We start from the raw sequence: 57,671 nt of genomic DNA, 5'->3' as shown, positions 1-57,671 counted from the left end.
GTCTAACATCTGGAAGGGTAGGTTCTTCGTAATGAAATTCTTCTGTATTGATTGCAAAAAGGCTGTCGGCATGAGATTCTTTTGCTGCTTTAATTTTACTTCCAAATTCAAGAGCTTCTTCAATAGCAGCATAATTTTGAGCTCTTGTTCCTCCGCATGAGTCAAGTGCACCTGCAAGCACAAGTCCTTCAAGTGCACGTTTGTTCACAATTCTTGTGTCAACATTCGCACAGAAATCATAGATACTTTTAAAATCTCTTCCTAATTCATCATGAGCTCTTTGAATTTCTTCGACTGCTTGAATGCCTACATTTTTAATTGCTGCCATTCCAAAAATTATTTTATTATCCTTAACCTGAAATTTTACAGTTGGATGATTAATATCAGGCGGTTGAACTTTAACACCAAGTTTTCTGCATTCTTCGAGTAGAATTGTAACTTTGTCTGTGTTATCAAATTTATTCGAAAGATTTGCTGCTAAAAATTCTTCAAGATAATGAGCTTTGAGATAAGCAGTTTGATATGCAAGAATACTGTATGCAACCGCATGACTTTTATTAAAACCATAGTTAGCAAATTTGTCGATTGCATCAAAAATTTCTCCTGCAATTTTAGCATCAATATTATTTTGTTCTGCTCCTTTTATAAATTTTTCTCGTTGTTCCTGCATTGCTTTCAAATCTTTTTTTCCCATTGCTCTTCTGAGCAAATCAGCTTCGGCAAGAGACATTCCTGCAACTTTATTTGCAATCTGAATTACTTGTTCCTGATAAACAATAATTCCATAAGTTTCTTTTAAGATTGGTTCAAGAACTGGATGCAAGTAAGTAATTTCTTTTCTACCATGCTTGCGAGCAATAAAATCATCAATAAAATCCATAGGACCTGGACGATAAAGAGCATTCATTGCAGCAAGATCTTTAATGCTCGTAGGCTTAAGTTTCTTCAGGTATTCACGCATTGGAGCGGATTCAAACTGGAATACTGCTGTTGTCTGACCTTTTGCAAAAAGTTCATAAGTTTTTGGGTCATCAACAGGAATATTTTCGATATCAATTGTTTCTCCTCGAGTTTCTTTAACAAGTTCAATTGTATCTCGAATAATTGAAAGAGTATCAAGACCAAGAAAGTCCATCTTCAAAATACCAGATTCTTCGAGGTCTTTCATATTGAATTGAGTTACAGTAGCAGTTTCTCCTTGTTCACCATAAATTGCAAGAGGAACAAAATCGCTAACATCACCTGGAGTAATTACAACTCCCGCAGCATGTTTTGATGCATTTCGATTCATTCCTTCAAGTATTCTTGCATACTTGATAAGTTCTTTAATTACCGGGTCATCAGATTTTTTAATCCACTGAAGTTCAGGAACTTCTTCTAATGCCTGATCAATTGTATAGACTCTTCCAAATTTTGAAGGAATCCATTTTGTAATGTTATCAACTTGAGGAATTGGTATTTTGAGAACTCTTGCAACATCTCGAATGACCTGACGGGATGATAATCTGTTAAATGTAATAATTTGTGCAACTGAATTTTCGCCATATTTTTCTTTAACATAATTTATTACTTCTTCTCTTTTATCATCTGCAAAATCAACATCAATATCTGGCATCGATTTTCTTGCTGGATTCAAAAATCTTTCGAAGAGTAAATTGTATTCAAGTGGATTTACATTTGTAATTCCAAGAACATAAGCAACAAGACTTCCAGCAGCACTGCCTCGACCTGGACCAACTGGAATTCCTTTTTTCTTTGAAGCATTTATAAAATCCTGAACAATCAGAAAATATCCAGCATAACCCATTTGATTGATAACATCAAGTTCATACTTAAGTCGTTCTTCAATTTCCGGAGTAACTTTCTTAAATCTTTTTTCTAATCTTTCATAAGCTAATTGAACAAGATACTCTTCAAGTGTTTTTGTTTTATCCGGCAATGGAAAAATTGGGAAATGATGACCTTTGAAATCGAGTGTTAAATTTATTTTCTCTTCTATCTCAAGTGTATTTTCAATTGCACCTTTATAATTCTTGAAAAGTTTTTTCATCTCTTCAGCACTTTTAAAATAAATCTGGTCTGTTCCATATCTTAAATCATGGTAGTCTGCATTTCCAGATTTATCTCCAAGTAGAAGTAAAATGTTATGAGCAATTGAATGGTCTTTTTCAATGTAATGAATGTCATTAGTTGCAACAAGTTTAATGTTCAATTCTTTTGCAAGTTTTGGCATTCCAGCAAGAATTGGTTTCTCAACTTCCATTCCATGGTCTTGAATTTCAAGATAGAAATCATCACCAAACAATTCTTTCAGCTTGATTGCAATTTCTTTTGCTTTGTCCCATTTGTCATTAATTAATTGTGTGGAAATTGGTCCTGCAGGACAAGCAGATGTGCAAATCAATCCTTCTTTATATTTAGTAAGAATTTCAAGGTCAATTCGTGGTTTGTAATAAAATCCTTCTGTATGGCCAATTGTAGAAATTTTCATTAAGTTTTTGTAACCAATTTCATTTTTAGCAAGAAGGACAAGATGGCTGTAGTGTTTTGATTTTCTTTTACCATTTTCAGAATCAGTTACTTTTTCAAATCTGCTTTTTTCAAAATCAACATAAGCCTCCATTCCAATAATTGGTTTAATTCCTTCTGCTTTTGCTTTTTTATAAAATTGAAGAACACCAAACATTACTCCGTGATCAGTTAGTGCAACTGCGTGCATATCATTTTTCTTAGCAGCTAAAACTAAATCTTCAACTGTGCACGCAGCATCCTGCAAACTATAATGTGAATGATTATGTAGATGTATAAAATCTGACATTTCAATTTACCTTTAATTGAATATTGATTGAGAAGCTTTTTATTAAATAATAACTGAATTTTTCAAACAATAAAGAATATCAATTATAAAATAGAGATTCTTCTTCTCCTCATGCAAACAGAAAGACAATTTTTATTTTTGAAATAACTTACTATAGCATCTAAGTTCCTTTAATAATATCATTCTTCCATTTTCACTACTTTAATTTTGGTTTGTGTAAAAAGTAATTTTATCAATCTTGAAGTGTGCTAAAATAATTTTTAATATGTGTTCTATCTTGTATCTTGCATCTTCCTTTTCAGATATCTTACACAATTAATCTTACAATCTTGTAAACTTTCAGTACTGCAATTTTGTAATTTAATTCATCTGCAATCCTCAATTCTATCATTTCAAGCTTGCTAAATTTTTTCTCAACTTTTATCCTTTTTCCTTTAACCTGAAATTTTAACCTGCAACCTTAATTCTTCCCAGTGTGTCCAAAACCACCTTCTCCTCGTTGGCTTTCGTTAAGGTCTTCGACTTCAATGAATTCTGCTTTATAAACTTTTGAAAGAACAATTTGAGCTATTCTATCGCCCCGTTTAACCACATAATCTTCATTACTAAAATTAAACAAAATCACTTTTATTTCTCCTCGATAATCTGAATCAATAGTTCCTGGAGAATTCAACAACCCGATTCCATGCTTTGCTGCAAGACCACTTCTTGGTCTAACTTGAATTTCATATCCATATGGAATTTCCACTTTTAAATTTGTTGGAATTACTGCATAACTTCTTGCTGGTATTATGATATCACCATCAACAGCTGCTCGCAAATCTAACCCGCTGCTTCCTTCAGTTGCATATTCCGGCAATGATATATCAAAATACTTTTCTGATATTCTTTTTACTTTCACTTTTTCAGTAGCTATAAATTCTAAATCTGATTTATCATTTTCGTTTTTGTTAAGGAGTGCGGATAAAATCACAAATAATTTTCTATCAAAATAATTTTTCGACAACAAATAAATTTCCCACACAAGAATCATCAGCAACAAAGGAAGTAATATTTTGCCAAGATTTCCTAATCGAGAAATTTCTAACATTACAAATGAAATTAATATAACAATTGACAACACAGCTATTGCAATGCTAATTTGCAACCATTTATCTTTTACTATTCGATTTACTCTCTCGTATTCTCTTAGAAGAGCTATAAAATTTTTGGGCTTTATATCAATCATTTCTTCTCAATATTTTGAAATTCATTAACAAATTTTTACTGATGATTTTCATTATGAAAAGCAGCATCAGATATGAAATCATTAAAATTAATTTTACAGGGATATTTAATAAGTTATTGTAATAAAGGAAATAATACCCAATGCAAGTTACAAAAATGAGTAATAATATTTTTGAGATTTTTTGAAACTCATAATTTATTTTATAAACTTTTTGTGAAAACATAAATAAAGTTGATGCCATAACTATGTAACTTGCCAAAGTTGCTATTGCAGCTCCCATAATTCCCAGAATTGGAATCAATAAAACATTCACAATAACATTTACTAATGCACCTAAACCTGTAACAATTGGAAAGTATTTTGTTTTTTCTTCGATATATAAACCTGCCTGAAAATTAACATACATTCCATTAAACAAATAAGCCAGCAAGATGATTGGAACTATAGATAATCCTCCCCAAAATTTATAACCAATCAAACTTACATTTCCATAGAATTTTATTTTTGCAACATCTTCTATAAATAAAGATAGAATTAACCATACAATCGAAGAAGCAATCAAAAAGAGCGTAAGCACTTTTGAAAAAATATCTTTTGCATTTTTTTCTTTTGCTGTAGTAAGTAGAAATGGCTGCCATGCAAATTGAAACATTTGAACAATCAACATCATAAATATTCCAAGCTTATAATTTGCTTGATAAATTCCGAGCGTCTCTTCATTTGTAAGAGCAAGAACTATTGGTCTATCAATTACCTGAACAATTGTTGCTGCGATGCTTGCAGGCAAATATGGAATTGCAAATTTAAGCATGGGTTTTAAAAATTCTTTTTCAATTTTTAGAACAAGATTTTTTATAATATCCTTTGAAAGCAAAATTAAAGAAAACAGAGAAGCTGAAAGATTAGCAATTAATATTGCTTCAATTCCCATTTTAAATTTCAGAACAAGAAGAAGATTAAGAAAAATGTTCAATAAAATATTGCCGAGACGAATCAGTGTAAATCTGATTGATTTTCTTTGTAATCTTAAATTTGCATATGGAACAATAGCTAATGTATCGGCAAAAATTATCAGTATTAAGTAATAATATAGATAAAAATAATTTTGAGGGATTTCAATTAATCTAACAAGAGGATATCTGAATAAAAACAAAATCAAGGAAAAAAATAAAGAGGAAATTGTTACACATAAAAATGCAGTAGAATATACTTCTTTCTTTTTATTATCTGTTGCAGTGGAGCTGTATTTCATGAATGCAGCATCCATTCCATAAATAAAAATAATATTAAGAAAAGCTATGTAAGCATAAATGTTTGAATAGATACCAACTTCGGCAGGAGAAAATACATTTGTATAAAAAGGCACAAGAAGGAAATTCAGAAATCTTCCTATAATTGTACTGATTCCGTAAATGACTGTGTCTTTTGTAAGTTCTTTTATTTTATCAAACATTCTGCAAACTTGGATGAAATAACAAAAACAAATTACGAAAAATCATAGAAACAAAATGTTAAGAAATTAGAAGTACGGAGAAAGAAGCAAGAAGAAGAATTTTGATAAAGTTATTTATTTCAAAAATATTTCTTTAATGCATCAACATAAATTTTGGGTGGACGAACTGCTTTTTTTGTATCGGATTTAATAAAGATATGAGTTGTAAATCCCTCTGCAACAATTTCTTTTGTTTCCTTTCTTCTTATCACATATTCAATATGAACTTTAGGTGAATGTAATTCTTTGACCATTGCTTCAATTTCAAGTATATCATCATAATAAGCCGGATTTTTATATTTTACATTTGCCTCGATTAGAGGAAGCTGATAACCATTTTTTTCCAGTTCTGCATAAGATAAACCTGTAGACCTTAAAAGCTCAGTTCTGCCAACTTCAAAATATTCGAGATATTTGCCATTATAAACAAATTGCATTTGGTCTGTATCAGCATATCTAACGCGAATTTCAGTAATATAACTCAGCATGTTAACTGTATAAAGAAAAATTTATAATGATTTAATTCTTTCTCCTTGCTTGTTCCTTCTTACTTCTTGTTACTCAATATAAACCCCCATCTTTCCAAATTTTTCAAGTCGATTTTGAACAAGTTTTTCTGGTTTAATTTTTATCAATGCAGCAAGTTCTTCTTTCAGAATTGCTTTCAAAGTATTAGCCATTCCCTGATGGTCTTTGTGTGCACCGCCTAAAGGTTCAGGTACAATTCTATCAATAATTCCTTGTTGAAGTAAGTCATCAGCAGTAAGTTTAAGAGCTTCTGCAGCTTGTTCTTTATAGTCCCAGCTTCGCCATAAAATACTTGAGCAAGATTCAGGACTAATAACCGAATACCATGTATTTTGAAGCATTAAAATTCTATCGCCAACGCCTATACCAAGTGCACCACCACTTGCCCCTTCACCAATAATTACAACAATAATAGGAACTTTAAGTCGACTCATTTCAAGAAGATTTCTTGCAATAGCTTCTGCCTGACCTCTTTGTTCTGCTTCAAGTCCAGGATATGCACCAGGTGTATCGAGCATTGTTATTACTGGTTTATTAAACTTTTCAGCGAGTTTCATCAATCGAAGTGCTTTACGGTAACCTTCGGGATTTGGCATTCCAAAATTTCTATAGAGATTTGATTTTGTATCTCTCCCTTTTTGATGACCAATAATCATAACTTTGTATTCATCAAGTTTTGCAAATCCACCAACAATTGCATGGTCATCTTTGAACAAACGGTCACCATGCAGTTCTACAAAGTCTTCGGTCATCATGTAAATGTAATCGAGTGTATAAGGTCTTTCGGGATGGCGAGCCAGCTGGACTCTCTGCCAGCGTGTTAAATTCTCATAAATATTTTTTTTGAGTTGAATTACTTTCTCCTCGAGTGTTTTAATTTCATTTGTTATATCGAGATGCCCTTCATATTTGCGCATCTCTTCGATTTTGTTTTCAAGTTCTATTATTGGCTTTTCAAAATCAAGTGTGTTTTTTGCCATTTGTTACTCCGTCCTTAGAATCATTTTTGTTATTGTTCTTCCAAGTATTTCTAAATCGAGCCAGATATTTTGATTCCTTGCATAAAAAATATCAAGACTTTTTATTTCTTCTTCATCATCTGGAGAAATATTTTCAACATACCACAAGCCTGTAATTCCAATTTTACCCACATACAATTCTCCATAATAAGAATTGCTGCGTGGTCCCACAAAACTTTTCTTCCCTTTCAATACATCAGGTATCTGTAATAAAAAATTTAATAAGTCGTTCTTTTTCGATGTGAATTTCTTGAGTAAAAATATGAAAGGATAAACCAAAAGTAAAATTAAACTCAAAGTGAAATCAAAAATTAATTTTGTAATTCTGTGTCCAAATGATGAAATATTATACTGAATCTTCAGCAGTGGTATATCATCAAGCATTGTTACAGAAGATTTTCCAACAAGATAATCAAGTTCTTTTCCTGCAACCATAAATTCAACATTTAAACCCTGACATTCAGATACTACAGAAAAAATTTGTTCAAAAGAAATTTCATCTGAAGAGAAAATTACTCTTTCAATTTTTTCATCTATGATTAATTTTTTTATGTTATCAAGAGAACCTAAAACTTTGTAATTGCCAATTTTTTCACCGATGTATTTGCGAGTCGTTCCAATAAAACCAACAATTTGATAAAGTGAAGTAATGCTTGATTTCAGTTTTAATGCAAGCTCATTTGACTTTATTTGATTTCCAACAATTAATGTACGTGCTTTTTTGGATTCACTTATTAATCCAAGTTTGAATACAACTTTTACTATTATTCTCCATGAAGAAAAAACAAAGAATGCTAAAATGTAAGTAATTAAAACAACTGCTCGACTGAATGCAAATTGTTTCAAGAAATAGGTAAGAGCTGAAAGAACAATAAAGCCATAAAAAAGCGAGATTAAACATTTAAGCACAGAAATAGAATTTTTACGATAAACTCCAGCAATTGATGAAATAAAAATTTGAAGAAGTGCGGGCATAAAATAAACCCAAGGAACAACATAATATGGAAATCCTCTCCAGTGTTCGTTAGCATAAATTTTTTCTGCAAAGAAAACAGATGCACTGAAGAAAATGAAATCAAGAAAAATGCTAATGATTGGAAGTTTATAAACATAAGCAAATGCAATTAACTTTCTGAATAGAATTGCAATCTGCAAAATTGTTTCTACAATAAAAGAAGAAGAGAAGTGTTTTCTTACAAAAAGATGCATTGCATCATAAAATAATTTGGTTTCATCTATTTTGCTTCTTTTTGTGCTTTCTCCTTTATAGTGAATTATTTCGGTAGAATGAACATAATAGACTTTGTAATTTGCTTTTTGAGCACGGTAACACAAATCTAAATCTTCTCCATACATAAAAAATTGAGGATCAAAGCCGCCAATTTTTTCGTAGACTTCTTTACGCATCATCATAAATGCACCGCTTACAGCATCAACTTCATAAGTTTGATTTTCATCAAGATATGTCAAATTATATCTTGCAAACAAACGACTTTTTGGAAATAACTTACTTAAACCCATAACTTTTGTAAAAGAAGTCCATGGACCTGGAAAACCTCTTCTGCAAGCAAGTTGAAGTGTGCCATCTGGATTAAGAACTTTACAGCCAGCAATTCCACATTCAGGATGTTCTTCAAAAAAATTAATCATTGTTTCTAATGTATCTTCACGAACAATAGTATCAGGATTGATTAGCAAAAAATATTTTCCTTTTGCTTCTTTAAGAGCAAGATTATTTGCTGCACCAAATCCAATATTTTCAGAATTTTCAATTAGTTTTACTTCAGGAAATTTTTCTTTGATTGCTTCGATGCTTCCATCATCTGATGCATTATCAACAACAATAATCTCAACAGAAATTTTTGATGCAGCTTTTCTTATTGAATCAAGCAGATTCAATAAAAATTCTTTAACATTGTAATTTACTATGATAATTGATAAATCAATCATAGTCTCACTTATAAAATCCTAATAATCCTCTTAAGCGTAATTTCCAGACCATAAAAACTGCTTCATAAACAATTTTCTTCGACATCTTTGAAGTTCCTTGAGTTCGTTCAACAAATACAATTGGTATTTCAGTAATTTTAAATTTTTTCTTCCATGTAATGAAATTCATTTCTATTTGAAATGAATAACCATTGGAACGAATTTTATCGAGGTCAATTGCTTCAAGAACTTTTCTTCTAAAACATTTAAAGCCGCCTGTTGCATCTTTAATTGGCATGCCTGTGATTATTCTTGTGTAAAGATTTGCAAAGTAACTAAGCAGTAATCTTTTGATTGGCCAGTTAATTACTCGAACGCCATTTGTGTATCGGCTACCAATAACTAAATCGTAATCTTTAATTTTCTTCAAAAAATTTTTTATTTCTTTAGGGTCGTGAGAAAAATCAGCATCCATTTGAATTGCTACATCGTAACCATTATTAAGCATATACTTAAATCCTTCGACATATGCTGTGCCTAATCCCATTTTGCCTTGTCGTTTAATCAATTTTACTCGAGATTCATTTCTGCCCAATTCTTCAACATAATTTGCTGTTCCATCTGGAGAATTGTCATCTACAATTAAGATGTCTATTTCAGGATACTTTTCGAGTAAATATGGAATTAATTTTTGAATATTATCCAATTCATTATAAGTTGGAATGATAACGAGTGTTCTGAATGAATTAGTCATAATGTCCTTTCCCAAAAAGAACTACAAAAATTGTTCTTAAGATAATTTTAAAATCAAGTCTTAAACTCATGTTCTCGATATAAAATAAATCGTAACGCAATTTAATTTTTACATCATCAATTGTTTCATCATATTTATGTTTAACTTGAGCCCACCCTGTAAGACCAGGACGAACTTTTAATCTTCTTTTATAGAGTGGAATTTCTTTTGAGAGTTTTTCTACAAAATAAGGTCTTTCCGGACGAGGTCCAACAAAACTCATATCTCCTTTCAAAATATTTATTGCCTGAGGAATTTCATCAAGTCGAATTTTTCGTAAAATTTTTCCAACTTTTGTTATGCGCGGGTCATCTTTTTTCGACCAAACAGGACCAGTATGTTTTTCTGCATCTTTAATCATTGTTCTGAATTTAATAATCTTAAAAATTTTTCCATTCATTCCCATTCTTTCTTGCTTATAAAAAACTGGTCCTTCGCTTTCAAGTTTAATTGCAATTGCAGCAAGAATTGTTACAGGTGATGTAACAATCAGCATAATTAAAGAAAGAACAATGTCCATCAGTCTTTTTAATTTCTTTTCCCATTCAGGCATAAGTTCAGGCATTATATCGATTAAAGGTATGCCGTAAATTTGAGATGTTTTTACCTGACCACTGATGATGTCATACAAATCAGGAACAATTTTTATTTCAACATTCTTTCCATCACATTTTGATATTAATTCAAGAATTAAATCTTCGTGATGTCGTTCTACCGATATGATAACATTTTTCACATTATAATTATCAATAACCTTTTCAAGGTTCTCGGCTGTATCAAGAACTTTTCTGCCTTTGTAATCTTTATCAACATTTTGATTCATCACAGAGACAAACCCAACCACATCCAATCCCAATCCTCTATGATTTTCTATCATATCAAAAATTTCTTGAGCCTTCGAATTATATCCAATAATTACTGCATTTCTTCTGCCAAAACCTTTTATAAGCAGACTGCGCTGAATACTTCTTATTAAAATTCTTCCTGAACCTACAATTACAAAAAATATTAACCAGTAAAGAAAAATATAGAATCGGAGAGGAGTTGCAACACCAGTTCTATAATCATCATAAAGAATTAAAAACAAGAGAATGAAAATTCCCACAAAAGATGTTTTGAATAGTGTAGATATTTCATCAAATCGAGATTGTGCAAACCAAGTTCTATACATTCCTACCAGAGTAAATATTATAAGCCAGTAAAAGTAAATTGCAAGCATCGGCAGGAAGAAATCCGGCTGAGAAATTAATTCGAACCAGCCGGTATTAACTCGCAAATAAAAAAACAAGAACCACGAAAAATTTATTGTTATAAAATCGGTTATAAGTAAAAATATTTTTTCTGATTTTTTATTCAATTTCTCCTCGACAATAATTAGAATTTTTGTAAAACTTTTTCAGCAATAAAATCACCAATTGATAAAGATGCAGTTGCAGCTGGAGATGGAGCATTGCAAACATGAACTACTCTTTTGTCTTCAACAAAATAAAAATCATCAAGCAAACCACCGTCCTTACTGCAAGCCTGTGCACGAACTCCTGCGCCACCAGCAATTAAATCTTCTTGTCGAATATCTGGCACTAACTTTTGCAATGCTTTTGTAAATGCTTTTTTGCTGAACGAACGATAATATTCATACAAGCCTGCTCTCCAGTTTTTACTTGCAATTTTATAAAAACCTTTCCATGTAAATGTATCAATTGTATCTCGAAGATTAAAACTTATTTTGGAATAACCTTCTCGTTTAAAAGTAAGAACTGCATTTGGACCAGCTTCTACTTCATCATTAATCATTCTCGTAAAATGAACTCCCAAAAATGGAAATTCTGGATCAGGCACAGGATAAATTAAAGAATTGACAAGATATTTTTTTTCATCTTTAATTTTATAATACTCACCACGAAATGGAATAATTCTTATCGGCAAATTGGGATGAGTTAACTTTGCAATCCTATCGGAATAAAGTCCTGCACAAGAAACAACAAATTTTGATTGAAAAGAATTGTTTTGAGTAATCACTTCACAGAAATCTGTTTTTATCCTGATATCTTTTACTTCATGATTAAATTTAATTTCTGAATTATAATTGAGAATCAACTCAAGATATTTTTTTGATACTTCAAAATAATCAATTCTTCCAGTTTGAGGAACAAAAACAGCTTCCAAACCTGAAGCATAAGGTTCGTATTCCTTAATTTCATTTTTATTCAACTTTTTTAATCCTTCAAGACCATTTTGAATGCCGCGATGAAAGATGTTATTCAATATTGGGATTTCATCTTCAGTAGATGCAACAATAATTTTTCCGGTAATTTTATAATTAACTTCATGCTTATTACAAAAATCGATTAACATCTTGTAACCGCGTATGCAGTTAAGAGCCTTCAGACTTCCAGGTTTATAATAAATTCCTGAATGAATAACACCGCTGTTATTTCCTGTTTGATGTTTAGAAATATTACTTTCTTTTTCGAGAATTAACAATTTGAGATTTGGATTTTTTTCAAGCAGCTTAAGAGCAGAAGCCAAACCAACAATTCCAGCACCGATGATAATTATATCGAACATAGAAAATTATACTTTACTTTTATTAACTGTTGTTTGAATAATTTCTTCAAGTTTATCAATTATATTTTCCCATCTGTAATTCATTTGAACAAATTCATATCCTTTCTGTGCTACAGAATTTCTATAGTCATCATTTTCTAACAATTTAATTATTAACTCAGAATAATCTAATGGAGTTTTTGCAACAAGTAATACATTTTCTGCACCTTCAGCAAGTCCTTTCATTGTAAGTTCAGATGTTACACATGGAATTTTCATTGCCATTGCTTGAAGTAATTTATTTTGAAGTCCTGTTCCAAGCTGCATTGGGGCAATAAATATTTTTGCTTTTTTATAATACTCGCGAATGTCATCAGTCCAGCCTTTAACAATTACATTTTTTGAAACCAAAGATAAAATTCTTTTATTTGGAGAAGCACCTGCAATCAAAATTTTTATATCAGGTTTTTTCTTTAACAACAAAGGCAAAATATTCTTCACAATAAAAATTGATGCATCAACATTAGGCGGATAATTAAGATTACCAGAAAAGAAAACGTCGAATTCTTTTTCTGATTCCATTGGATAAAAATATTCGAGGTCAATTCCGTTAGGAACAACTTTTACACTCTCTTTCTTTTCAACAGGCAAAAAGTTTCTATCTTCTTTTGAAATTATTATACAACTATCAAATTTATTAAACACTTTCTTTTCATAATTTTTAACACGGTCATATTCTATTTTTATCAAAGGCTTCATTAAAAAATTGGATTTGGAAGCTCTTCGTTCAAGACCTTTAGAGATTATATCAACATAATCAATTATTTTAGGAATATTTTTTATATCAATAACATATTCGGCTGCTCTTATTAGTTGACAAAAAATTACATCTGGTTTAAAATCATCAATTGCTTTCATAATTTCTTTTTTAATCCGAGAGTTATAATAAAAAGCTGTTTGAAAAGGGATTGAGCTGAAAATTTTTCTTAATAGATTGAAAAAGATTTTATAAGGTGGGAGTGGTAATACCTTTATATTCTTACAAAAATTTTTTATTGGATTATTATCAACAGTATACGTTAAATTCTCATCTAATGAGAATAAAAAAATCTCATGATTTTTAGACAAGTATTTAATTTGGTAATAAGCGCGTAGCTTGTCACCTTTATCAATCGGGTAAGGTAATCTTGGAGTTAAATAAAATATTTTCATGAAATTAATTTATTCAATTATGTTAGATTCACTTTTGATTTTTTTTTCTTTCAAAAAGATAATTTTCTACTCTGCCAACTACTGTATCAAGATTTAATAAAGAAGAAACATTTTTACTTGCTTCTTTCATAAAATTGGTTCGAATTGAGTTATCATTAAAAATCTCGATAATCTTATTAGCAAAATTCTCCGGTGTATCAGCTTCAAAAACATATTTTTTTACATTTTCGTCAAACCCTTTTACTGCTAAACTAGTAGCCACTGTAGGAACACCTAATACAATTGCTTCTATAATTTTATTAGCGGTTCCAGCACCAAAACGCATAGGGGCAATGTTAACCTCACTTACTAAATATTCATATTTCAAATCTTCAACAAAACCTTTAACAATAACATTTTCACTCGATAAGTCTATTATGTCCTGTGTCGGGTCTTTTCCTACAATATACAATTTAGCATCAGGAACTCTTTTTAAAACATAAGGAAGAATTTCATTCACAAAATATTTTACAGCATCACGATTTGGGAAGTAAGGTAAATTACCAGTAAAAATAATTCTGTGTTTTTCTGGAATAATTTCTTCATACTTATAAATATTCGTATCAATTCCGTTTTCAAACAACTGAATATTAGTATGTATATTTCTTTGTTCCAGAAACTCTTTATCTATTTTTGAACAAACAAATACAGTGTCAAAATATTTTGAAATTTTTTCATATTCATAAACACGCTTTTTTTCTATAGTAAAGAAAATTCTATTTAATAAGCTTTGTTCGAACTCTAAAATTCTTTTAAGATATAATGAATAAGCATCGGTAAGATCAATTACTTTTAAGGTTTGTGGATTACTTACAGCATTATGATACTGCATTGTTGTAAAAATGTGAAAATAAGCTATATCATAATTCTCATTTGAAGTAAGTTCAGAAATTCTTTGCTTCAGTTTTTTATTGTAATAAAAAATTACTTGGAGTGGAGTTTTAGTAAAGAATGCAAGTATAAGTCGTAAATAAGCTCTCAGTTTTGAAAATTTTATTACTTCAATATCAATTCCAAGCTTTTTTAATTCTGATACATAGGATAATTCATTTTTATTTTTAAGAATTGATAAAACTTTTACATCGTGCTTTTTAATAAGTGTTTTAATTACATTATAAATCCTAAGTTTATCCCCGCGATAAGGTGGATAAGGAATGACTGGAGTAATAATTAATATTTTCAATTTCCTTAACATTTTTGTAAGAAAAAATATAAAAAAATATTCTAATATTTATATTTTAGCATAACAATCAAAGAGATGACTTTGAATATCTTACATATTAACAGTTTTGATAAAAAGGGTGGTGCAGAAATTGTTTTTAATATCTGCCGGAAAAATCCTTATGTAAAAAATTTTTCAGGATATGTAAAAATTTCAGATGATGGTGAGTATCCCGATATTAAATTTTTCAATTGGGAAGACAACAATAAGTTACTTGGAACAATAAACTACATTTTTTCTATCAAAAATTATTTTTCATTAAAAAGATTTTTAGAAAATCATGAGATTGATATAATTCACCTGCATGGATTTTTTGCTTCAATATCACCTTCTATACTTTTAGCAATAAAGAAAATCAAAAGAAGAAAAAACATTAAAGTAATCCAAACCCTACATGATTTTCACTTGGTATGTCCCAATGCCAGTCTTTACAATTTCAATAAAAATAAGTTGTGTGAAAAATGCATTGGCAGTAAAGTTAAGCTGCATATTATAAAAGATAATTGTGACAGGAGAGGATGGATACATTCTCTTATAAAAGGAATTCGTAGTTTTATCTCTAATAAATTTTTAAGACACAAAGAATTAATAGACATATTTATTTGCCCAGGAGAATTTATTAAATCAAAAATTATTCAAGATGGCATTCCAGAAAACAAAATTATTGTAATTCGAAATCCTGTAAATATTGATTTCAATGAATACACAAAGAAAGAAAATATAATTTGTTATTATGGAAGATTTTCCAAAGAAAAAAATTTAGAATTTTTGATTGATGCATTTACAAAATGGAAAGAAACAAATAATAATAATTTCAAGTTACTTCTGATTGGAGATGGCGAAGAAAAACCCAAACTTATAGACAGTACAAAGAAGAGTAAATTCAACAAGGATATTATTTTTGAAAGATTTGTTCCGCAGCAAGAACTTTTCAAACTGATAAAATCAGTAAAATATTTTTCATTGGCTTCAAACTGTTATGAAGTTGCTCCAATGTCGGTGATTGAAGCAATATCACTTAATATCATTCCGATAGCACCAGATATAGGAGGTATGGAAGAAAGCATAATTAAGTTATCCAAAGTCGGATTAACATATAAATCAAACGATATTAATTCTTGGATTAAAGCAATAAATATTTTAGAAAGTACATACGAGGAAAGAATTAAAGATTTAACAAATATTAAAAATATTCTTGTGAAAGAATTTTCAATAGAAAATTATTTATTGAAAATTAATGAAGTTTATCAATCACTAATTAATACGCATTGATTTTTCAGTTACTAGGGCAGTAATAAAGTAGATAACCATGAAGTTAAATACGAAATGAAGAAATGTTAGAACTGGTACAAAGAATGAAAAAGATATTACAAACACAAATATTGAATATATGGCAATTGAATTTATGTCAGGTTTTGTTCTCATCTTATAATAAGCAAAAGAAAAAATCATCCCTATTAAAAGCGGAAAGAGGGTAATTCCTAAAATTCCATAATCCCAGTAATAAACAAAAAACATTGTATATGTATTATAATTATTTGTAATTAAATGAGGGAACTTTGGCAAAGCCAGATATTCTGCCATAACATGTTTTAATCCTGTTAATGCAAAAACAAAATCAAATGAGAATAATCCATAAGTAAATTTTTCAATCTTAGATGCTGCATGCACAAAATTTTCAATGTTCATAACAATATACATGTAAGGTTCAGTAAGATATGCATATTTAATACTAAATTTCATTTGACTCAAATAATATAGATAATTTGCAATTGTTCCTGTTAATCTGATAAAAGTCATCCCGAACATAATCGCCAGACCAACAGTAGAAATTAAAACAACATTTCTAAGTCTAAGCAGATTTGTTAAATAATAAATTGTAGCTGCAGTAGAAATAATTGCTAAAGCTATATAGTATCTCTGAAGAAGAAAAGCATAGGTTAAAAAAGTAATTATAAAAACAATTGTTAAAATAATTTTTTTGAAAGGAGCTTTTTTGGTGATTATAAAGTAAAGTACGATTAAATAAATGATTGCAGGGAACGATTGTACAAAAAGACCAAAGCCAAAAATTCCCCAGTCATTTCTTGCAACTCCCGGATATTTAGTAAACAATGGAATATATCCGATTACTATTGCGGAAACTATGTATGATACTAAATATGCAATAAACAAAAGAATTATGTAACGAAAAAGTAAATTTGTATCAAATGTGAAGTCTTTTGTAATTCGACGAATTTCATTTATAGATTTTAATGGTTTCCCAATATTAATTACATACACAATAAAAAAACCTAGAATCATTGAAAGAAGAGATATCATCAACACTATCCAATTGTAAAATGACCAAATTTTCTGATATCTGCTTAATTTTAATTCTGCTAATCCTATTGCCAAAGCCCATATCATTATGAACAATCTTGAAGGAGAAAATACATCTGTATTTTTTCTAAATAATGTTAAAAACAACAAAATAAATACAGCAAAGCAGATGTATGAAGTTAATGGCATATGTTTTTACTTTTTAAAAATTTTGTTACTAGGAGATAATAACAATTTTTTCTCTTCTTCAGTTAAATAGAAATAATAAATACCTAATAAGAAAAATAAGCTTAATACAACCATTGATAAAAAAATATTGAACTTGATGTATTGCCAGAATATAAATGCAACGAAGAATGAGATAGTTAAATAAAGTATAATTCTTTTATTGATTCTATAATCTGTAAATATTTTTATGTTATAAATAAAGTAAATTATTCCAACAAAAACATTTGTTAACAATGAAACAAGTGCAGCTCCAAGAGCGCCATAAATTGGTATTAAAAAATAATTCATTACTAAATTAATTAATGTTGCAAAAAGTACGGTGAATAATCGAATATGCTGCTTATCAGAAGTTGTTAACATTAATGCATGTGCTTCGAATGAAAATCTAATAAATAATACTAATGAAAAAATTCTTAACACATTAATTGAATCCAAATAATTTTTAGAACCATAAATTATCTCAATTATCGAATCCGCATAAATAAACATTATAATTGCAATAGGTACAACTATTCCAATTAAAAGTTTATTAATAAGCTTTCCGATTTTTATCCATTGATCTTTGTTTTCATAATTGAGTCTTGATAGTGTTGGCAAAAGTGTATTGGTAATAATATCGGGAATAACAAGAGGAAGCATGATAAGCTTAAATACTGCTTGATAGATTCCAACTTCATTATCATTTTTCCAGAGTGAAATAAGGATTGTATCTAATTGAAAAAAAAGATTATTAAAAAAAAGAAATAGTCCGAAAACCAAAACCTTATTTCTAATTTTATTAAAGCCCTCCAAAACAAATTTATAAGAAATATTTGATATAACAGATTTACTATAAAAAATTCCGAGTGCTAAGCCGGTTAATCTTGTAAAAACAAATGTTAAGGCAATTACATAAATATTAATTCTCAACAATATTAAAGGAATTGACAATAAAATTAGAAGCACATTCATCACCAATGTTACTCTGGTTTCGTATTCTAATTTTTCAAAACCTTTAAATAGAGCAGATTGAAAATTAGATAATGATGAAAAAGCCATGTAAAAGCTTAGAATAAAAATCATGCTTTTTGTTTGATAGCTAAAATCACCGAATAATCCTGTAATATTCATCAGCAATAAAGCTATAAAACAAAAAATTAATTTTAGTGAAAATAATTGTTGAAAAATTTTTAATGCATGATTTCTATTTTTTGCTACTTCAGTAGTTAAAAGAATATCAAAACCAAAATCGGCTAATATTATAAAGTTAGTGGCTAATACTTGAGCTGTGGTGAATTGACCGAAAATATCAGGTCCATAAAATCTTGCAATTATCCAGAATATAAAAACATTTGCAATTAATCTTGACGAGACAGTAAGAAAAGAATAAAAAGAATTCTTACGTATTCTCTCTGCTTCGGTCATTAAATTACCTTTTTCTAAGCCCTAACTTAATCATATCAGATTTTAATGAAGATAATATAAAGGTATGTTTTTCGGGGTCAACTGATTTTATTTTCAAAAACATTTCTCTAATGAATACTATAAATAAACCCAATAGCAAAGAACTTACAAAAGAAACAAGAGCATACAATGTTCCTTTCGGCTTTGCTTTTCTTTCGGCGGGTCCTGCTTTATCAAGCACAATTACTGATGGAGTATTTCTTGCTTCTTCTACTTTTGCTTGTTCATAAAGAGGCTGAATGAATTCAAGTATTTTATATTGAATTTCTAAGTTACGATAGATTTTTAAATATTCGTTTGCCAAATGTGGTGCTTCTTTAAATGGAATTAAAAGTTTAACATCTTTTTGTGATATATCTGTACCAGCATTTAATTGATTAATTTTCTTACGAAGTTCATCCATCTCTATTTTTGTATTGGCTACAAGCGGATGGTCTTTCCCATAAGTCTGCTGCATTACATTAAATTCAATTTCCTTTTTGTATAAATCTAAATATATGCTCGACATTGATTTAACTGTTGCTTCTATTTGTTCAGGAATTGCTATTACTCCATACTTTTCTTGAAATTGCTTCATTGCAGTTTCAAGATTATTTATATCAGCAATATTTTGTAAATATCTTTTTTCAACAAATTCTCTATTAGCTTTTGCATTTGTAACACTAAGTTTCGTATTAATTTCATTTAATCTTTCCACAAGATAGTTAGCAATATCAGCTGCTTTTTGTGGGTTTTTGTCGTAAACAGTAATTGTCAAATTTCCTTCATCTTGAATTTCTAACTCTAAATTAGACTGCCATTCTTTAACAACTTTATCATAATAATCATCTTCCATGTTATATTCTTTTCTCAAATCAAATTTTTTAATAACATCATCTGTAATAGTTGCACTTTTTAATATTGCAATGTATCGGTCTGCTTCTGTGTTTGCACCTGTTAAAGCTGCCAAACCTTTACTTGCTGAAAATCCTTTTGCTAAACTTGATAATCCAGACAAAGTAGAAAGTAAATCAGTCTTTTCAGCCGGGAAAACCGATGCAGTTGATTTATACCATTTGGGAGCAAGTAATGCGTATAAAGTTGCACCTGCAGTTATAACAAAAACAAACCAGAATAAAAACCATCGATATTTAACTACTACGGTTAAAAATTCTATGAATGTAGTACCTAAGGTTGTTTCTTTTTCTTCTGCCATAAAAGTTCTGCTTATTTTTTTGTTGCTTGTATTATTAAAAATGTTACTGAAACTACTGCTGTTAAAATTCCGGAGACCGAACCAATTTGTTGAATATAATATGACAAATCGCGGGGTAATTCTTTTGGAACATATATAAAATCTCCAGGCTCCACTTTTGTAGCATCACTGGCATTAATCCATGTTCTGCTGACTGCCTTTATAATTTGAGTTCTTTTTCCATTCTTAGCACTCTTTGTTATTCCACCTGCATCATTTATATAATCTCGCCAGGTTTTTGATGAATCATACATGTAAAAACCTGGATTTACAACTTGCCCAAATACATAAACAAGATTTTGATACTTTGGAATTATAATTACATCACCATCATTAACAATATAACTACCATCCTTTGTTGAATCTGAAAATATTTTTGTAAAATCAATTATGCTTTTACTTTCAATAAATCTAAGATAATTATCATAGGAAAAAGAGTATTCAAATTCTTCTGTAGTAAGATTTGCTGAACGAAGCATTTTTAATTCTTCTGTTTTAAGCTCATCAATTGTTTTAAGCAAAACTGGCAATGTTGTTTTAGATGTATCTCTTTCATAAGCATCTCTTATTGCTTTAATTTTCATTAACTGCGATTCATCTTCGCCTTTTAAAATTTCAGCTCTTCTTAAATCTGCATCTTTTGTAAAACCACCAGCTTTTTCTATTACTTCTTTTATTGTTGTATTATTTTTTGTGATATAGATATAACCTGGTCTATTCACTTCACCTAAAACTAAAACTTTATAAACCATTTTATTATTCTCAGTAAATAAAATTCTAATCCTATCTCCTCTTTGCAAAGGAACATCATCATTTATTTTAACACGAATTATTTCTTCAGAAGAACCATTATTTGTTATTCTTGATATCTCTGCTTCTGTTACATTATCATATGCTTTATTAATTCCTCCTGCAAATAAAATTGCATCCGATAATTTATCTCCTTCAACAAATTGAAATTGTGTTGGATTGTTCACTGCACCAGATATATCAATAATATTTTTCTTTTCATCATAGGAAGGGAAAATTATTACATCATCATTCATTAAATATGGATTGTAATTAAAATCTCCTGTCAATCTAAATTTCAGTAAATCAATTTTAAGAACTGTTCCATCTGCTCGCTTCAATGTTATATCTCTTAATGGATATTTCTGCAATTCTTTTTTTATCTGCCTTATTAATTCTGGTTTATTTACTGCACCTATTGAAGCTTCCTGAGCTTGATTAAACAAAGTAGTGATAAAATGGTCAAGTCTTTGAGTTCTAAATGCAGTAAACGAACCTGTAACTACAAAATTTCCTCCAACAGTAACTGTAATAGGCTGCATTACTGTTGTTTGAAGACTTTTTGATGTTGTTTGTTCTATTTCCTGAGCTGAAACTGACAGATAAGTAATTATCAATATCAAATAAATAAATGATTTTATTAATCTCATTTCTTTTACTATGAATGTTTTGTAAATAATTTATAAAGTTGATTCAAAAGATATAACTTTTTTCTTAGTAAATACAATAACAATTTGAATTACTAATGGAAGTCAAGAGCAAAGATTATAAATCTCCATATTGTTTCTTGTAGTAATTTAAATACTCACCCGATATTACTCTTTCCCACCAATTTTTATTTTTAATGTACCAATCAATTGTAAAATCCAGAGCTTTTTCGAATTCATATTCTGGTTTCCAGCCAAGATCATTTTGAATTTTGGACGAGTCAATTGCATAACGGCGGTCGTGACCAGGACGGTCTTTAACAAATTCTATTAAATCTTCCGGCTTATTAAGTTTATTCAGTATTAATTTCACAATATCAATGTTTTTCATTTCACGATTTGCGCCAATGTTGTAAACTTCGCCGGGTTTTCCTTTTTCAAATACAAGTTCAACAGCTTTGACATGGTCAATTACAAAAATCCAATCACGAACATTCAAACCATCACCATAAACCGGTAGCTTTTTGTTATTTAGGGCATTAATAATCATTAAAGGTATTAATTTCTCAGGGAATTGATAAGGACCATAATTGTTTGAACATCTTGTAATCAGAACAGGAAGATTATAAGTATGATAAAATGCTAATGCCATTAAATCTGCAGAAGCTTTGCTTGATGAATATGGACTATTTGGAGAAAGAGGAGTTTTTTCTGTAAACTTTCCTTCTGGTCCTAAACTTCCATAAACTTCGTCAGTGGAAATCTGGACAAATTTTTCTACTTCATATCTTCTTGCAGCTTCGAGCAAAACATTTGTTCCGATTACATTTGTTCTATAAAATATTTCTGAACCAAGTATGCTTCTATCGACATGTGATTCTGCTGCAAAATTTATTACATATTTAACAGCAAATTTTTTGAAAACATAATCGATAAGTTCTCTATTTGAAATATCCCCTCTGATGAAATGATAATTTTTATTGCCTTCAATAGATTTCAGATTTTCTAAATTACCAGCATAAGTTAATTTATCGATGTTGATAATTTTCCAGTCATCTCTTTTTGAAAGGATATAATTGATAAAATTGCTTCCAATAAATCCAGCCCCGCCAGTTACAAGTATATTTTTTGTATTCATATTAGTAAGCGAAAAATCCCAAATAAATTCCTGTTTGAATAAAGAATGAATTAGAATTTACATCAGATGGAACATTAGCAATATCTTTATCGTTATTTATCTTCCATGTTTTGCCAAAAGTCAAATTATATCCAGCTCCAATTCTAAAAGAAATAAAACGAGTAATTGGGATATCACAATTTATTGTTGGAGAAATAAGAAAATATGATTGAGTAATTCTATCACTTACATCACTTGTTATAAGAACGCCATCTTTTGCTACTTTTGCCCAAATATTTTCCCAAGTAAAGTTTGACCTTGATTGATATATTTCAATTGTTGAAGAACCATAGCCTGCAATTGCACCAACAGATAAAGCAACCTTTTGAACAAATGGAAGTGTGTATTCAATTGTTAACCCACCAAGACCAAAATCATAAATAACTTCTTTTTCTAAATTATTAATATTACCACTTGACGAAGTAGAACCGCTTAAGCCAATTGCTCCAATTCTCAAATTTTCAATCATCATTATGTATGCATATCCTCCTCCGCCCCAAGCTACAAATCCTGAATTACTTAATTCATCAATTCCCATTTTTTTCACTTGAGAATTAATTTTATCCAGATTTGGAAAAACATATGCAGGAGTAAATCCAACTGCAATTCCAAATCTTGATGTCCAACCAACTTCTTCTTCCTGAGCTTGAATGTTATTTATTGCTAAAAGAATTAACAGAATTAAAATATATTTTTTCATAAATCATCAAGTTTTGTTTTTTGTGCTACAAATTAGTAATTCCATTACTAAAACGAAAATTATTAGAGTGGAAAGCGAGAATGTAGCAGAGAAATCTACAGCGATTTTTTTGCTTCTTAATTCACAATACTTAATTCAAAATAAAAAAAGGCTGAGTTGATTTTCAAGATTAGTCACTCGTTTACCACAACAAGGGAAAATCAACATCAGCCGTAAAATTTAGTCCATAATTTTTCTTAGGAAAGAAGAGCTGTCTTCTTCGTCATCATCGTCATCTTTTTTCTTTTTATTATTTATGTCATCGTTGGAATTAGAAGAATTATCATCAGCTTTAAAACCAGTTTTTAAATCATCATCAGGGAATAAATCCGGGTCTTTTCTTCTCATTCTTAGAATTGTAGGAATATTCAAATCATCACTATTGTCTAAATCAATTTTATCTTTTGAAAAACCTCCCAGACCAGTAGAAGGTTTTCTTTGTGATGATTTATCATCTTTATCTGGTTTAAGATTATTTAAGTTACTTGCCTGACCATTGCTTCCAAATCCAGTTGCAATAACTGTGTATGAGATATAATCATTAAGTTCTTCTTTTACAACTGCACCAAAGATAACATTAGCTTCTTCGCCAGCAGCTTGGAAAATAATGTTGTTGCCGGCTTCAATTTCCTGCATTGTCATATTAGAAGAACCAGAGACATTGAGAAGAATATTTTTTGCACCTTTAATTGAAATACCTTCAAGCAAAGGAGAAGAGATTGCTTTTTGAGCAGCTTCGACTGCACGGTTTTCACCGCTTGCAATTCCGCAGCCCATTAATGCCTGACCACTGTCTTTCATAACAGTTCTAACATCAGCAAAATCTACATTAATAATTCCTGTCATTGTAATAATATCTGCAATTCCTCTTGTTGCTTCATAAAGAATTTCATTTGGTTTATCGAAAGCTGCTATTGCTGCTGTTGCGTTATCGATAATGCTTAGAATTCTGCTGTTTGGTATAACAATTAAGCTGTCAACATATTGTCTTAATTCTTTAATGCCCTCTTCTGCATTTTTCATTCTATGTTTACCTTCCCATGTAAATGGTTTAGTTACGATGCCAACAACTAAAGCACCCAAACTTTTTGCTATTGAAGCAACAATTGGAGCAGCCCCTGTTCCTGTTCCGCCTCCCATTCCGCACGTAACAAACACCATATCGCTTCCGTCGAGAATGCGGGTTAATTTATCGCGGTCTTCTTCTGCAGCTTTTTTACCAATATTTGGAATTGCGCCTGTGCCCAATCCTCTTGTTATGTTAGCCCCAATTTGAACTTTCATTGGAGCCAGACTTTTTGCAAGTGCTTGAGCATCAGTATTAATTGCAATAAATTCTACACCGCTTAAACCGCGATGAATCATGCTGTCGATGGCATTACATCCGCCACCACCAACACCAACTACTTTTAATACAGCTGAAAGTTTTTGTGTTTCTTCCCTGTCGAGAGTGACAAATCTCAGTCTTTTGTTATTGTTATTTTGATCCATGCTTCCTCCTTGTTGTGGTCTATTTATAAATTTTCAAAGAATTCTTGAATTTTTTTGAAATATTTTCCCGGCTTAAACTTTTTTTCTTTTTTTGATTTTTTAACATCAACAACAATTTCTTCCTGCTTCATTCCTGGTAATCCTTTTATCAATCCAGCTACCGTTGCAAATTCAGGACTTTCAATTTCATGCGATAAACCTCCACCCAAATCAAGTGGAACTCCAATTCTTGCTGGCAATCCAAAAACATCTTCTGCTAATTCAACACAGCCTTTCAATAAAGAACCGCCGCCTGTTAAAACTACTCCTGCTTTAATTTTATTTTTAAATCCAGAGACTCTTAGTTCATTATCAATTAAAGTGAAAAGTTCTCTCATTCTTACGCTTATAATTTGAGTTAACAATGAAATTGGAATTTTAATATTTCCTCTTGCCCCAACACCTTTGATATAAATATCTTCGTCTTTAATTATAGCAGTTTCGATTGCATATCCATATTCTTTTTTAATTTTTTCTGCATCAGCTGTAACAATTCCAAGAGTTTCACGGATATCATTTGTTACTTGATTTCCAGCTACTCCAATAACTTTTGTATGTTTAATTGCTTTACGATGAAATATTGCAAGGTCAGTTGTTCCGCCGCCAATATCAATCAGAAGAACACCAAGATCTTTTTCATTTTCTTCGAGCACAGATATTGATGATGCAATTGGTTGAAGAATATAATTCTTAACAGAATATCCGGCTCGTTCAACAGATTTTTTTATATTTTCCATTGCAGGAACAGATGCAAGAACAACATGATTAACAGCTTCCAGACGGGAGCCACACAAACCAATCGGGTCGTCGATACCACCTTGATAATCAACAAAATATTCTTCTGGAATTATATGAAGAATTTGTCTATCTGAAGGAATTCTAATTGTTTTAACATCTGATTCAAGCCGATTTAAATCTTCTTTTGTTATTTCATGGTCGGGATTATTAATTGTAACATAATTTCTATGGCGCAAACTTGTAATATGTTCGCCTGCAACACCAACATTAAGTTCTTTAACTGTCAAGCCTGCTCTGTTTGATGCAATATTCATAGCCTGAGTAATTGCTTCGGCGGTTTTTGAAATATTTGCAACCAAACCGCGGTTCAATCCTTCCGAAGGCGATACACCAAAGCCAAGTATATTGATATTGTTATCTGCCTGTTCAGCAATAACAGCACAAACTTTAGTTGTTCCTAAATCTAAACCTGCAATTACATTTTTTTTCATAATTTCTTCTCTCCTGCTTGTAAACTATCTTGAATTCCAAAGTAGATGTGTTCATTATATCTTAAATCAATATAGTTCACATAATTATTTATTTCTTTTCCTTTTAAATAATTCCAGAGGTTATTGAAGTAAACAATTTTTTTGATTTCATTTCCTCTGCCTATCAATACTGGATAATCAAAAGATGAAAAATAAAGCATAACATCCGAGCCTTTATTCATATCAATCACAGAAAGCTCATTATATAATTCCTCATTCAGGAATTTTATACCGCTCAAAATTTTTGATGCAGTCAAAACATCATCATTATTTTTTAGAGATTTAAGAATTCTTAAAGAATCTTTCTTAAAAATGTTAGATATGATTGGATAATTAATATTTTTTGTTTCTGGAAGAAATGGGAGTAATTCCAAGTTATCTGTCAATATGAATTGATTTTGATTATCCATCAATATGGAACTAAAATTCTTTTCATAAATTTTGATTGTAACTTTTCCGCTTCCTTCATATTTCACATCAGCATAATCAACATAAGGATGCTTTTCAATTCTATCTTTAATTATTCTAAGTGATAAATTTCTGTAACTGTTTTTATCAATCAAGTTTGTAAACTTCATATAATTTTCTTTTGACAGATGATAATCTCCATGAATTGTTATTGAATCAATGAATATTTTATTTTCATTATGCATTAATCCGATGTAAAAAATTATTCCTATTAACAACACAAATAGAATTATGCCTGGTAATTTTTTCATAGCTTATTATTTATTTCTTGATTTAAGATATTCAACGAACTTTTCTCCATATTTCCAGATATCTCCAGCACCCATTGTTATGATGATATCATCCTTTTTATAAATACTTTTCAGCAGTTCTGGAATTTTTGTTTTATCAGGTTCATAGTAAACATTTTTATGTCCATAATTTTTTGCTGCATTAGCAATCAATTCGCCTGTAACTCCTTCAATTGGTTTTTCTCGTGCTGGATAAACATCTGTGCAAATAAAAACATCCGAATTCAAGAAAGACCTTCCAAATTCTGCATAGAAATCTCTTGTCCTCGAATATAAATGAGGTTGAAATACAGCAACTAATCTTCTATTCCATCCTCTTCTTATGGCATCAAGTGTTACATCAATTTCAGTTGGATGATGACCATAATCATCAACAACCATAACATCTTCATCATATTTTTTCTCAAATCTTCTGTAAACACCTGTGAAAGATTCAAGAGCTTTTTTAATTGTCTGAAAATCAACTCCCATTTCTTTTGCAACTGTTACTGCTACAAGAGAGTTTTTAACATTATGAATTCCTGGAACATTCAGTTTAATTGACCCAAGTTCTTCCTCTTTGTAAAGCACAGTAAATTCAGATGAGTTTTGGTAATGTGAAATATTTATAGCTCTGATGTCTGCCTGCGGAGAAATTCCATAAGTAAAAATTTTCTTGTTAATCAATGGAATAATATCCTGAAGTGCAGGTTCATCAAGACAAAGAACTACAAAACCAAAAAATGGAACTTTGTTTGCAAACTCTGTGAAAGCGGATTTGAGGTCATCCAAATCTTTGTATGTATCAAGATGTTCTCTTTCAAGTGTAGTAATTACAGCTATAACAGGAGTAAGTTTTAGAAATGTTCTGTCAAATTCATCAGCTTCAACAACAATGTAATCTCCTTTTCCAAGTCGTGCATTAGTTCCACCAAGGCTGTGAAGTTTTCCGCCAACAATAATTGTTGGGTCGATTCCTGCTTCTGTCAGTACAAGCCCAATCATAGAAGTTGTAGTAGTTTTTCCATGAGTACCTGCTATGCCAATTCCATATTTCATTCTCATGCATTCTGCAAGCATTTCTGCTCTTTTGATTACAGGAATTTTTCTTTCTATTGCAGCTTTAACTTCAGGGTTATCAAGTGTAACTGCAGATGAATAAACAACAAGGTCTGCATTTTTTAGATTATCAGGTGAATGTCCTTCATAAATTTTTATTCCAAGACTTTCCAGTCTTTCTGTAATTTCTGATTTATGCAAATCTGAGCCGGTAATATTAAATCCTTGATTCAATAATATTTCAGCAATTCCACTCATTCCGATTCCGCCAATTCCAACAAAATGAATATTCTTAATTGTTCTTGTCATCATAAAAATTTATTCCTTATAAAATCATTTCAAAAAAGTTCAGCTAATTTAATTACTCTTTCTGCTATAATATTAACAGCATCATTCTTTGAAAATTGTGAAATATTTTTTTTAAGAACATTTAATTGCTCTTCATCATTAATTATCTGAATAATTTTTTCAAGGAGCTCTTTTTGCAAATTTTTATCTTCAATTAAAATTGCTGCATTTTTATCTGAAAGAACCTTTGCATTCATAAATTGATGATTAGCAGCTACATTTGTTGAAGGAACAAAGATTACAGGTAATCCCAAATACGAAACTTCTGCTATTGTTGTTGCACCAGCTCTTGCTAAAACCAAATCACATGCACTGTATGCCGCCTGCATATCTTTTATGAAAGGCAAAACTTTTATCCCTTCTTTTTCAAAAGATTTATAATCTTCATAGTATGATGAACCAGTTTGCCATAAAATTTGAATATCATTTTTAATCAAATCTTCAGATATTGATGCAATTGCATTGTTAATTGACTTTGCCCCTAAACTACCTCCAAGAACAAGCAAAGTTTTTTTTGATTTATTCAATCCAAATTTTTTTAATGCTTCATCTTTATTTATAAGTTTCAAATCAATTCTGATTGGATTACCAGTTACAAATAATTTTTCTTTTTCTCTGAAATATTTTTTTGATTCCTCATAAGTCAAATGAATTTCGTAAGCTTTTTTTTCAAGCAGTCTGTTTGTAATTCCTGGAAAACTATTTTGTTCAAGCAAAATTATTTTTGAACCCATAACAGATGCAGCCCAGATAACCGGACCTGAAACATAAGCACCAGTTCCAACAGCAACTCGAGGTTTAAATTTCATTGCAATAATTAATGATTGAATCATGCCAATTATGAGTTTAATCGGGAATAAAAGATTTTTCAAGTTAAATTTTCTTGAAAATCCGCTTATCAAAATTGATTTAAAGTTGAAACCATATTCTGGAACCACACGAGCTTCAATTTTATCTTTTGTGCCAACAAACAAAATATCAGCTTCAGGTTTAAGCTCAAGAATTTTTTGAGCTACAGCCAGAGCTGGATAAAGATGACCTCCAGTTCCACCGCCAGCAAATATGAATCGATAAATGTTATTCATCCTACCTGTGCTAATTTTAGTTCTTCTGTTTTTAATGATTGTTGTGCAATATTCAAAATAATTCCAATTGAAATACCGGACAGTATAATTGATGTTCCACCAAAACTTATAAATGGAAGAGGAATTCCAGTAGTTGGAAGAAGTCCGGTTACAACTCCAATATTTATAAATGCACTAATAAGAATATTGAAGCTTAAGCCAAATACCAAAAGTTGTCCAAATTTATCCTGTGATTTTTTTGCAATTATCAAGCACGATACAAATAAAGCGAGATAAAGAATCAAGATGATTAATGTGCCTATAAATCCAATTTCTTCTCCAATTACAGAAAAAATAAAATCGCCGTAAGATTCTGGCAGGAATAAATCACTCTGTCTGCTGTTGCCAAATCCAAGTCCATACCAACCACCGCTGCCAAGTGCAATTTTAGCTTGAGTAACTTGAATATTTATGTCACTTCCTGTAATTAAGCTATTAATATAGTCCATCAGTCTTTGTCTTGCATGATTATACAATAAAACTACAGGGACTAAAAAAGCAGCAGTAAATGCAAAAACTCCAGCAATATGTTTGAACTGAGCACCACCCACATATAGAATTGCAAATGATGTCAAAATAATTATCACAGAAACACTCACATGAGGCTGAATAATAATCCAGCTAACTGTAAGACCAATCCATATCAATGCGTACAAGAATCCACTTTTAAAATCTTTTATTAAATGTTTCTTTCTTTCAATCAATGCGGAAAGATGAATTATCAATAAAAGTCTTGCCAACTCCGAAGGCTGGAACTTAAAAAGTCCGAATACATCCAACCATCTGCCTGCACCTTTTGTTTTTACACCAAAGAAGTAAGTAATAATCAGCAGAACTATTGTTAAAATCATGAGCCATTTACTCACCTTTCGATAATAATCATAAGGAATAACCATAAAAGCGAACATTAAAATTATTGCCGCAAAAACTTTCCATAAGTGTGATTTGAACAAAAAGTAAAAATTATTGAACTTGCTTAAACTATAAGTTCCACTTGCAGTAAAAACCATGATAGCTCCCAGAAGCATCAGAGCAATAACAATTGTTATCATTATTTTTACCATTAATCTCATCATTTTAATTTGCTCACAGCATTTTTAAATACTTTTCCACGATGTTCATAATTATCAAACATATCAAAACTTGCACATGCTGGAGAAAGAAGAACAACAGAACCAGGCTCAGCTTCTTTACGTGCAGTTTCAACACAGCTTTCAATTGTTTGTTTATATTCTGTTGGAACTATTTCCTTGAAGTAATCATAGATTTTATTCGCTGATGAACCTATTGCATAAATTTTCTTAACTTTTTGAACTACTAAATCACGAATCTTATCGTAATTATTTCCTTTATCTTTTCCTCCAAGTATTAAGTAAATTGGCTTATCAAAACTTTTTAATGCATACCAAACAGAATCCACATTTGTTGCTTTGGAATCATTATAATATTCAACTCCATCAAGTTCTCTTACAAATTCAATTCTATGTTCTACACCTTGGAACGATGTAAATGCATTTCGAATTTTTTTATTTGGCAGATTTAATATTTTTGATACAGCAAGAACAGCAAGAGCATTTGCAATATTGTGTTCTCCTTTGATAAATAAATCCGAAGATTTGCAGACTTCTTCGTGCCTGCCATACCATGCAAAAAACATTTTGCCGTCTTTGTAATAAGTTCCCACATTCAATTCTTGAGTTAAAGAAAAACCAATTTTATGTGCTTTGATATTTTTTAGTTTTTTAGTGATAATAGAATCATCAGCATTATAAATAAAGAAATCACTTTCATTTTGGTTTTTTGTGATTTTGAATTTCGAAGCAATATATTCATCAAAATTATTGTTGTATCGGTCAAGATGGTCTGGAGTAATATTTAATACCATTGAAAATTTTGGTTTGAATGTATCAATAAAATCGAGTTGAAAACTTGAAGTCTCAAGTGAAACAAATTCATTTTCATTGACATCAAGAACAATTGCAGAAAATGGATAGCCTATATTTCCAGCTGGATAAGATTTTAATCCGCATTGATTCAAAGTGTAATTCATCAAACTTGTTGTAGTTGTTTTGCCGTTAGTTCCAGTAATTGAAATTATTGTGCCTTTACAAAACCATGAAGCAAATTCAATTTCACTTATAACTTTTATTCCTTTTTTAATTGCATTTGATAAAACTTCTGAATCTGATGGAACACCTGGACTTGTAACAATAAAATCACAATCATAAATTTTTTCTGAATGAGCACCATATTCAAAATCAATTCCTTCTGTTTCAAAAATTTCGATTGACTTTTGCAATTTATCTTTTGAAGCAGAATCGCTTACAAAAGGTAAAGCACCTAATTTTTTAGAAAGTCGTGCTGCAGCAATTCCACTTTTTTCTGCACCAATAATCGATATTTTTTTGTTTCTTATATCCATCATCTAATCTTAAATGAAGTTAAACTTATGATTGCAAGAATAATAGTTACTATATAAAATCTAATTACAATTTTTGGCTCTGCCCAATTCAACTGTTCAAAGTGGTGATGAATTGGCGCCATTCTGAAAACTCTTCTTCCTTCACCATACTTTTTCTTTGTGTATTTGAAATAAAGTCTTTGAATAATTACAGAAAGAGTTTCAATAAAATAAATTCCACCAAGTATTGGAATTAATAAATCTTTTTTAACAATAATCATGATAACACCAAATACGCCTCCTAAAGCAAGCGAGCCTGTATCTCCCATAAAAACTTCAGCTGGATAAAAATTAAACCATAGAAAACCCAACCCTGCACCAATTAAAGCAGCAATAAAAACTGTAAGCTCACCACTTCCTGATAGATAAATTATATTAAGATAATCTGCATAAATTACATTGCCAGTTACATAAACAATTATTGCCAAAGCAAGCATGACAATTATAATTGTACCAATTGCAAGTCCATCCAATCCATCTGTTAAGTTTACAGCATTTGATGTTGCAGTTATAATAAAAATTACCCAAGGAATGTATAGATAAGAAAAATCCCAATTCAAATTTTTAAAGAAAGGAAGTGTGGTTTGTGTATTATATTGTGAAAATTCAGGTAAATAATAAACTGCAAGACCAATTACAGCCCCGACAAAAATTTGTCCCATTAATTTATAACGAGCAATCAATCCTGTTGGAATTTTCTTAACAACTTTTAAATAATCATCAAGAAAGCCAATTGCACCAAGAAATACTGTAGCAAATAACGCAAGAATAATGTAAATACTTTTCAGGTTACTCCATAGCAGAACTGGAATTATAACAGAAATTAAAATTATAATTCCTCCCATTGTGGGAGTGCCGGCTTTCTTTTTATGAGTTTGTGGACCATCATCACGTATTGGCTGGTCTACCTGTTTTTCTTTCAGTTTTGCAATTATCTTAGGACCAAAGATAAATGATATCGCCAGTGCTGTTATTGCAGCAAGCGCTGAACGAAATGATAAAAACCTGAAAACATCAAAGCCCGGCGGATTAAATGTTTCGTTAATGTAATTAAATAGATAGTAAAACATTACTCAAATCTCTGCTCCAGTATGTTAATAAATTCTTCCATTTTCATTCCTCGCGAGCCTTTCACCAAAATTGCTGAGTTATCCATATCTTCATATTGAAGATACAGCTTCAAGGCATCGCGGGTATCAAAGTGAATTGTTTTTATTTTTTTCTTTTTTAATTCTCGATGCAAATATTTCATTAAGTTTCCAGTAGTAAGAACTGTTATGTTTTTATCTTCATTAAAAATATTTGCAAGTTCTTTATGAAATTTTGGTGCTTGTTTACCCAATTCAAAAATATCACCAAGAACCATAATTTTATTTTTATATCGTTTTACTTTCTTTAAAAAATTATATGCAGCTTCAACAGAAGCAGGACTTGCATTATATGTATCATCAATCAAAATTGCTTTTGAATATTCTTTTATTTCCAGTCTTCCATGAACCGGCATTAATCTTTTTGATGCATTAATTATTTCATTTTCTGTTAATCCTATTTTCAAAGCAATTGCAGCTGCTGCTAAAAAATTCTTTGCATTCGATTCCCCTGACAAAGGTAGCATCACTTTAAAATTTTTTTCATGATATTGAATAGAAATTTCTGCTCTCCCTAAATCATCATAGTTTATGATTTTCCCTTTGACTTCAGCAGACTTTTTAAATCCATAAGTAACAATATTTTTATACTTGTTTTTATTTTTATATATGATTGGGTCATCGACATTTATGAAAATTATTCCTCCTCTTTTTTCTGCTGCGTCAAACAAAGCAGATTTTTCTTTGAATACATTTTCTCTGCTTTTTAAGAATTCAAGATGAGAATCACCTATGTTTGTAATTAAAGCATAATCAGGTTCAGAAATTTTTGCTGAATATGGAATCTCGCCAATATGATTTGTCCCTTGTTCTAAAATCAGCATTTCACAATTTTCATCTGCAGAAAAAATTGTAAGGGGCACACCAATATGATTATTATTATTTGCTTCTGATTTCACAACATTAAATTTCTCTTCAAGTAAAGCTGCAATCATTTCTTTTGTTGTTGTTTTGCCGTTACTTCCTGTAATAGAAATTACTTTTGCTCCAAGTTTATTTCGCCATCTGTTTGCAAGTTCACCATAAGCTTTGATTGTATCGGGAACAGTAATAAAAGGAATATTCAATGAATTGAATTTATCTAATTTTCTTCTGTTAATTATAACTGCTTTTGCACCTTTATCAATTGCATCATAAATGAAATCGTGGCCATCAAACTTATCTCCTTTAATTGCCACAAATAAACACGGCTTATTTATTTTTCTCGAATCAATTTCTACATAAGAAAGAGGCTTATAAGTGTCGGGATTATAAATAACCGAGCCGTTAAGATTAAATAAATCTTCCAGTGTAATTTTTATTTTGCCCATTCTTCCAAATATTTAGTTGCTACTTCTTTATCTGAGAAATGTTTTCTTATTCCATTTATTTCCTGATAGTTTTCATGACCTTTACCAGCAATCAGAATTACTGCATTCTCTTCGCTTTCAAATATTGCTGTTCGAATTGCTTCTTCTCTGTTTTCAATTGCAGTAAAATTATTTTTTCGAATTCCTATTAAAATTTCTTCAATAATTTTTTGTGGATTCTCTGTTCTTGGATTATCTGATGTAACAAAAACTTTTTTGCTCATTTCAGATGCAATATTTCCCATGATTGGACGTTTTGTTCTGTCCCTGTCACCGCCGCAACCAAAGACTGTATAAATTGGCCTTTCATTTTTTACTATGTGATGAATTGCTATTAATGCCTGCTTAAGAGAATCTGCTGTATGAGAATAATCAATTATCACTTTTTTATTTTTTCTTGATATAACTTCAAATCTGCCAGGAACCTGCGGAGTTGTTTTTATTCCTTCAATAATTGTATCAATATCTAAATTTGAAATTGCAGCAACACTGAAAGCTGCAGCAGCATTAAATGCATTAAAATGTCCAACAAGTTTTGTACTAATCTTATATTCTTTTTTATTGTTAATTATGGAAAAATTAGTTCCATCCAAGGTGAATGCAATATCTTTAATTCTGAAGTCAGCATCAGGTGAAGTTCCATAAGTAATTTTTTTTGCTTTAGAATCTTCAAGTAATCTATCGACATTATTATCATCGACATTAACAATCGCAAAAGCATTTGATTTGAGCATATCAAATAAGATTTTTTTCGAATTAAGATAATGTTCAAATGTTTTATGATAATCCATGTGGTCAGAAGTTATGTTTGTAAAAACTCCAAACTTGAAATTAAGAAAATCAACACGATGCAAATGAAGTGCATGAGAAGAAACTTCCATCACACAATGAGAGCAACCTTCGTTCAGCATTTGAGCTAATAAAGAATTTATTTCATTTGCTTGAGGTGTGGTAAGCATAGTTTTAATTTCTTTATCACCAATATAATTTGCTATTGTACCAATCAGCCCAGTCTTATATTTTGCTGTTTCAAAGATGTTCTTAATATAAAATGCAGTTGTGGTCTTTCCTTTCGTTCCAGTAATGCCAATTAAATTCAATTTTTCAGAAGGCTTTCCATAAAAAATATTTGAAAATTCGGCTAATGATTTTCTTGTATCTTCAACAACTATTTTCACACAATTTGAATGAAAAAATAATTGATCTGGAACCGCATCTACTTTTGAAAGAACGACAGCTGCTGCTCCTTGATTAATTGCATCAGGAATAAATTTATGTCCATCTGTTTTGAATCCTTCAATTGCAAAAAACATTGAATTCTTCTTAACAGATTGAGAGTTATGAGTAATATCCTCAATTTCTTTTAATTCAGCATTTCCAACAACTTGAATTACTCTAACATTGTTCAGCAGTTCTGCCAGCTTCAATTTTTATCCTCAATTTTCTTAATTACATCAACTTTTTTTGGAAGAGAACATTTTAAATAACAAACAGAATTTTTGTCGATAGCTGTACCTGGTTCTATACTTTGAGATACAACTTTTCCTGTTCCAATAATTTTATAATTCAATCCGATTTCATTTAAGATTGCTATTGCATCTCGCAATGAATGATTTTTCAAATCAGGCATTACATTTTTATTAGCAACATTAATTTTTTTTCTTTCATTGTTATTATCTTTTTTATTGGGCAGATTAAAAAAGCTTTTTTCTTCTTCAGATTTTGATTCTGTTTTTGTGATTAATTCCTCAATCAAATTATTTGTTCGATTAATTTTTTTTCTTACAGGAACTAAATTCACATCTGCATCGAGAATTCTTTTAGCAACATTTTTAAAAATTGGGGCAGCAACAAAACCTCCGTATTTTCCGAATTTAGGAGCATTAACAAGTATCAAACAAATTATTTGTGGATTATCTGCAGGGAAAAATCCAATAAAAGAAGAATTATGTTTGGCATTTGTGTAACTTCCATTAATTAATTTTTGTGATGTTCCTGTTTTTCCGCCAACCAAAACATTTTCAAGTTGTGCTGCTGTTCCTGTTCCATGTTCAACAACTCCTACAAGTAAGTTTCTCATCAAATCAGATGTTTTTCGGCTGATCACATTTCTAATTTTAACTGGTTTTATTTCTTCTATTAAACTGTCTTTATTGTCAGTAATTGCTTTAACAAGAAAAGGTTTCATCAGCGTGCCTCCATTAATTAAGGCACTGTAAGCTGTAATCATTTGTAATGGTGTTACTGATAGTTCATATCCAAATGACATAAAAGCTTTTGTGTATGGAGTAAAATTAACAGGCATTTTCAAAGTCCCATCAGCTTCACCGGGTAATTCAATCGAAGTATAATTGCTGAAACCATAGTCTCTTAAGTATTTATAAAAAATTTCATCAGATATTCTTGTTGACAATTTGGACATTCCCACATTACTTGATTGTTCAAGAATTTGTCTTACAGTTAAGCTATTAAAAGGATGAGAATCTGTAATTCTAACATTTCGAAAAATATATTTACCATTTTCTGTATTAATTACTTCATTTTCTCTAACAAGATTTTGGTCGAATAAAATAGAAAGAACAAGTGCTTTAATTGTTGAGCCAGGTTCATAAGTATCCGTAATTGCGCGATTTCGCAAAGCATCTATTGAATAATCATTGTATTTGTTCGGATCATAATCAGGAACATTTGAAAGAGCCAAAATTTCTCCAGTATTAGGATTCATAATTATTCCAACAGCAGATTCCCCTTCATATTTTTGAAGTCCTCTTTCCAATTCTTCTTCAAGTATATTTTGATATGTTTTATTTATTGTCAGAATAATATTTTTTCCTGCCTTCGGTGGCTTTGAATTTTTTTCATCCAGAGAAATTATTCTTCCCAGAACATCTTTTTGAAATACAAAGTATCCATCAATTCCTCTTAAAGTTGAATCAAAAACTTTTTCTATACCTGCTGCGCCATTTAATTCTCTATAAACATAACCTAAAATATGGGATGCCAATTTTCCATAAGGATAAACTCTGGAGAAATCCTCGATATAATAAAGTCCATCAACTACAAATTTTTTTAGAATCAAAGCTTTATCCATCGGAACTTTTTTTTCAAGACAAACATTTCTTACTCCATTTTCAATTAAATCTTTATAGTATTCCTGACTTTTCCCAAATACTTTAGAAAAGACTTTGGAAATTGTATCAACTCTTTTTTCAGTCATCATTCTTGTATCTACATAAAAAGAAATATTATCTCGAGTAAAACAAAGTATCTCACCATTTCTATCTTTAATTACACCTCTTTCAGCTTTTGCAACTTGAGGTTTGTTCTGTTGTGCTTGAGCCTTAAGTGAATAAAACTCATTATTAATTATCTGAATTGTGTAAAGTTTTATAATTAGAGCAATAAAAAATATCAGCGAAAATCCAAGAATTACCAGTGCACGATAGTTAATCATATTTTTCTTTTACTAATTTTTCGATTCGTTTAATTTGTTCTTTTGATACTCTAATTGTTTCTAAATTTTCATTTGGTAATATCAAGCCAAGAGAATCTCTTGCAATTGAAATAATTCTATCTTCTGCCATCAATTTTTGACGCTCTACAATTTTCATTTCAATTCTGTTTAGTTTCTCATTGAGCTGGTCAATTTTATTTATCTTTTCTTTTTTCATATTCTTGATTTCTGAAACAGTTGCAACGTGAATAAAAAGTAAGCAAGCCGTTATGAAAACAATTATTATAAAATTTTTTAATGAACCTATTTTCATATTAAATTCTTTCTGCTGCTCTTAATTTTGCGCTTCTTGCTCTTTTATTTTTTTTGATTTCTTCTTCTGAAGGAACAATTGGTTTTGAATTTACTAATTTCAAACGCTGTTCTTTTCCACAAACACATACAGGTGTTCCAGGTGGACATACACATTTTAGAGTTTCATACTTAAATTTTTCTTTTACAATCCTGTCTTCCAAAGAATGATAAGTCAATACTACAATTCTGCCGTTCTTGTTTAGCAGATTTATAGATTTATCCAAAAACAATTTCAATTCATCCAATTCATTATTAACATAAATTCGCAAAGCCTGAAATACCCTCGACAGTGATTTAAGCAAATAATTTGGAGGAACAATTTTTTCTACAATTTCTTTCAACTGAAAAGTTGTCTCAAACTTTTGCTTGGTTCTTGCTTCAACAATTCTTTTAGCTATAAGTCTCGATTTCTTCTCTTCTCCAAACTTGAAAAGGATTTCTGCAATTTCTTTTTCAGATAAATTATTTAGAACATCCGCAGCTGTAATACCTTCATTTTTATTCATCCTAAGATCAAGGGGTGAATCTTCTCTAAATGTAAAACCCGATTCAATGTTATCGAGCTGAAAAGAAGAAACCCCAAGATCTACAAAGATGCCGTCAAACTTTTCAATGAACTCGATTTTTGAGATAATGTCGATGTTAGAAAATGTTGTATTATAAATTGTGAATCTTTTATCAGATTGAAATTTTTCTTTACAATGTTTGAAAGCAATTTCATCTTTATCGGTCGCAATTAATTTCCCCCTGTGATTGAGATTTTTAAGAATTTCTTCTGAGTGTCCTCCAAAACCTGCTGTGCCTTCAAAATAAATTCCATCCTTTTTTGTTATTAATAAATTTATGCTCTCCTTCAGGAGAACAGGTATATGTAAATTCATTTCTTCTTTAATTGCATAATATTTCTTGAGTAATCAGCATATGAAATATTAATTTCTTTTTTGTATTCTTCATAAATGTCAGGATTCCAGAGCTCAAATTTTTTATTTTGACCAAGAATAAAAACCTCTTTCTCAATACCAGCAAATTCAAGAAGATTTTTTGGAATCAATAATCGTGATTGAGAATCAAGTTTATCTTCAGCAGATAATTCAAAAAGCATTCTTTTAAATGTGGCTTCTTCAGGAATATAATCATCAAGTTGATCAATTCGAACCAAAACTTCAGATTTCCAGAAATCAAGTGGATAGACATCAATATTCCTATATAATCCACGAGTCATAATAAATGTCCCATCTGCTTCAGGATTGATATACTTACGAAATCTGAAAGGAATACTAATTCTTCCCTTTGAATCAATAGAATATTTAAAACTCCCCATGAACATAATGGTAATTCCCAAAATTTGCCACTATTAAACACTTTTTCCCACTTGGGTGCAAAATAACTGTTTTTATATGGGATTGTCAAGAAATTTTTTTGAAAGAAAATAAATTTTTTAACTAAAAATTGAGAAGAGAAATTAGCAAGGATGAATAATTATATTATCAGGAATATACAATGGCGAGCAATAAGGTCTACATGTTGAGAAATTAATTGAGCCATCTGGGGGACTCGAACCCCCGGCCCGCGCATTACGAATGCGCTGCTCTACCAACTGAGCTAAGATGGCTTTAGATTATCTTAATTTCTTTTTATGTCTGTTCTTGCGCAATCTTTTTTTGCGCTTGTGTGTTGCCATTTTATGGCGTTTTCTTTTTCTTCCACACGGCATAGTTCTCTCCTTTTTAATGTGATTTAATTAACTCTTGTGCTCTTTTTCCAATTTCATTTTCAGGATTTATTTCTACAGCTTTTTTCCACCAGGATATTGCTTCATCATGATTACCGCTTGCAAGATAAATAATTCCTAAATTCAAATGCGCAATTTGATGCTTCGGTTGATACTTTAATGCTTCTTTCATTAATTTTATTGCTTCTTCATTATTTCCCAATTCATAATAACAAACACCCATATCCACAAGCACATCAGAATTTTTTGAATCACTTTTCAAGTATTCTTTATACTTTTCAATAGCTCTTTCTTTAAAACCAGAATCATTCAAAAGATGAGCAAGTGTTAACAATTTTGATTTATCTTCTGGATTTGCTTTTAGTTCTTCTTCAAGCTGATTTATTTTTTGAATACTTTGCAAGTCTATACCGCGATGAATTTCATCATCAGGCATCTTATTCGTTTTTGTAACTTGTGAAGGTTTATCAAAAATTCCTGATGAATAAATTATAACTGCTCCAATTACAACAAGAAAGATTAATATGTAAACAATTTTTGTAGTTGAAAATTTTTTTGCCTGTATTTTTGATTCATGTTTTAAATTAATTTGCTTGGGCTTTTTTTCTGTTTGTTTTGATTGCTTTACCGTTTCACTAATTTTTGCTCCGCAACTCGGACAAAAATTAAAATCTGGTTCAACAGCCTCACCACAAACTGAGCATCTATTTTTTTTATCCATTTCACTCATAAGTTATTTAAGAGAATTTTTTTCTTTCATTCCATTATTTACTGCAGTTTTAAAATCTTTAGAGAATTTAAAAACAGGAACATAATGTTCTTCAACAAAAACGGTTTCGCCTGTTCTTGGATTTCTGGCATATCGTGCTTTTTTCTTTTTGACTCTATAACTTCCAAATCCTCTTATTTCAATTCCTTTCCCTTCTTTAAGTGCTTCAATGATAGTGTTCAGAAATCCTTCAATGATAGCTTCTGTTTCAAGCTTTGTAAGCCCTGTTCCCAGAGCAACCCTGTCAACAATATCTGCCTTTGTCATAACATTTTTCCTCTAAATTATAAATTGCAGTTGAAAAAATATCAAATCTTAAAATTATATCCAATTTAACATAACCATATTGACTTGCTTCCTGTTTCACAATAAAACAGATTCTATTTTTTAGATTAATAATTCATTCATAAAATCTAAATTCCCGCTAAAATCAATGGATTATTTCTGGTATATGTTTTGAACCTATAATTAAAAAAAGAAAGGACAAAAAAATGAGCTTACTGCCAATTATATATACAAGTTTAATTCTCTTCTTCGGATTAATGATGATTGTAATTATTATTTCTTACATATCCTACAAAATTAAAGCTGAAAAAAATCCAGTTATTGAAGAAGAGATAAAGAAGATGAATCAATTAAATATGCCGCAAAGAATAATCAAACCAAATCCAGCTGTCAATGTTGTCCAAGTCAACAAAAACGAAGCATCTAACTCTCAGCTTCAATACAGAAAAAATACCAATAAAAATTATGATTCTAAAAAAACGACATATTACAATACAAAACCAAGAATTGAAATAATGAATTTTAATCCATTATTCAAAAAGAATGAAACTCAGAATAAAAAAGAAATTAATAGAAAATTTGAAAACCAATATTCATACACAACTTATCAACCAGATAAATCAAATATAAATTTACTTAATTATTACACCGACAATGATGAAGAATCAGTTGAACTCAAAATAATGCCAGTTACAAGGTAATCAAATATTATAAAATCTGTTTTTATTTTTTTTGTTAAATCTCACATAAAAAATAATTTTCATTTTTTACTTATCATTTATAACATTATTTTTCCCACCACAATAGTAACAATTATTTTTTTGTTTATGGAATTAATACCAATCATCTACATAGTTCTGGAAGTAACTTTCATATTAACTATTCTAACAATTATTATTTCTAAAATTGTTAATAAGAAAGAACCAGAAAAAAAATTAAATGCCCAAAAAGAATTAAATACTAATAAAATTGAATCAGTTAAAATACAGGATAATTATAAAATTAATTCGGCTCGTGCTTATAATGTCAATAATGATGCTGCTATGAATAAAAAACAGAATCTGCAATCAAACAAAAAGATTATTAATGAAATTAAAAACAACCCAATTAATGAAAGAAATAACAAAAGTAAACGGATAGAAATTCTAAATAGTAATTCTCGTAACAACCTTCATAGTGGAATGAATAAAGATAACAATAACAAAAAGAGCAAAAAAGATTTCAATGATAAAAATGATTACGATATTCTAAGCAAATATTCTGAAGACGATAAAAATTTATACAGCCCTGTTACAAAAAAGAATAATAAAGATAAAAATGAAACCTGAGACAACAATTCTTTACATAAAAAATATGGTTTGTAATCGGTGCATTAAAGTAGTAAAAGAAGAGTTAGAAAAAATTGGCGTCAAAGTAAAAAATATTTCTCTTGGTGAAGTTGAAACTGCAACTGAGATTGATAAAAATAAATTAAATAAAATCAAAAAAGTTCTTGAAGAAAATGGTTTTGAACTCCTTGAAAACAGGAAAGCAAAAATTGTTGAGAAAATAAAGAACATAATAATTAGTAAAATTTATAACGACGAAGATTTTCTAATTAATAATAAAAATTTTTCAAAACTAATTGAAGAACAAATTGGGCTTGATTACAACTATTTAAGTTCTCTTTTCTCTTCACTTGAGAGTATTACTATTGAGCAGTTCATTATTCTTCAAAAAATTGAAAGAGCAAAAGAATTATTAAAATATGATGAACTTACATTAAGTGAAATTGCCTTCAAATTAGGTTACAGCAGTGTTCAGCACTTATCAAACCAATTCAAAAAAGTTACAGGTCTTTCAGCAAGTGAATTCAAAAAAATAACAAAGAACATCAGAAAACCACTGGATAAAGTCATTTCATAATCACCAAAAAATTTTATAAAATTTTTTTAGTTATATATAAACTTTCTTACTCATCATTTCATAATTTCACTATTGAAAAAATGGAGGATTCAATGACAACGAAAGAATTAATAATTGATGGAATGAGCTGTCAGCATTGTGTAATGGCAGTTCAAAAAGAATTATCAAAATTAAATCTTGATTCATTTGATGTAAAAATTGGTTTTGCTAAAATCACATTCGATGAATCAAAAGTAAAAGAAGAAGAAATTGAAAAAGCTATTGAAAATGCAGGTTACAAAGTAAGAAAGAATTAGTCATGAAAACATTTGATTTACCCGTTGAAGGGATGACATGTGCAAGCTGTGTTGCTCGAGTTGAAAAAATTATAAGCGGCTTTGAAGGAATAAAAAATGTAAGCGTAAATCTTGCCACTGAACGTGTAAGATTTGAAGTTGAAAGCAACGAAATAAATCTTCAAAAAATTTCCGAAGCATTAAAAGAATACGGCTATAATTTAAAAGTAAGCGAATCTCAAAACGATGATGCAAATAATTTACTTCAATCAGAAAATGATTATTACAACAATTTAAAAAAAGAATTTACACTCGCTTTAATTCTTACCATTCCCGTTTTTCTTCTCAATATGTTTATGGATTACAAATTTTTCAACGAACTCATTCCATTAAATTCAGAACAGATTAAAAAAATTCTTCTGATTCTTACCACACCAATAATTTTTATTTCAGGCAAAAGATTCTTCAAAGCATTTTTGAATAATCTAAAGCATTATGCAGCAGATATGAATTCTCTTGTTGCAATTGGAACGGGCTCAGCTTACATCTATAGCAGCATAGTAACTCTTTTCCCTGAATTATTTATATCATCACAAAAAGAAACTCATGTTTATTTTGATACTGCTGCAGTCATAATCACACTTATTTTGATGGGTAAATTGTTAGAACACAGAGCAAAGAGAAAAACTAATGATGCAATTAAAAAATTAATTGAGTTAAAACCAAAATCTGCAACGGTGATAAGAAATAATGTAGAAGTTCAAATTCCGATTTCTGATTTGAAAATTGGTGATATAGTTGTAATAAAACCCGGAGAAAAAATTCCAGCAGATGGAGTGATTATCAATGGAAAATCTTTTGTTGATGAATCAATGATTACAGGAGAAAGCATACCTGTTGAAAAAAATATTGATTCAAAAGTTATTGGCGGCACAATTAATATAAACGGAACATTCAATTTTAGAGTTACGCAAGTTGGTGACAATTCTGTTTTAGGACAGATAATTAAATTAGTTCAGAATGCTCAGGCAACAAAGCCGCCAATTCAAAAATTAGTTGATAAAATAGCAAGTGTGTTTGTACCTTCAGTGATTGGTATTGCACTTATTACGCTAATCGGATGGTTGATATTTTCTCCTAATCACTCATTCAGCAATGCATTGATAAATTTTGTTGCAGTATTAATTGTAGCCTGCCCATGTGCACTTGGTCTTGCAACTCCAACCGCAATAATTGTTGGGACAGGAATTGGTGCTGCTAACGGTATTTTATTCAAAAACAGTGAAGCAATAGAACTAGCACATAAAATAACAACTATTATTTTCGACAAAACAGGAACCATTACAGAAGGAAAACCAGAAGTTTCAGAAATATTTTCATATGATATTGATGATAATGAATTCCTCTTTTATGCTGCATCACTTGAATCGAAATCTGAACATCCAATTGCAAAAGCAATTGTAAAGAAAGCCGAAGAATTAAAAATTAATTTCACATCTCCAGAAACATTTACAAATTATTCTGGATTTGGTATTGCCGGAATTGTCAATAATAAACCAATTGTAATTGGTACATTAAATTTAATGAAAGAATTCTCCATTAAATTAAATCATTTCGAAACTAAATATGAAGAAATATCAAATCAAGGCAAAACAATTATTGCAGTTGCAATTGATAATTTATTTAGAGGTTTCATTTTAGTTGAGGACAAAATAAAAGCTACTTCTGTTGAAGCAATATCTAAATTAAATGCTATGAATATTTACACGGTAATGTTAACTGGAGATAATAAATTAACAGCAGAAATTACTGCAAAAAAAGTTGGTGTAAAAGAATTTAAAGCTGAGGTATTGCCTGATGAAAAAGCAAATATTATCAAGCAATATCAAAGCAATAAAAATATTGTTGCTATGATTGGAGATGGAATTAACGATGCGCCAGCACTTGCTCAGGCAGATGTAAGCATTGCAATTGGAACAGGAACTGATGTAGCAATTGAAACAGCAGATATAACTTTGATAAAAGGCAACCTAAATCATGTTGTCAGATTAATTGAATTATCACATAAAACAATAAAAACTATTAAGCAAAATTTGTTCTGGGCATTCATCTACAATACAATTTTAATTCCACTTGCAGCATTAGGAATATTGAATCCAATGTTTGCTGCTTTAGCAATGTCACTAAGTTCAGTATCAGTTGTGACTAATTCATTAAGACTCAATTATAAATTCAGAAAAAAGTAAATATAATTTCGAGTCTTGGTTATTTTCTTGGTAATCTTTCTATATAAGAACTTGTGCTTAGGACTGCAAAAGAATTTATTTTCTTTAATTCATCAATGCTGTTACAATTTAAATAACTCATTGCACTTCTCAATCCATCTGAAATTGCATTAATAACATTTTTTACTGTTCCTTTATATGGAATCAATGTTTCTTCACCTTCAATAAATTCATTTTTCATTTTAACTCCAAAAGAAGCAGAGCCGCGATATTTTTTCCAGAGCTGGTCATTGTATTTAATTACTTCACCAGGGGTTTCTTTTGTGCCAGCAAGCATCCTTCCAAGCATTACAGCATCTGCGCCGCATGCTAATGCTTTAGTAATATCACCTGGATTTTTTATTCCTCCATCTGCAATTAAATCTATCTTAATTTTTTGTTCTTCTCTTGTAAAATAAACATCGAGCAATGAAGAAATCTGTCCAATCCCGATTCCTGTTTGTATTGAAGTTGTGCAAACACTGCCTCCACCAATTCCAATTCTAACTGCATCTGCTCCAGCATTTGAAATATCTCTCAATGTTGAACCTGAAGCAATATTCCCAACAATTACTTTTACATTATACTTTGATTTTATTTCTTCACACTTCTTAAGTACATAAGCATTGTTAGCATTTGCAGTATCTATGCATATGATTAAATTATTTTGTGCAATCTTTTCTATTAACTCTTCACTGGCATTTAAGCTTATAGATACAGCTTTGATTCCTTCCACAACTTTCCCATTATTAAATATTTCGTTCAACGATGAATCAAAACGATTTACTATACCAAGGCAACCTTGATTTGACAATTCTTTTGCCATTTCAACTCCTGTTACAGTATCCATTGGACTTGATATGATTGGCAGTGATAATTCCATGTCCAAAAATTTTGATTTTGTAGTGATGCTTGACCTTGTTCTTACTTGAGAAATTTCTGTTGGAATTAAACTTATATCATCATAAGTAAGTGATAAAAAATAGTTATTAAGCTCTTGCTTGGAATAAATTTTCATTTTTTTCTCCTGCTATTTTTATTTATTCTAAAGGATAAATGTTAATCTTATTTTCATTAATTATTATTTTTCTATGAAAAGGCAGTGAATGATTTCCATTTTTGTTAGCACAAATAATTCTTAGTAAATGTTCTTGATTTTTATCTGCTTCAACTGAAAAAGATAAAATGCTGCTTAACTTATCGAATGAATAATTAATTTCTTTTTTATCAAAGTATACCAAAATTAATTTTGGATTTATTCCAAAGGTATCTTTCAAAGCTGCTGATATTTTTAAAACATTTTGTTGGTAAGTTAAACTATCTGCAAGAATTTCAATTTGAGGTATTCCAGCTTTGAAATATTTTGCAATTCCTCTGAATATTCCCCATGCTTGAATTTGATTAAATGTTTCATCATTCAATCGTAATATTTCCAATCTGCTTGTATGAAATGCACATTCAACAAGAACTGATGGCATTTTTGTATTCCTTAACACATAAAATCCTTCGTTAGGATAAATGTTATAATCCGAATAAGTACCGTCAAATGAACCTAATCCACCAGGATTTCCCATCACATACGATAAATCGCGCTGAATATATCTTGCCAAATCTTTTTCGCATGGTTCAAATTCATAATCTTCTTCTTTAGCATGATAATAAGTTGAAGTATAATTCGTAAAATCATCTTCCCATTTTGCAGGAGCATTATGATGAATACTGATAAATAAATCTGCATTGAAGTTGTTTGCAAGTTCTGGTCTTAATTTTAGTGGAACTGTTTCATCTTTGTATCGTGACATTAAAACAGTTGCACCTGCTTTTTCCAAATAATCTTTCAAGTATAATGCAACTTTCAGATTCACATCTGCTTCTATAATTTCGCCATTTTTGCTTTTGTTTTTTCTATCCTCTCCTCCATGCCCAGGATCCAAAAAAATTTTATTCCCGCTCAAGTACTTTGAATATAATTTAATAACGCTATCCCTGCTTGCTAAATCTTTCCAATCCTGTGGAATTTCATAAAGAGGGAAATTGCAGGTTGAACATGATGTCCACAAAAAAGCAATGGAAATAATTGCAAAATATTTTATCAGAGTTCTGAAGCAATACTTTTTATGCATCTTTCTCCATCTAAAGCAAAATGACATTTTCTGCAATGATTCAGATTTGGTTGAAAAATTCCTTCGATAATTTTATTAATAAATTCATTCAGCTCTTTGCCAAATAATTTTAGTTCTTCTTTGCTTATTTCTCGTTGAACTAACTTATCAGGGTAATTTATAAAAATTATTTTCAATGTAAATTTATGATAATCTGAAAAATATTTGCTCAGTATGTAAGCATAAAACTTTAGTTGAATAAAGTATTCTTCAGCTCTTTTATTTATTTCTTCTTTTCTTATGCTATCTGTTTTATAATCTACGATTATCAGTTTATCATTTTCAAAAATTAATTTATCAATAATTCCATAGAGATAATGTTCCCCTTCTTCACAGTAAATTTCAATTTCATTTTTTGATTTAGAAGATAATAGAAATTTATACTCATCTGAAGAACAAAATTTTTTCAGTTCCTCAAATATTTTTTCTTTCAGCTTAATCTTTAATTCCAGCTCATTGATTGATTCTTCTTCAATTACTTTTTCAATCACATATTCAAGATTATCAATTTCAGCATTTTCTTTTAATACAGAGTGAATTATTCTCCCTTTGACATCAGAATAAAATTTAATTTCATCATCTTCTTTTAGATTAAACTCATACTGATTCCAGTATTTTTTTATCATATCATAAATTGTTGTATATCCAAGTTCGTAAGTAAGTTCATATTTTACAGGGCATTGATTATACATTGATATTTTTGTTGCAGATATTATTTCTTTTTTGGGACGGTCTGCAATTTTATGGATTAATAATTCATTTTTAATAAATTCTTTCTTTTCCTCCCTTAAAAATCTTTCAGCATGTTTTATTTCTTTAGTAAATGATATTTTCATTTTATAATCTTTATCATAAAAATTGTATCTGCTTTCTTCTTTCTTCATAAACTTAACTTTATCTTTTAACACAACTTCATCAGCTGAATAATCTAATTTTAAGCCTTTGTTAATAAAATAAAAAAATGAATCGCGCTGCGGTTTGAATTCTTTGTGTGTTATACTAATATAAAGATAATTCATCGCTCTTGTTACAGCTACATAGAGCAACCTTTTAATTTCTGCAATATTTTTTTTGTAATTGATATGATTATAAAGTGCAGTTACTGGAGGTGTGTAATATCCATTGTAATAATCATCATTCAATGGAACTTTTACAAGAAAACCAAAATTTTTGTCGATGTTCATACTTTTTGTACGGACAAAATCATCTTTTGCATAACCATTGCTTCCATAGATGAATACTGCTTTATATTCAAGTCCTTTTGCCTGATGAATTGTTAATAATTTTACTGCATCTTCATCTTTAACAATTTGAGCTTGACTTTCGTCTTCAATTGCTTTTATAGAATTTTTCAATGCAAAAACAAAATCATATAAGTTCTTAAAACTTTTTTTCGAAAAACTTCTTGCAAGTGTAATCAATTTATTGAGATTAGCAAGTTCCTGTTCAGAATTTCTTTTTGAAGCTATGACAGCCCAATAATTTGTATCCAATAGAATTTGTCGTATCAAACTATAAAGTTCAGCGCTGACAGCCATATCTTTATGTACGAGAAGTTGATTTACAATTCTTTTGTAATTTTCATTTTGTTTTGACTTGTTAATCAGTTTTTCAAAAAAATTCTTACCTTCTTCAAGTGAAATATCATACAGTTCTGCATCAGAAATAGTATAAAATGGCGAACGCAGTATACCAATCAATGCTGCATCATCATTTTGATTTATTAGAAATGAGAGATAATTATAAATATCAAATACAATTTGCTGTTGATAAAAACCTTTTCCGCCTACAATTGTATATGGAATTTTCTTTTTTATAAATTCTTTTTCGAGTTCTTCAAAATAATCTCTCTTTCTGCACAAAATGCCAATATCTCTGTATTCCACTTTTTTATTTTCACCTGAAGTAATTTCTAAAATTTTATTTGCAACCATTTCTGCTTCTGAAATTCCAATTGATGAATCAGCAAAAATAAATTCTACAGTTCCATCCTCGGTTTCATCTTTTGTGCATATCAATTCACTGTATTCAACTTCGTTATAAAATGAATTTGGATTTGAAAGTAATTCTGAAAAAAGTTTATTAGTAAAAAGTATGATTTGAGGAGCCATTCGGAAACTGTGAGGAAGGTTTAACAATTTCCCTTCAGGTTTACTGTCTTTAATTTCTTCTTTAGTTCTATTAAATATTTCAAGCTCAGCATCTCTGAACATGTAGATACTTTGTTTTTCATCTCCTACTACAAAAAGATTTCCAGTTTTTAAATCATCAAGTATCGGCATGAAAATTTTGTATTGAAGTTCATTTGTATCCTGATATTCATCAATCATTATGTATTTATATTTTTTTTGCAGATATAATTTTACATCATCAAGTTTCAAGATATTTTGTGTAAATAAAAGTATGTCTTCAAAATCAAGATAGCCTCTCTGCCGTTTCTTTTCAGAATAGATTTCAAACACGTAATTATAAATATCAACAAAATTCTTTCCGAATCTTGCAAGTGCTAAATGGAGATTATCATCTATCTCGATATCATAAAAGCTTTTTAACTCAGAAAATAATTCTTCTGCTGTTTCTATTTCTTTACTGTAGTCATCACGATTTTTATTTAGATATCCAGTTTTTCTTATAGTTTGGTTATTTCCTGTTGTTAATACATTTTCGCCAATTAATTTTATAAGAGTAATTTTTTCTATTATCGATTTAGAAGAAGAATATTTTGATAATAATTCGATAACATTTATTGCAATTTGACAATTTTCATTCTGCTCTGTGGCTGCATTGTTGATTATTCTTACTGCATTTATTAAGTCTTCAATTTTTTCGTTGAACAACAGATAAAACAACTCTTCAAATTTTTTGTTGAAGTAATTTGCTATTTCATTTTCTGTTTTTGAATATAAATCTTTTAGATGTTGTTCTACAATTTTTCTTGATGCAACTGCGGTTTTAAGATGTTGAGCAACTAATTTTTTAGAGCCAAAGAACCTAATTAAATACTTTAATTTATCTTGATAATTCTTATCTAAAATTAGATTATTCAATGATTCGTCTATTGATAATTCCAATAGCTCATCAGCAGTAATCTGATCGATGGGATTAAAGTTAACATCTATTCCAGCTTCTGGAGCAAACTCTCTTAGCACATTAACACAGAATGAATGAATTGTTGAAATATTAGCTGATACAAGCTGACGTCGAATACTTTCTAATTTTTTTCTTTTGTTGTCATTACTCTCATTCTTAATTCGTTCTTCAATTTCATTAGCAATTTTTTTATTAAGCTCGCCTGCAGCTTTATCAGTAAAAGTAATTGCAACAAGGTTTTCAAGTTGAACATCATCATCAAGCAAAATATTGACAAATCTTTTTGCAAGAACAAAAGTTTTGCCCGAGCCAGCATTTGCTGATAACAAAATGTGGCTTTTATAATCAAGTGCTTCTTGTTGATATTGTGTTAGCATAATTATGCAATTGGAATCTTTATTAAAAATGTTGTTCCATCTTTTGATGATTTTTCAATTTCAATGCTGCCATTAATGCTTTCGAGAAATTTTTTTGCCATACTCAAACCCAATCCCATTCCCTGCTTTTTAGTAGTAAAGTTTTCTTCAAATACTTTTTCAAAATATTCTTCTGGTATTCCAGTTCCATCATCCGAAATTCGTAGTTGACAAAATCCTGCTTCCATTTCTGCTGTTATCAAAATATTTTTTGCATCAGCCTGCATTGAATTACGAATAAGATTAATTATAGTTCTGCTTAAATGGTCACGGTCTGCATTTACAAATATATCTCCTTCCTGAACATATTTTATTTTTAATTTTTCATCTGCAAATAAATTTATTGATTCTTCGATTACCTTTCTCACATCAATTTTTTCAACATTTAATTTTGGCATTCGTGCAAAGTTGGAAAACTCTGTTGCAATATTTTTTAATACTTCAATCTGATTGATAATTGTTGAAGTAACTTTATGGAATATATCATCAAATTTTGGTGATTTGTCTTTATATGCAGCAATTAATTGCTGTATTGACAATTTCATTGGAGTAAGAGGATTTTTAATTTCGTGCGCAACCTGTTTAGCCATTTCTCTCCATGCAGCTTCTCTTTCAATTCTTGCGAGTTCTATTTGACTTTTCTTCAGCTGCTCAACCATTTTATTAAAACCGTTGGCAAGTTCATAAATCTCACCTGAATATTTTCCTTTTACTTCAACATTTAAGTCTCCAATTCCAATTGAACGCATAGCCATGGTTAATTTTCGTACAGGCAGTGAAATTTGATTTGCTAATATTGTACTAAAAATTATCAACATAATTATTGCAAGAGAAATTATTCCAAACATGAAAACATTAATATCTCTATCAGATGTAGAATTCCCCAAATCATTAAATAAATCATTTAATTCAATAATGTATTCCTCCCCAGAAAAGGTAATTTTAAAATAAAGTGAATTATAATTTTTATTCTCAAATTCATTTTTAACAAATGCTCTATCAAAACCTTTGTTTCTTAAATCATCATAAACTTTTGCAGGAAGAACCAAGGAAAATAATTTTGATTGATATAAATTTTCATTAGTACTGAATTTGAAATACTTATCGCGATATACTGTGAACTTCAATCCCAAATCTACTGATGCTTTAGAAAATATCAGAAGATTATCTTTCAAATTATTTTTTTCATAAGAATAGAAATAATTTCTTAACTGTTCGGATAATTTGAATAAACGATTATAATTAATTTCCTCATTATTAATCTGAGAGATATTCTTAAAGTAAACAGAAAAAATTATTAATGGGACAATTGCAACGATTACAAAAGCTGCTGCAATCTTTATTCTATAACTCTGGAAAAATTTTAACAATAATTTATAATTCCACAGAGCAGCAATTAATATTGATAAAAGTATAATAACAGAATGAATAAAAAATACTTTGAAAAAATCTGATAAGCTCCAAGTGTAATCTTTTTCTTCTTTTCCAACTGCCAGTATTTTGGATTTGTCATCACTCAGCTTGAGCACATAAAAAAGATATTTTTCTTTATCAAGGAAAATATTTAACCATGTTTCGTTATATTTTGAAAAGTCAGCATTGATAAATTTTTTAATATCATTTTGCGATAAAAGAATTGATCCGTATTCTCTGGATATCTTTCCATCATGAAAATAAAAAATCTTAACTCTTTCTAAATTTATTGCTGAAGATATTCCCTGCTGCTCAGCCAAGAAATATTCTGGTATGTTTTGAAATCTCAAATTAATCTCTTCATATAATGCACCAACTTCTACATAACCCAAAAATTTATTGTCATTATTAATTGAAGTTATTCCTGTAATTAAAGTTTTATCACTAAAAATATTCGGCAGTATTTTAACTGTAATATCTTTTGTAGTGTCATAATCTTCTAAGTGATTTTTAAGAAAAGAATAATCTCGTCTAAATGATGAGAAATACCCTTTCAATTTTTTTTCATCATCATAAAAATTAATAAATGAAGGTATCGATTCATTGTGAAGAAGGCTCTTAGTCCAAATAATAAAAGCTAACGAGTAAATATTTTTATTCTGTTCATAAGCTTCAATTACATTTTCATTATTTTGTATTTCCTTTAGTGTTTGATAAATCATGAACTGATAAATATTTTGATTGGAGCGAGTTAAATCCTGTGCAGTAGTTTTTAATGATTCTTTTTCAATTTCAGAGTTGTAATATGTAAGCAGACTAACGGTTGCAATCGACGCTCCAAATGATATATAAATGTATTTAAGAAATTTTTTGAAACTCTCGAATAACAATAAATATGCAAGAATAAAAAGCACGCTAATATAAACTACACGGATGGCAGGAGTACCTTGAGGTTGTTTTTGAACTGCATCAAATATCCAGCCGAAGATTTGCAAAAGAATAAATAACAATCCAAATAATTTTAATGATAAATCTTTATTTCCCTTGAACGGATTAAAAGAAAAGAGCAAAAGAAACATAATCAAAGAAAATAAAATTGCAGATATTCCAAGAAGTAAAATATTTAAGTCCATCAAAAAAGTTGGTGCATCTGGAATAAGATTAAATTCTTTGAAGTAACGTATAGTCGAATCAAATATTACACTTCTAAGTGATGCACCCAATCCTCGCCAGACAAGCAAAATTAAAAATGAAAATATCAGCCACAAAGGAATAAACATTTTCCATGAGCTCTTACTTCTATTTGAGAGATAAAACTTGAATGCATAATTAAATCCAGTTGCAACAATAATCAGAATTGTAATTATGGTGATTGTAAATTCAAGTGGTGAACGAACAATTCCAAATGCAAAAGTAGATGAAAAATATGAAGCATTTGTTAGAGAATTTCTTAAATATGATGAGGGGAAGTTAAAAACAAATAATAATAATCTGATTGAAGCAGCTATTACTGAATAAGAAAAAAATTTTGCAAGATTATTTTTAAGATTTTTTATACGGGGGAATAAAATCCATATAAAGTTTAAAAATATTAGCAGCAATAAAATCAGTTGAAATGTTTTGAAACTGATGCTTGTCTCATTCAGAATAAAATCAACAGCAGGCTTTTCAAAAATTACAGTTGCAATTTTTCTTTGATTGTTAATCAAACTGTAAGAATGAAATCTTCCATCTTTTTTAATTTTTTCATAATTGTTATAAATTATCTCAACATTTGTATTTAGCATTTGAGAAAGAGACGTAGACCAGTTAGAAAAATTTTCCTCTTTCCCAAGATTATATTTTTTTTCAACAGGAATATAAACTGTAATAAAATGTAATCTGTTTTGAATATTGAGTGTATCAATCAATGTTAAATAAACAAACAAATCATTATCATAAAAGAAAGGTTTATCTATAAAATCTAATCTCAAATATTCTGTTAGATTAAGAAATGATTTGGAATTCCAGAATAGTAAATTTTTTTGTTCATCATAAATTTGTATAATTGCAGGCAAATGATTCTTGCTTGCATCTTCAATTTCATTTTTATTACTAAAAAATAAAAATCGAATTTCATTTTTAATTTCTTTTGCTTCTTCAAAAATGAATTGAACTTTTTCATCAAAAGAGTTTTGAATTATTCTTTCGTTTCTTTTTATCTTATTTTCAACAAGACTTTCCCAATTGTTTTTGTATCTAATTAAATAAATCGGGAATAAGATTCCTGATAAAAGCAGCAGAAGAACCAAACAAATTAAACTAATTCCTTTTGTGCCAATTTTCTTCAGATAAATTCTCATTAAAAACTTAGTTAATTGTGATTTGTGAAATACGCCATTGATTATTAACCAATTGCAATGATATAAAAACTACTGCAGTTCCCCTGATTCCATTATTATTATACTTCAATATTCCGGAAGCAAATGGATTTACAGAATCTGTTACAATATTTGTGAGCTTAAACGAAATTGGTTTGTAGATACTTAAAAAATCTTTTATGACATAGAATGATTGATTTGCACTAAAATATCCAGAGTTGCCGTTCTTAAGACTTATAAAATTTTTTTCTGAAAAGTAACCAGCGAATTTGTCAACAGCATTATTATTTAAGCCATCTTCAATATGAATAAAAATTTTATTTACATCCGAAAGTTTAACATTCTGAGAATAATTTTCTTTTACGGAAAGTAATATTAACAATGTGAAAATAAGAATTATTGAATTACAAAAAACTTTTTCAATAATATTTTTCAATTCAATACCTTTTTAATTTTGGGGAACAATAATCAACATCGACAAAATAAATCAAATGAAATAAAAAAGCATATCCCTTTTTGTGGATATGCTTTTGAGAAATTGAAAGCTGGTAAACTTCATTCATGAATAACATTATGCGGCATATTATTTCTATTAAAGTTATTTGCACTTCTTTTTAGTTCTCTATTTCCTTCAGCAAGCTGATAAGCCCAATCAAAAACCATTCTTTCACCTGTTATATTTTTTATTCTAATTTTTGCATAATGATTATCCCAAGTCCAGATAACATATGTATGGCCAATTATAGCTTCAGTATACTTAATATTTTCTCCTGACTTTTTTGGAACCCATCCATCAAGCGGTGCATAACTTACATCATAAATATCTCTTGTTTCGCCCATATCTTGAATATCAGTATCTTCCCAAACTGTCACATAATACTTTCCATTATAATTTTCGAAAAAGAAATCTGCATTATCACTATTGTAAGCAACTACTTGATAATTACTAAAATCATAACCCGAGTTATTAGGAGAAATATTGTAATCAAAAACTGCTTGATTAAAACCTTCTGGTCGTGGAGTATCATAAACTATATCTTTGCTTAATTCACTTTCATTATTGTTGTAGTCATATGCAGTTACTGCGTAATAATAAGTAACACCATTTTCACAGCCGTCATCAACAAAATAATTATCGCTCGTGCTTCCAATCAAAGTATATTTTCCATTGTAAGAATAACTATAATAAACATTGTAACCAGCAACATCTCGTTCTGGACTGCGGTCCCAATAAATGTCAACTCGTCTATCACCCGTTATAGTTCTAATATTGGTAGGAGGTGATGGCGGAGTATCATCAAATCTTTCATTGACATTAATATCACACCCAGAAAGTATTGCAGTTATAATAACTAAGAAAAATAAATTCATTGTTTTCATTTTCTTCTCCATAAATGTTGGAGAAAGTTAGTCAATTGAAGTGCCAGAAATAAAGAAGTAAAATTTTATAAAAATAAATTCAGGAATAAGGATTTGTATTTAATCTTATACACTAATGATTATTATTTCAGAATTATTATATAGTTAAAAATTTATCCTCAAAAAACATTTTCCCTTTATTAATTACTGCTATAGATTTTCCAGTAAGGAGCCGTTTATCAAACGGTGAGTTTTTTGACTTTGATTTAAAATTTGAGATGTCAACTGTCCAGATTAAATCTTTATCAAAAATTGTAAGATTTGCTCTTTCTCCTTCTTTTATTAATGGAATTGGTATATTTAAAATTTTTCTTGGATTAATAGAAAACTTTTCCACTAATTGTGATAAAGTAAGATGTTTTTTATGAACAAGTTCGCTTAATGCCAAGCCTAATTGTGTTTCCAATCCAACAATGCCATTTGGTGCATAAATAAATTCCATCTCTTTTTCTTCAATTGAATGTGGTGCATGGTCGCTTGCAATGGTATCAATCGTTCCATCTTTTAATCCTTCAATTATTGCATTAACATCTTCAATTGTTCGAAGGGGAGGACTCATTTTAAAATTTGTGTCGTATGTTTTGAGAGATTCTTCTGTTAATGTAAAATGATGTGGCGTTGCTTCTGCTGTCACCTGAATATTTTTCTTTTTAGCTTGTCGAACAAATTCAACTGCATTTTTTGAACTAATATGTGCAATATGAATTTTTGCTCCTGTAAATTCAGCCATTAAAATATCTCTTATGACTATCAAATCTTCAGCTACAGATGGAATTCCAGGCAAGCCAAGAATTGTAGACATAGTTCCTTCATTCATTGATCCACATGCTAAAGATTCATCTTCGCAATGTTCTATGATTGGAACATTTAACATTCTTGCATATTCCATTGCATGTCTCAATATACCAGCAGATTTTACAGCATTTCCATCATCAGAAAATGCAACTGCACCGGCTTCAACAAGTTCGTACATCGGTGCCAATGCTTCTCCCTTCCTTTCAAGTGTGGCTGCTCCAATTGGGTAGACTTCAACAAGATGGTCTTTTGATTTTTCTTTTATATATCTTACAACTTCAGCAGAATCTATTGCAGGATTTGTATTTGGCATACAAGCAATTTCTGTAAATCCTCCTGATGCAGCGGCATTACATCCTGTTTCAATTGTTTCTTCATCTTCTCTCCCAGGTTCTCTCAAATGAACATGCATATCAAAAAATCCAGGCACACAATATTTATTTTCAAAGTCAAAAACTTGTGATGCTCTAAAATCTTCTTCTGTAAGATTTCCAATTTTTTTTATTACTCCATCTTCAATTAACAAATCATTTTTTTCATTAAGATTT

The 57,671-nt window shown here is 29.8% G+C and carries 46 protein-coding genes and 1 tRNA gene (2 of these 47 cut by a window edge); 6 read left to right on the top strand and 41 right to left on the bottom strand.

The window, feature by feature from the left end:
- From dnaE to AC27L2_RS04840, 11 genes are all read right to left on the bottom strand, one after another.
- Window positions 1-2,818 carry the 5' portion of a DNA polymerase III subunit alpha gene (gene dnaE, locus AC27L2_RS04890; protein ID WP_487210570.1) on the bottom strand. Its footprint begins 638 nt before the window's first position, so the window shows 2,818 of its 3,456 coding nt (coding positions 1-2,818); it begins with the start codon at window positions 2,816-2,818; its stop codon lies beyond the left edge, outside the window.
- Between the two features lie 460 nt (window positions 2,819-3,278).
- A complete protein-coding gene (gene dut / locus AC27L2_RS04885; RefSeq protein WP_487210623.1) occupies window positions 3,279-3,851 on the bottom strand; it encodes a dUTP diphosphatase in 573 nt (190 codons plus the stop codon).
- A gap of 187 nt (window positions 3,852-4,038) precedes the next feature.
- On the bottom strand, window positions 4,039-5,499 hold the full coding sequence (locus AC27L2_RS04880) for a lipopolysaccharide biosynthesis protein (RefSeq protein WP_487210569.1): 1,461 nt from the start codon (window positions 5,497-5,499) through the stop codon (window positions 4,039-4,041).
- Between the two features lie 119 nt (window positions 5,500-5,618).
- Window positions 5,619-6,026, bottom strand: coding sequence for an acyl-CoA thioesterase (locus tag AC27L2_RS04875; RefSeq protein WP_487210568.1), 408 nt, complete (start codon window positions 6,024-6,026; stop codon window positions 5,619-5,621).
- Between the two features lie 69 nt (window positions 6,027-6,095).
- Window positions 6,096-7,046, bottom strand: a complete 951-nt coding sequence (locus AC27L2_RS04870; RefSeq protein WP_487210567.1) for an acetyl-CoA carboxylase carboxyltransferase subunit alpha — start codon at window positions 7,044-7,046, stop codon at window positions 6,096-6,098.
- A gap of 3 nt (window positions 7,047-7,049) precedes the next feature.
- On the bottom strand, window positions 7,050-9,035 hold the full coding sequence (locus AC27L2_RS04865) for a glycosyltransferase (protein WP_487210566.1): 1,986 nt from the start codon (window positions 9,033-9,035) through the stop codon (window positions 7,050-7,052).
- Window positions 9,036-9,039: 4 nt separating this feature from the next.
- On the bottom strand, window positions 9,040-9,768 hold the full coding sequence (locus AC27L2_RS04860) for a polyprenol monophosphomannose synthase (protein ID WP_487210565.1): 729 nt from the start codon (window positions 9,766-9,768) through the stop codon (window positions 9,040-9,042).
- Window positions 9,761-11,164, bottom strand: a complete 1,404-nt coding sequence (locus tag AC27L2_RS04855) for a sugar transferase (RefSeq protein WP_487210564.1) — start codon at window positions 11,162-11,164, stop codon at window positions 9,761-9,763. The genes AC27L2_RS04860 and AC27L2_RS04855 overlap by 8 nt, the downstream gene beginning before the upstream one ends.
- 17 nt (window positions 11,165-11,181) lie before the next feature.
- A complete protein-coding gene (lhgO, locus tag AC27L2_RS04850; RefSeq protein WP_487210563.1) occupies window positions 11,182-12,375 on the bottom strand; it encodes an L-2-hydroxyglutarate oxidase in 1,194 nt (397 codons plus the stop codon).
- A gap of 6 nt (window positions 12,376-12,381) precedes the next feature.
- Window positions 12,382-13,272, bottom strand: coding sequence for a glycosyltransferase (locus tag AC27L2_RS04845; protein WP_487210562.1), 891 nt, complete (start codon window positions 13,270-13,272; stop codon window positions 12,382-12,384).
- Between the two features lie 322 nt (window positions 13,273-13,594).
- A complete protein-coding gene (locus AC27L2_RS04840) occupies window positions 13,595-14,788 on the bottom strand; it encodes a glycosyltransferase (protein ID WP_487210561.1) in 1,194 nt (397 codons plus the stop codon).
- An 81-nt stretch (window positions 14,789-14,869) separates the two neighbouring features.
- Between AC27L2_RS04840 and AC27L2_RS04835 the strand changes: the two genes are divergently transcribed.
- Window positions 14,870-16,099 carry a glycosyltransferase family 4 protein gene (locus AC27L2_RS04835; RefSeq protein WP_487210560.1) on the top strand — a complete coding sequence of 410 codons (1,230 nt, stop codon included), beginning with the start codon at window positions 14,870-14,872 and terminating at the stop codon, window positions 16,097-16,099.
- Here the strand turns inward: AC27L2_RS04835 and AC27L2_RS04830 are convergent.
- The 23 genes from AC27L2_RS04830 to AC27L2_RS04720 all read right to left on the bottom strand — a co-directional run bounded on the left by AC27L2_RS04830 (window position 16,082) and on the right by AC27L2_RS04720 (window position 41,006).
- Window positions 16,082-17,338, bottom strand: coding sequence for an O-antigen polymerase (locus tag AC27L2_RS04830; RefSeq protein WP_487210559.1), 1,257 nt, complete (start codon window positions 17,336-17,338; stop codon window positions 16,082-16,084). The genes AC27L2_RS04835 and AC27L2_RS04830 overlap by 18 nt on opposite strands.
- Window positions 17,339-17,344: 6 nt before the next feature.
- Window positions 17,345-18,781: a flippase gene (locus AC27L2_RS04825; protein WP_487210558.1), complete on the bottom strand. Its 1,437-nt coding sequence runs from the start codon at window positions 18,779-18,781 to the stop codon at window positions 17,345-17,347.
- Between the two features lie 4 nt (window positions 18,782-18,785).
- Window positions 18,786-20,015: a GumC family protein gene (locus tag AC27L2_RS04820; RefSeq protein WP_487210557.1), complete on the bottom strand. Its 1,230-nt coding sequence runs from the start codon at window positions 20,013-20,015 to the stop codon at window positions 18,786-18,788.
- Between the two features lie 11 nt (window positions 20,016-20,026).
- Window positions 20,027-21,493 (bottom strand): SLBB domain-containing protein, encoded by a 1,467-nt coding sequence (locus AC27L2_RS04815; RefSeq protein ID WP_487210556.1) that lies wholly within the window; start codon window positions 21,491-21,493, stop codon window positions 20,027-20,029.
- Between the two features lie 115 nt (window positions 21,494-21,608).
- Window positions 21,609-22,628, bottom strand: coding sequence for a dTDP-glucose 4,6-dehydratase (rfbB, locus tag AC27L2_RS04810; RefSeq protein WP_487210555.1), 1,020 nt, complete (start codon window positions 22,626-22,628; stop codon window positions 21,609-21,611).
- Window position 22,629: 1 nt separating this feature from the next.
- Window positions 22,630-23,367: a hypothetical protein gene (locus AC27L2_RS04805; RefSeq protein ID WP_487210554.1), complete on the bottom strand. Its 738-nt coding sequence runs from the start codon at window positions 23,365-23,367 to the stop codon at window positions 22,630-22,632.
- A 219-nt stretch (window positions 23,368-23,586) separates the two neighbouring features.
- Window positions 23,587-24,897: a cell division protein FtsZ gene (gene ftsZ / locus AC27L2_RS04800; protein WP_487210553.1), complete on the bottom strand. Its 1,311-nt coding sequence runs from the start codon at window positions 24,895-24,897 to the stop codon at window positions 23,587-23,589.
- Between the two features lie 23 nt (window positions 24,898-24,920).
- On the bottom strand, window positions 24,921-26,165 hold the full coding sequence (ftsA, locus tag AC27L2_RS04795) for a cell division protein FtsA (protein ID WP_487210552.1): 1,245 nt from the start codon (window positions 26,163-26,165) through the stop codon (window positions 24,921-24,923).
- A complete protein-coding gene (locus AC27L2_RS04790; RefSeq protein ID WP_487210551.1) occupies window positions 26,162-26,923 on the bottom strand; it encodes a cell division protein FtsQ/DivIB in 762 nt (253 codons plus the stop codon). Before AC27L2_RS04790 ends, ftsA begins: the two co-directional genes overlap by 4 nt.
- 6 nt (window positions 26,924-26,929) lie before the next feature.
- Window positions 26,930-28,312: a UDP-N-acetylmuramate--L-alanine ligase gene (gene murC, locus AC27L2_RS04785; protein WP_487210550.1), complete on the bottom strand. Its 1,383-nt coding sequence runs from the start codon at window positions 28,310-28,312 to the stop codon at window positions 26,930-26,932.
- Between the two features lie 26 nt (window positions 28,313-28,338).
- Window positions 28,339-29,433: an undecaprenyldiphospho-muramoylpentapeptide beta-N-acetylglucosaminyltransferase gene (gene murG / locus AC27L2_RS04780; protein WP_487210549.1), complete on the bottom strand. Its 1,095-nt coding sequence runs from the start codon at window positions 29,431-29,433 to the stop codon at window positions 28,339-28,341.
- Window positions 29,430-30,536 (bottom strand): FtsW/RodA/SpoVE family cell cycle protein, encoded by a 1,107-nt coding sequence (locus AC27L2_RS04775; protein ID WP_487210548.1) that lies wholly within the window; start codon window positions 30,534-30,536, stop codon window positions 29,430-29,432. The genes murG and AC27L2_RS04775 overlap by 4 nt, the downstream gene beginning before the upstream one ends.
- A gap of 8 nt (window positions 30,537-30,544) precedes the next feature.
- Window positions 30,545-31,897 (bottom strand): UDP-N-acetylmuramoyl-L-alanine--D-glutamate ligase, encoded by a 1,353-nt coding sequence (gene murD, locus AC27L2_RS04770; protein WP_487210547.1) that lies wholly within the window; start codon window positions 31,895-31,897, stop codon window positions 30,545-30,547.
- Window positions 31,894-33,003 carry a phospho-N-acetylmuramoyl-pentapeptide-transferase gene (gene mraY, locus AC27L2_RS04765; RefSeq protein WP_487210546.1) on the bottom strand — a complete coding sequence of 370 codons (1,110 nt, stop codon included), beginning with the start codon at window positions 33,001-33,003 and terminating at the stop codon, window positions 31,894-31,896. The genes murD and mraY overlap by 4 nt, the downstream gene beginning before the upstream one ends.
- The gene (locus AC27L2_RS04760) at window positions 33,003-34,391 is read right to left on the bottom strand and encodes a UDP-N-acetylmuramoyl-tripeptide--D-alanyl-D-alanine ligase (RefSeq protein ID WP_487210545.1); all 1,389 of its coding nucleotides are present in this window, start codon (window positions 34,389-34,391) and stop codon (window positions 33,003-33,005) included. The genes mraY and AC27L2_RS04760 overlap by 1 nt, the downstream gene beginning before the upstream one ends.
- Complete coding sequence (locus tag AC27L2_RS04755) at window positions 34,379-35,857, bottom strand: UDP-N-acetylmuramoyl-L-alanyl-D-glutamate--2,6-diaminopimelate ligase (protein ID WP_487210544.1); 1,479 nt, start codon at window positions 35,855-35,857, stop codon at window positions 34,379-34,381. Before AC27L2_RS04755 ends, AC27L2_RS04760 begins: the two co-directional genes overlap by 13 nt.
- Entirely contained in the window at window positions 35,854-37,884 is a 2,031-nt protein-coding gene (locus AC27L2_RS04750; RefSeq protein WP_487210543.1) for a penicillin-binding protein, read from the bottom strand. Before AC27L2_RS04750 ends, AC27L2_RS04755 begins: the two co-directional genes overlap by 4 nt.
- Window positions 37,877-38,197 (bottom strand): hypothetical protein, encoded by a 321-nt coding sequence (locus tag AC27L2_RS04745; protein ID WP_487210542.1) that lies wholly within the window; start codon window positions 38,195-38,197, stop codon window positions 37,877-37,879. The genes AC27L2_RS04750 and AC27L2_RS04745 overlap by 8 nt, the downstream gene beginning before the upstream one ends.
- A gap of 1 nt (window position 38,198) precedes the next feature.
- Window positions 38,199-39,119: a 16S rRNA (cytosine(1402)-N(4))-methyltransferase RsmH gene (gene rsmH / locus AC27L2_RS04740; protein ID WP_487210541.1), complete on the bottom strand. Its 921-nt coding sequence runs from the start codon at window positions 39,117-39,119 to the stop codon at window positions 38,199-38,201.
- Window positions 39,116-39,580 (bottom strand): division/cell wall cluster transcriptional repressor MraZ, encoded by a 465-nt coding sequence (mraZ, locus tag AC27L2_RS04735; protein ID WP_487210540.1) that lies wholly within the window; start codon window positions 39,578-39,580, stop codon window positions 39,116-39,118. Before mraZ ends, rsmH begins: the two co-directional genes overlap by 4 nt.
- A gap of 197 nt (window positions 39,581-39,777) precedes the next feature.
- Window positions 39,778-39,850 (bottom strand) — tRNA-Thr (locus AC27L2_RS04730).
- A 115-nt stretch (window positions 39,851-39,965) separates the two neighbouring features.
- Window positions 39,966-40,691 carry a tetratricopeptide repeat protein gene (locus AC27L2_RS04725; protein ID WP_487210539.1) on the bottom strand — a complete coding sequence of 242 codons (726 nt, stop codon included), beginning with the start codon at window positions 40,689-40,691 and terminating at the stop codon, window positions 39,966-39,968.
- Window positions 40,692-40,703: 12 nt separating this feature from the next.
- Entirely contained in the window at window positions 40,704-41,006 is a 303-nt protein-coding gene (locus AC27L2_RS04720) for an HU family DNA-binding protein (RefSeq protein WP_487210538.1), read from the bottom strand.
- 224 nt (window positions 41,007-41,230) lie between these two features.
- On the opposite strand from AC27L2_RS04720, the gene AC27L2_RS04715 reads away from it, so the two are divergent.
- The 5 genes from AC27L2_RS04715 to AC27L2_RS04695 all read left to right on the top strand — a co-directional run bounded on the left by AC27L2_RS04715 (window position 41,231) and on the right by AC27L2_RS04695 (window position 45,450).
- Entirely contained in the window at window positions 41,231-41,725 is a 495-nt protein-coding gene (locus AC27L2_RS04715) for a hypothetical protein (RefSeq protein ID WP_487210537.1), read from the top strand.
- Window positions 41,726-41,851: 126 nt separating this feature from the next.
- Window positions 41,852-42,352: a hypothetical protein gene (locus tag AC27L2_RS04710; RefSeq protein WP_487210536.1), complete on the top strand. Its 501-nt coding sequence runs from the start codon at window positions 41,852-41,854 to the stop codon at window positions 42,350-42,352.
- Window positions 42,342-42,929, top strand: a complete 588-nt coding sequence (locus AC27L2_RS04705) for an AraC family transcriptional regulator (RefSeq protein ID WP_487210535.1) — start codon at window positions 42,342-42,344, stop codon at window positions 42,927-42,929. Before AC27L2_RS04710 ends, AC27L2_RS04705 begins: the two co-directional genes overlap by 11 nt.
- Window positions 42,930-43,021: 92 nt before the next feature.
- Entirely contained in the window at window positions 43,022-43,225 is a 204-nt protein-coding gene (locus tag AC27L2_RS04700) for a heavy-metal-associated domain-containing protein (RefSeq protein ID WP_487210534.1), read from the top strand.
- 2 nt (window positions 43,226-43,227) lie between these two features.
- Window positions 43,228-45,450, top strand: a complete 2,223-nt coding sequence (locus AC27L2_RS04695) for a heavy metal translocating P-type ATPase (RefSeq protein WP_487210533.1) — start codon at window positions 43,228-43,230, stop codon at window positions 45,448-45,450.
- A 19-nt stretch (window positions 45,451-45,469) separates the two neighbouring features.
- Here AC27L2_RS04695 and AC27L2_RS04690 read toward each other — a convergent pair whose 3' ends face one another.
- The 7 genes from AC27L2_RS04690 to AC27L2_RS04660 form a co-directional block, all read right to left on the bottom strand.
- The gene (locus AC27L2_RS04690; protein ID WP_487210532.1) at window positions 45,470-46,486 is read right to left on the bottom strand and encodes a guanosine monophosphate reductase; all 1,017 of its coding nucleotides are present in this window, start codon (window positions 46,484-46,486) and stop codon (window positions 45,470-45,472) included.
- Between the two features lie 22 nt (window positions 46,487-46,508).
- Entirely contained in the window at window positions 46,509-47,591 is a 1,083-nt protein-coding gene (locus AC27L2_RS04685) for an N-acetylmuramoyl-L-alanine amidase family protein (RefSeq protein WP_487210531.1), read from the bottom strand.
- Complete coding sequence (locus AC27L2_RS04680; RefSeq protein ID WP_487210530.1) at window positions 47,561-51,097, bottom strand: UvrD-helicase domain-containing protein; 3,537 nt, start codon at window positions 51,095-51,097, stop codon at window positions 47,561-47,563. Before AC27L2_RS04680 ends, AC27L2_RS04685 begins: the two co-directional genes overlap by 31 nt.
- A 2-nt stretch (window positions 51,098-51,099) precedes the next feature.
- Window positions 51,100-54,891 carry a sensor histidine kinase gene (locus AC27L2_RS04675; RefSeq protein WP_487210529.1) on the bottom strand — a complete coding sequence of 1,264 codons (3,792 nt, stop codon included), beginning with the start codon at window positions 54,889-54,891 and terminating at the stop codon, window positions 51,100-51,102.
- Window positions 54,892-54,898: 7 nt separating this feature from the next.
- Window positions 54,899-55,345: a DUF4783 domain-containing protein gene (locus tag AC27L2_RS04670; protein WP_487210528.1), complete on the bottom strand. Its 447-nt coding sequence runs from the start codon at window positions 55,343-55,345 to the stop codon at window positions 54,899-54,901.
- A 119-nt stretch (window positions 55,346-55,464) separates the two neighbouring features.
- On the bottom strand, window positions 55,465-56,289 hold the full coding sequence (locus AC27L2_RS04665; RefSeq protein WP_487210527.1) for a hypothetical protein: 825 nt from the start codon (window positions 56,287-56,289) through the stop codon (window positions 55,465-55,467).
- A 136-nt stretch (window positions 56,290-56,425) separates the two neighbouring features.
- A protein-coding gene (locus AC27L2_RS04660) for a dihydroorotase (protein WP_487210526.1) crosses the window boundary here: on the bottom strand, window positions 56,426-57,671 show its 3' portion. The gene runs 44 nt beyond the window's last position; only the last 1,246 of its 1,290 coding nucleotides appear in the window; its start codon lies off the right edge, out of view; its stop codon occupies window positions 56,426-56,428.

The organism is Rosettibacter sp. KY25, assembly GCF_057554405.1.
The sequence above is the reverse complement of the archived record's forward strand: the minus strand, read 5'-3'. Positions and strand labels throughout refer to the sequence as shown.

Excerpts from the sequence above, each read along its gene's own strand:
- AC27L2_RS04710 (WP_487210536.1), top strand. The coding sequence starts at position 41,852 with ATGGAATTAATACCAATCATCTACATAGTTCTGGAAGTAACTTTCATA.
- AC27L2_RS04750 (WP_487210543.1), bottom strand. The coding sequence starts at position 37,884 with ATGATTAACTATCGTGCACTGGTAATTCTTGGATTTTCGCTGATATTT.
- AC27L2_RS04880 (WP_487210569.1), bottom strand. The coding sequence starts at position 5,499 with ATGTTTGATAAAATAAAAGAACTTACAAAAGACACAGTCATTTACGGA.
- AC27L2_RS04875 (WP_487210568.1), bottom strand. The coding sequence starts at position 6,026 with ATGCTGAGTTATATTACTGAAATTCGCGTTAGATATGCTGATACAGAC.
- AC27L2_RS04715 (WP_487210537.1), top strand. The coding sequence starts at position 41,231 with ATGAGCTTACTGCCAATTATATATACAAGTTTAATTCTCTTCTTCGGA.
- rfbB (WP_487210555.1), bottom strand. The coding sequence starts at position 22,628 with ATGAATACAAAAAATATACTTGTAACTGGCGGGGCTGGATTTATTGGA.
- AC27L2_RS04760 (WP_487210545.1), bottom strand. The coding sequence starts at position 34,391 with ATGGGCAAAATAAAAATTACACTGGAAGATTTATTTAATCTTAACGGC.
- murG (WP_487210549.1), bottom strand. The coding sequence starts at position 29,433 with ATGAATAACATTTATCGATTCATATTTGCTGGCGGTGGAACTGGAGGT.
- AC27L2_RS04815 (WP_487210556.1), bottom strand. The coding sequence starts at position 21,493 with ATGAGATTAATAAAATCATTTATTTATTTGATATTGATAATTACTTAT.
- AC27L2_RS04685 (WP_487210531.1), bottom strand. The coding sequence starts at position 47,591 with ATGCATAAAAAGTATTGCTTCAGAACTCTGATAAAATATTTTGCAATT.
- AC27L2_RS04790 (WP_487210551.1), bottom strand. The coding sequence starts at position 26,923 with ATGAAAAAATTACCAGGCATAATTCTATTTGTGTTGTTAATAGGAATA.
- AC27L2_RS04870 (WP_487210567.1), bottom strand. The coding sequence starts at position 7,046 with ATGGCAAAAAACACACTTGATTTTGAAAAGCCAATAATAGAACTTGAA.
- murD (WP_487210547.1), bottom strand. The coding sequence starts at position 31,897 with ATGATGGATATAAGAAACAAAAAAATATCGATTATTGGTGCAGAAAAA.
- ftsZ (WP_487210553.1), bottom strand. The coding sequence starts at position 24,897 with ATGGATCAAAATAACAATAACAAAAGACTGAGATTTGTCACTCTCGAC.
- AC27L2_RS04830 (WP_487210559.1), bottom strand. The coding sequence starts at position 17,338 with ATGCCATTAACTTCATACATCTGCTTTGCTGTATTTATTTTGTTGTTT.
- AC27L2_RS04695 (WP_487210533.1), top strand. The coding sequence starts at position 43,228 with ATGAAAACATTTGATTTACCCGTTGAAGGGATGACATGTGCAAGCTGT.
- AC27L2_RS04825 (WP_487210558.1), bottom strand. The coding sequence starts at position 18,781 with ATGACCGAAGCAGAGAGAATACGTAAGAATTCTTTTTATTCTTTTCTT.
- dut (WP_487210623.1), bottom strand. The coding sequence starts at position 3,851 with ATGATTCTTGTGTGGGAAATTTATTTGTTGTCGAAAAATTATTTTGAT.
- AC27L2_RS04675 (WP_487210529.1), bottom strand. The coding sequence starts at position 54,891 with ATGAGAATTTATCTGAAGAAAATTGGCACAAAAGGAATTAGTTTAATT.
- AC27L2_RS04690 (WP_487210532.1), bottom strand. The coding sequence starts at position 46,486 with ATGAAAATTTATTCCAAGCAAGAGCTTAATAACTATTTTTTATCACTT.
- AC27L2_RS04720 (WP_487210538.1), bottom strand. The coding sequence starts at position 41,006 with ATGACAAAGGCAGATATTGTTGACAGGGTTGCTCTGGGAACAGGGCTT.
- AC27L2_RS04700 (WP_487210534.1), top strand. The coding sequence starts at position 43,022 with ATGACAACGAAAGAATTAATAATTGATGGAATGAGCTGTCAGCATTGT.
- AC27L2_RS04665 (WP_487210527.1), bottom strand. The coding sequence starts at position 56,289 with ATGAAAACAATGAATTTATTTTTCTTAGTTATTATAACTGCAATACTT.
- AC27L2_RS04845 (WP_487210562.1), bottom strand. The coding sequence starts at position 13,272 with ATGAAAGCAATTGATGATTTTAAACCAGATGTAATTTTTTGTCAACTA.
- rsmH (WP_487210541.1), bottom strand. The coding sequence starts at position 39,119 with ATGAATTTACATATACCTGTTCTCCTGAAGGAGAGCATAAATTTATTA.
- AC27L2_RS04820 (WP_487210557.1), bottom strand. The coding sequence starts at position 20,015 with ATGGCAGAAGAAAAAGAAACAACCTTAGGTACTACATTCATAGAATTT.
- AC27L2_RS04745 (WP_487210542.1), bottom strand. The coding sequence starts at position 38,197 with ATGAAAATAGGTTCATTAAAAAATTTTATAATAATTGTTTTCATAACG.
- AC27L2_RS04775 (WP_487210548.1), bottom strand. The coding sequence starts at position 30,536 with ATGGTAAAAATAATGATAACAATTGTTATTGCTCTGATGCTTCTGGGA.
- murC (WP_487210550.1), bottom strand. The coding sequence starts at position 28,312 with ATGATGACAAGAACAATTAAGAATATTCATTTTGTTGGAATTGGCGGA.
- ftsA (WP_487210552.1), bottom strand. The coding sequence starts at position 26,165 with ATGAAAAAAAATGTAATTGCAGGTTTAGATTTAGGAACAACTAAAGTT.
- AC27L2_RS04860 (WP_487210565.1), bottom strand. The coding sequence starts at position 9,768 with ATGACTAATTCATTCAGAACACTCGTTATCATTCCAACTTATAATGAA.
- AC27L2_RS04865 (WP_487210566.1), bottom strand. The coding sequence starts at position 9,035 with ATGATTGATTTATCAATTATCATAGTAAATTACAATGTTAAAGAATTT.
- AC27L2_RS04680 (WP_487210530.1), bottom strand. The coding sequence starts at position 51,097 with ATGCTAACACAATATCAACAAGAAGCACTTGATTATAAAAGCCACATT.
- AC27L2_RS04705 (WP_487210535.1), top strand. The coding sequence starts at position 42,342 with ATGAAACCTGAGACAACAATTCTTTACATAAAAAATATGGTTTGTAAT.
- AC27L2_RS04805 (WP_487210554.1), bottom strand. The coding sequence starts at position 23,367 with ATGAAAAAATATATTTTAATTCTGTTAATTCTTTTAGCAATAAATAAC.
- mraY (WP_487210546.1), bottom strand. The coding sequence starts at position 33,003 with ATGTTTTACTATCTATTTAATTACATTAACGAAACATTTAATCCGCCG.
- AC27L2_RS04725 (WP_487210539.1), bottom strand. The coding sequence starts at position 40,691 with ATGGATAAAAAAAATAGATGCTCAGTTTGTGGTGAGGCTGTTGAACCA.
- lhgO (WP_487210563.1), bottom strand. The coding sequence starts at position 12,375 with ATGTTCGATATAATTATCATCGGTGCTGGAATTGTTGGTTTGGCTTCT.